A 53,999-nucleotide genomic window follows, 5' to 3' on the forward strand; every position below is an offset into this window, starting at 1 on the left:
ATCGCCGGCAGGTCTCGCGGGTTGCTGATCAGCACGTTGTGGTTGCCGATCAGCATCATCGCCATGCAATGGAAGGTAAACGCATAGATGTGGTACAGCGGCAGCGGGGTGATGAGGATTTCGCAGCCTTCGTGCAGGTTGGAGCCCATCAGTGCCCGGCACTGCAGCATGTTGGCCACCAGGTTGCGGTGGGTCAGCATGGCGCCCTTGGCCACGCCGGTGGTACCGCCGGTGTATTGCAGCACCGCCACGTCGTTGGCCTGCGGGTTGGCTTCGGTCACTGGCTGGCCCTTGCCCAACGCCAGGGCGTCATTGAAACGCACGGCCTGCGGCAGGCTGTAGGCCGGCACCATCTTCTTCACGTACTTGATCACGCTGTTGATCAACAAGCGCTTGAGTGGCGGCAGCAGGTCGGCCACTTCGGTGACGATAACGTGCCTGACCTTGGTTTTTGGCAGCACTTTCTCGGCCAGGTGAGCCATGTTGGCCAGGCACACCAGGGCCTTGGCACCAGAGTCGTTGAACTGGTGTTCCATCTCCCGCGCGGTGTACAGCGGGTTGGTGTTGACCACGATCAGCCCGGCACGCATGGCACCGAAGACCGCGACCGGGTATTGCAGGACATTGGGCAATTGCACGGCAATGCGGTCACCCGGCTTGAGGTCGGTATGCTGCTGCAGCCAGGCGGCAAACGCCCCCGACAACGCATACAACTCGCCATAAGTGATAGTCTTGCCCAGGTTGCTAAAGGCCGGTTTGTCGGCAAAGCGTTGGCAGGATTGCTTGAGTACCGCCTGGATATTGGGGAATTCGTCAGGATTGATTTCCGCCGTAATCCCGGCTGGGTACTTATCCTTCCAAAAATTTTCGATCATGGAAGCCCACTCCTTCAGCAACAGCGAAGTTCGATTCACGCGTCGATGCGCTTATTATTGATATGGGATGACGGTTCGTTGCAAACCGGATCATCTGGAAGCGGGCCGAGAGTAACAGCTTTGTCCGGGGTCGCCTAGAGGCCAAAACAGGCCTTACGGTCACAAAAGTGACTCAATGAACAATACAGGTCATTTTTAGAGTAATTATCCAAAATGTCGCAGATAAGGCTGTATAGAGCCTGTTAGAGCGGTTTAAGGCATTCGCGGGTAAACCCGCTCCTACATTGGGCGGTGTAGGAGCGGGTTACCCGCGAAGACGCCATCCCCGTATCAAGCTATATCGCGCAACTCCCGCCGCAATATCTTGCCCACCGGCGTCATCGGCAACGATTCGCGCAGCACGATGTGCTTGGGTACTTTGTAGCCGGTGAAGTTGGCCTTGCAGTAGGCCTTCAGCTCATCAACGCTCACCCCGCCCTCGCGCGGCACCACGAACAGCTTGACCGCCTCGCCTGAACGCTCGTCCGGCACGCCGATAGCCGCACAGTTGGCGACCTTGGGATGCCCCATCACCACATCCTCGATTTCGTTGGGGTACACATTGAAGCCCGAGACGATGATCATATCCTTCTTGCGGTCGACGATGCGGGTGAAGCCGTCCGGGTCGATCACCGCGATATCACCGGTCTTGAACCAGCCTTCTGCATCCAGTGCCTGGGCCGTTGCCTCGGGCTGCTGCCAGTACCCCTTCATGACCTGCGGGCCTTTGATGCAAAGCTCGCCCCGCTCGCCCAGCGGCAGTTCGTTGCCGTCATCATCGATGACCTTGAACGCAGTACCCGCCACAGGGATGCCCACCGTCCCCAGACGCGCCAGCTGGCCGTATGGGTTGGTGCTGGCTACAGGCGAGGTTTCTGTCAGGCCGTAGCCTTCAACGATGCGGCACCCGGTAAGGTTTTCCCAGCGCTCGGCGGTGGCCTTGACCAGCGCTGTGCCACCAGAATTGGTGACCTTCAGCGCCGAGAAGTCCAACTGACGGAAGCCCGGGTGGTCCATCAGTGCGACAAACAGGGTATTGAGGCCCAGCAAGCCAGAGAAACGCCATTTGCCCAGCTCCTTGATGAAGCCGGGAATATCCCGCGGGTTGGTAATCAGCACATTATGGTTGCCGGTCACCATCATGCACATGCAATTCGCGGTGAATGCATAGATGTGGTAAAGCGGCAGCGGCGCGATCATCACCTCCTGGCCGTCCTTCAGCAGCTTCTGCCCATCGGGGCCGTGCTGCGAAAAGCAGGCCAGCACCTGCAGCATGTTGGCCACCAGGTTGCCGTGGGTGAGCATGGCGCCCTTGGCCAGGCCAGTGGTGCCGCCGGTGTACTGCAGCACAGCGATGTCATCGAGGTTCAGCGACACCGGTTTGGGCGACAGCCCGCGGCCCTCGCGCAGCACCTGCTTGAACGGCACCGCTTGAGGCAACTGGTAGGCCGGCACCATCTTCTTCAACTTGTCGACCACGGTGTTGACCAGCCAGCCCTTGGCGGTCGGCAGCAGGTCGCCCATCTTTGCCTCGATCAGGTACTCGATACCGGTATCGGGCAGCACCTCCTGCACGCGCTTGCCGAACATGTTAAGGTACACCAGCGCACGCGCGCCGCTGTCCTTGAACTGGTGGCGCATCTCGCGCTCGGTGTACAGCGGATTGGTGTTGACCACGATCAGTCCGGCGCGCATGGCACCGAAAACGGCGATGGGGTACTGCAGCACGTTGGGCATCTGCACGGCGATGCGCTCACCCGGCTTGAGGTCGGTGTGCTGCTGCAACCAGGCAGCGAAGGCTGCCGAATGGCGCTCCAGTTCCGCGTAGCTGAGGGTCACGCCCAGGTTGCTGAACGCCGGGCGGTCCGCAAAGCGCTTGCAGGAGCGTTCGAACACCTCGACGACCGAGGCGTAGGCATTGATGTCGATGGTGGAAGGCACGCCCGCCGGGCGCTTGTCATTCCAGAAGTCGGCTTGCATTTATTATTGTTCCTCTGCCTGGACCTGCACTGCGTCCTTTAGTCCTTTGCCTGACCGCCTGCTGGCGAAAAGGCGTTGATTCGACGTTAGCAGGTAAACCCAAGGTGGCATATACGCCAAGTCCCGCCATTAACATTGTGAATCTTATTTGTGCCCCTCCTGCAATCCGGCCGGTTGTGCATACACTGTTCGGGTAACCGCGCGCACAAGGACCCGCCATGCACCACGACGCCTTCTGGCTGCCCGCCAGTGAGCACTGCAGCCTGTACGTATACCAATGGCTGCCGGCCACACCGGTAAAGGCCGTGGTGCTGCTGGCCCATGGCATGGCCGAGCATGCCGGGCGCTACCAGCGCCTGGGCCAGGCCCTGAGCGAGGCCGGCTTTGCTCTGTTCGCTGCCGATCAGCGTGGCCACGGGCGCACTGCCGAACTGGGCAACCTCGGCCTGTTCGCCCGCCATCATGGCTGGAATGCCGTGGTCAACGACCTGGGATGCGTGGCCCAGCACATCGGCCAGCAGTTCCCGTGCACGCCGCTGTTCCTGTTCGGCCACAGCATGGGCAGCTACATCGCCCAGGCCTACCTGCTGCATCACAGTGGCAGCCTGCACGGGGCGATCCTCAGCGGCTCCAACTACCAACCGGCCGTGCTGTACCGCGTTGCGCGGCTGATTGCCCGGCTGGAGTCCTGGCGCCAGGGGCCACTGGGCAAGAGTGCACTGATCGAATGGTTGTCCTTCGGTTCGTTCAACAACGCCTTCAAGCCCAACCGCACGGCATTCGACTGGCTCAGCCGCGACCCGGGCGAGGTCGATCAGTACGTGAATGACCCGTTATGCGGCTTTCGCTGCACCAACCAGTTGTGGCTCGACCTGCTGCAAGGCTTGGCGCAGATCAGCCAGCCGGGTAACCTCGCGCAGATCGATCCCAACCTGCCGATGCTGGTGATCGGCGGTGAATGTGATCCGGTCAGTGCCGGCAAGCGTCTCACCCATCTGGCCGACGCCCTGCGCGCGACCGGCAATCGACATGTACAGCTGCGCGTCTATCCTGATGCGCGGCATGAAGTACTCAACGAAACCAACCGTGGCGAGGTCATCGCCGACATTCTCGGCTGGCTTGAACAGGCGCTGGCCCTTGGCCGCCCTGCGCGCAGTGAATGATAGTCGCCCTCGCCCAACGCTTAAGGAAGCATCGATGTCCCAGGTCACCAACACGCCTTACGAAGCCCTCGAAGTCGGCCAGAAGGCCGAGTACAAGAAGTCCGTAGAAGAACGCGACATCCAGCTGTTCGCTGCGATGTCCGGTGACCACAACCCGGTTCACCTGGATGCCGAGTTCGCCGCCAAGAGCATGTTCCGCGAGCGTATTGCCCATGGCATGTTCAGCGGCGCGCTGATCAGTGCTGCAGTGGCCTGCACCCTGCCGGGCCCTGGCACCATCTACCTGGGCCAGCAAATGAGCTTCCAGAAGCCGGTGAAAATTGGCGACACCCTGACCGTGCGCCTGGAAATCCTCGAGAAGCTGCCCAAGTTCAAGGTGCGCATCGCCACCAATGTGTACAACCAGAACGATGAGCTGGTGGTCGCGGGTGAAGCCGAGATCCTGGCGCCGCGCAAGCAGCAGACCGTCGAGCTGGTGTCACCGCCGAATTTTGTGGCTAGCTGACGTGTGATGCAGCCAGCCTCTTCGTCGAGGCTGCTCTCCTGGGTAACCCGCTAATTCGTTGATTTAGCGGGAATCCTGCGGAAGCGGGCTTGCCCGCGAAGAGGCCGGCGCCCCCCACATCACTCGATAGCCTGCAAGCGCCGCTCGATATGCCGCCGTTCTGGCGCCTGCCGTGTCAAGGCCAGCGCCTTCTGCCAGGCCGCACGCGCCGCTTCCACCTGCCCCAGCTGGCAATGCAGCTCGGCCCGCGCCGCATGTGCCAGGTGATAGTCCAGCAACTCCCCCCGCGCCAGGATCCCTTCGACTTCCCGCAAGCCAACCTCCGGCCCATCCCGCTTCGCCAGCGCCACCGCCCGGTTCAGCTCCACCACCGCTGATGGCCAATACCGCTGCAACACATCATACAGCCCAACGATCTCCCCCCAGTCCGTCTCTTCAGCCGTCGCCGCTTCGGCATGCACAGCAGCAATCGCCGCCTGGACGGTATAGGCCCCGAACGCACGGCTCTGCAGGGCCTGGCGCACCAGCTCACAGCCCTCGGCAATGAACTGCCGGTCCCACAAGCTACGGTCCTGCTGCTCCAGAACCACCAGATTGCCTTGGCCATCGATACGCGCCCGCTGCCGGGACGCCTGCAGCAACATCAACGCCAACAGGCCGACCGCCTCCGGGTCGGGCAGCAACTGCACCAGCAACCGCGCCAGGCGAATGGCTTCATCACTGAGCGCCTGCTGCAGCAGTGTCTCGCCCGATGACGCCGAATAACCCTCGTTGAACACCAGGTAGATCACCCGCAACACGCTTTCCAGGCGCTCGGGCAGCTCATTCAGCTCTGGTACCTGGTACGGTATGCCGGCATCACGGATCTTGGCCTTGGCGCGCACGATACGCTGGGCAATGGTGGCCGGGCTTTGCAGAAAGGCCCGGGCAATCTGCTCGGTGGTCAGGTCGCAGACTTCGCGAAGGGTCAATGGCACCTGAGCGTCGGACGACAGGGCCGGATGGCAACAGGTGAAGATCAGCCGCAGGCGGTCATCCGCCAGCAGCTCTTCTTCACTGGGGTCCTGCGCCTGACCCTCCAGCAGCATGCTCAAGTCAGCCTGGGAGCGGTCGAAGCGGGCGCGCCGGCGCAGCGCATCAATGGCCTTGAAGCGCCCCACAGAGACCAGCCACGCTCGCGGGTTGACGGGGATACCGTCGCGTTGCCAGCGCTCGACGGCAATGAAGAAGGCATCATGCATGGCCTCCTCGGCCAGGTCGAAATCACCCAGCAAGCGGATCAGTGTCGCCAGGATCCGCCGCGACTCCTGCCGGTACACGGACTCGACTTCGGTGCGCACCAGGGCCAATGCGGTCATCAGTCGGGCATCCGCTGGGTCACCACCTCCACCAGGCGGTCCAGGCTTTCTCCCCAGCCTTGGTAGAAGCCCATTTCTTCATGAGCCTGGCAGTCAGTGGCATTCCAGTGCCAGGCACGGGCGGTGTAACGGGTTTTGCCCTGTTCCTCGTCAAAGCTGATCACGGCGGTCATGAAGGCCTTGTCCGACGGTACCCAACCGGGGCCGAAGGCATCGGTGAACACCAGCCGGCGTGGCGCTGCAATTTCCAGAAAAACGCCTTGGTTCGGGTACTCGCTGCCATCCGGCGCCCGCATCAGGGTACGAAACAGGCCACCGGCCCACAGCTGCATTTCACATTCCGGGGTGGTCATGCCGTGCGGCCCCCACCACTGCATCAGCCACTGGGGTTCGGTCCAGGCGCGGAATACCTTGGCCGGTGGTGCGTCGATCAGACGGCTGATGGACAACTCGTATTGCGCTTGCGCAATGGGTGCAAGGCTCATGCTGATGGTTCTCCTTGGCTGTCAGGGTTGCAGCTCGCGCACTGGTCGCACCTCGACACTGCCGACCCGCGCGGCAGGGATGCCCTTGGCGATATTCAGCGCTTCGTTGAGGTCGCGGGCCTCCACCAGGTAAAAGCCGGCCAGTTGCTCCTTGGTTTCGGCAAACGGGCCGTCGGTCAGGCTCATGTGCCCGTTACGCATGCGCACCGTGGTGGCAGTCTGCACCGACTTCAGCGCCTCGGCCGCGAGCATTCGCCCGGAACCGTGAATGGCTTCGGCGTAAGCCAGGCACTCGGCGTCTGCCGGGCTGTCGGGCAGGCTGTGCAACAGCCCCTCGTCACAATAGACCAGGCACAGGTATTTCATGGTCGCCTCCAGGGCATTGGCAAAGTGCGTTTGGCGATAACGGCTCAGGGCTTGAGATCGAACAGGGCTTTTTGCGTTTCCATGTCGAAAGGCGCCGACCAGTGTTCGTGGATTACCTGCCACTGGCCGCCTTGACGACGATAGCTCACCGTGGCGCGCATGAAGCCGCACTGGCTTTCGTCGTCGCCTGGGCCGCAGCGGTTCAGCCAATGGGCCAGGGCCAGATCGCCAGCGGCGTGCACGGTAAGTTCGGCAAGTTCGAAGACCATGGGGCCAGTGCACATGCCCATGCACATTTCCCAGTGCGCCGTGTAGGCGGACTTGCCTTTGAATTGCAGGGCCTGGATGGCATCGAAGGCGACGATATCGTCGGCGTAGGGGGCGATGATGCCCGGGATGTCGCGATCGCGCACGGCTTGCATCCAGCGCTCGATCAATTGGCGGATTTCGGATTCGGCTGCGGTGCTCATCGGGGGGGCCTCCGACAGATCATAGGGGGTGCGGCACGGTGTGACGCGTGCCTTCAGCTATGGTCGAACGGGAAACGGAGGATTCGACAGGCGGAGAAATTATCTGTATTGGCGGTGCACCTGGGAGGTCGCATCAAGGCCAGCAAGTGCCCGCCACGGCGTTTTCAGCGCCTGCGGCGGGCACAACCAGTCAACCCTGCTGGCAACCTTCACCCATGGCCCGGTACTGAATGGTGTGCACCTGGCCCTGGTGGTCTTCATAGGTCATGGTCGCAGGTACCACTTCGCAGACGTTGGGTATGGTCGACAGGTTGATCACCCGCTTGATGTCCAGGTTCATCGAGTAGTCGTACTGCTGAGCCACAGGCTCGCTGGAGACGGGTTTGGCCTCATCGGCGAGGGCGAACGAGGACATACCGACCAATGCAAGAATCAGTAATGGTTTCATGTGGTTTTGCCTTTTGAGCGTTCAAGCTGATCGATTGACTTCTATTGCCGTATCCGGCGCGGAGAAGTTGTCATCTATGGTCTAGATGGCACGAAGTACCGATCCCGCTTCGTACTGCCAGGGGGGATGAACAAAATTCTACTCCCGGCCAGCAATAGTTGAACCCCGGAGTCGGATATTCACCCTTGCCGGTTTTGCAACAATCTGCGACAAAGTGGCCGCAAATCATCAGGCCAGAGCCCCTGGCCACGTTTCAGGGTAGGACTCACCATTTCTGACCAATTGTCCTGTTCGAAGCTATCGGACACAGAACGCCGTTTGCTGGACCACTTCTACCGCCAGCACAGCTCACGCATGCGCGCTGCAAGCGACGCCGAACTGTGGGTAGCACGGGCCCCTGGCATCATCGCCGGGCTGAGCTTGAGTGCGGTGAGTGAGGGGTTCTGGCTGACCGGCCTGTTCGTCGACCCGCAGCGACGCAGCCAAGGGGTGGCCGCGCGGTTGGTCGAGGCAGCGCTGGCGCAAGTTGGCGGGCCTGTCTGGCTGTTCTGTCATCCCGAGCTGACGCCCTTCTACCAGCGCCTGGGCTTCGACCTGGCCCAACAGCTGCCAGAAGCCCTGGCCAGCCGCCTGCTACGCTATCAGCGCAGCAAACGCCTGGTAGCCCTGCAGCGAGGTCAGTCGTCGCTGACCTCGAGCCCAGGGAACAGCACCTCGGTGTAGCCGAACCTGGCAAAGTCCTGGATGCGCGAGGGGTACAGCCGGCCGATCAGGTGGTCGCACTCATGCTGCACCACCCGCGCATGGAAGCCATCGGCAAAGCGGTTGATCGGGTTGCCGTGGGGGTCGATGCCTTGATAGCCGATGTGCTTGAAGCGCGGCACCACGCCGCGCAGGCCAGGCACCGACAGGCAACCCTCCCAGCCGTCCTCGACCTCGGTGGAGGTCGGAGTGATGACCGGATTCAGCAGAATGGTCTGCGGCACCGCCTCGGCCTCGGGGTATCGCTCACTGCGCTCGAAACCGAAGATCACCAACTGCAGGTCGATGCCGACCTGCGGGGCGGCCAGGCCCACACCGCCTACGTGACGCATGGTTTCGAACATGTCGTCGATCAGTTGCTGCAGTTCGGCACTGCCAAGCATGTGCTCGGGCACTGGCGGAGCGATGCGCAGCAGGCGTTCGTCGCCCATCTTGAGAATGTCACGGATCATCAGGGGTTCGGCTCGACGCTATGAGGCTTGCTCGGGTTCGGGTGCTCGTGACCCAGTACAGTCAAGGTTTCCTTGGGCTTATCTTCGTCGAAGTCTTTCTCGCCCGGATTCTTGCCTTCGGCTGACATGTGCTCGATCACCGCATTCATTTCGGCGCCGAGCAACAACACGGCAGCCGAAATATAGAAATACAGCAACAGCACGATGATTGCACCAATGCTGCCGTACATGGCGTTGTAGTCGGCAAAGGTCTTCACGTAGTAGGCAAAGCCCAGCGAGGCCACGATCCACACCACCACCGCCAGCACAGAGCCCGGGGTGATGAAGCGAAACTGTTGTTTCACGTCAGGCATCACGTAATAGATCAGGGCCACTGCCACCATCAGCAGAATGATGATCACCGGCCAGCGCAGGATGGTCCACAGTGTGACGATGAACTCCTGCATGCCGATCTGGGCGGCGATCCATTCCATCACCTGGGGGCCCAGCACCATCAGTGCTGCGGCCGCCAGCAGCATGCCAGCCAGGCCCACGGTGTAGAAAATGGAAAGCGGGATACGCTTCCACACCGGGCGACCTTCGGGCACATCGTAAGCGGCGTTCATGGCGCTCATCATCAGGCGCACGCCAGCGGAGGCGGTCCACAGGGCGATCACGATACCCACCGACAGCAGCCCACCCTTGGATTGTTGCAACTGGTCGATCACCGGATTCACCTGCTCCAGCGCCTGAGGCGGCAATACCAGTTCCGATTGCAGACGCAGCCAGGAGAAAAAGTCCGGCAAGTGCAGGAAACCGATCAGGGCAATCAGGAACAACAGGAAGGGGAACAGCGAGAACAGCGCCTGGTAGGCCAGCGCTGAGGCATAGGTGGACATCTCGTCGTCGAGGAATTCCTTGACGGTACGTACCAGCACGCGGTGCAGGGGCAAGCCGCGCAGGTCGGGGAAAATCATAGCGTCTCCTTTCGCCGCTTGATCGTTACAACAGACAAGTCTAATAGACCCTGCCCGTGCTGTGCTGCTCCCGGCCATGGTTGAAGGCTTTGCTTACATATAGTCCCGGCCTCTTCGCGTATCACCCGGAAGAGGCCGGCACAGGCCGCCTCAAGTCAAGGCTTCTTCACCGCATCCTTCACATTGCCCTTGACCTGTTGCGCCTCGCCTTTGAGCTCCTGCGCCTTGCCTTCGGCCCGCAGCTTGTCGTTGTCGGTCACCTTGCCAACACCCTGTTTCACGTTGCCGATCGCTTCGTTGGCCAAGCCTTTCGCTTTGTCTTTAGTACCGCTCATGGCAAAACTCCTGCAAATGGAGACACGTGAACCGTGTCGACATTAGGTGGACCCAACGCCTTCGCCAGGAGTTTCAACGGATTTCCCGCTCAGAAGCCGGACGGTAAGACTGCGGGGGAATACCGCACAAGCCGGTGAAGAGGCCCGCACAGGCACCGCAAGTTACAGACCTTGCCCCGCCCCGTGCCACCCCTCACAATGCAGGCCTTCATAGCGTCAACCCGCAGGAACCTGCATGAAACTCGACAAACCCGCCGCCATCGCCCGGCGCAACGAAGCACTGGCCCGCCCGGTGCTGACCAGCAGCAATACGCTGTTCGCCATCCTGGACAACAAACGCAACCTGTGGTGGTTCGAAGTGCCAGTGGCACTGCTGGGCAAAGGCCAGGCCGACTGGGTCAACCTGCTGCTGCACACGCCAGAAAGCGATGAGCTGCAGCACCTGAAGGTGCCCACCAATTTCCTCAAGGCCCACCTGGAGCAGATGGAAGTGCGCAAGCCTGGCAAGCGCCGCTCCACCATCAGCCTGGCCCTCAGCGCCGACCGTGACTCGCTGCTGCGCGACACCCGTCCGGGTGGCGAGCAGTTGGACTTCCGTAACTTCGTACAGGCGTAACGCGGTCAGGCTTTCTCGATACGATCGTCATGGATGACGATCAGGCCCTGCTTGAACAACCCGCCAATGGCCTTCTTGAAGTTGCCCTTGCTGACGTTGAACAGCTTGCTGATCAGCGCAGGGTCACTCTTGTCGCACACACCCAACACCCCGCCCTCGGCTTCCAGGCGCGCCATGATCTGCTCTTGAAGGGTGTCCGCCAGGGCAGCGCCTACCGGCTGCAGGCTCAGTGAAATCTTGCCGTCCTGCCGCACTTCCTTGATGAAGCCTTTCTCGTGCATGCCCGAGCGCAAGAACTTGAACACTTCGTTCTTGTGGATCAGGCCCCAGTGGCGGTTGTTGATGATGGCCTTGAAGCCCATCGGCGTTTCGCCGGCCACCAGCAGCTCGACCGGCTGGCCAACCTTGTAGTCGGCCGGGGTGACATCGAGGTAGCGGTCCAGGCGCGAGGTGGCAGTGATCCGGCGGGTGCGCTTGTCGAGGTACACGTGCACCACGCAGTAATCACCGATCTTCAGCGGCCGTGCCTCTTCCGAGTACGGCATCAGCAAGTCCTTGGACAGGCCCCAGTCCAGGAAGATACCGGCACCGTTGATGTCCTTGACCTTCAGGCTGGCAAACTCGCCAACCTGCACCTTGGGCTTCTCGGTGGTGGCGATCAGCTGGTCTTCGCTGTCCAGGTAGATGAACACGTTCAACCAGTCATCGACCTCGGTTTCGGCGTTTTTCGGGATATAGCGCCCGGGCAGCAGGATCTCGCCATCGGCGCCGCCGTCCAGGTACAGACCGAAGTCCACGTGTTTCACGATTTGCAAACTGTTGTAACGCCCAAGCAGAGCCATTTCCGATGATCCTCAAGACAAGGCGACTATTCTACACCTGAAGCCACCACATGGCCCGACCACTCATGCAGTGGAACCGCCAGCCCGCACTTGCATCTACCTTCTGGCCAGCCTGAGGAAGGAACAGCACATGCCGCTACGCCTGCCCAAAGCCCTGCTTATCGCCATCGGCTTGGCCTTGGCCTTGGCCGCCTGCAGCCGCATCGACCTGGCCTATCGCAACCTCGACCGCCTGGTGCCGTGGTCGCTGAGTGACTACCTGGACATGAACCGCGAGCAGAGGGCGCTGCTGGATGATCGGTTGCGCGAGCACCTGGCCTGGCATTGCAAGACTCAACTGCCCGGCTACCTCGACTGGCTCGACCGGCTACGTGGCCTGGTCGCCGCCGGCCAGCTAACCGACCGGGCCCTCCAGCAAACCACCCACGACGTGCGTGAAGCGATTGGTCGGGTGACCGAGGAAATCACCCCTTCGGCCACCGAACTGCTGCGTGGCATGAGCGACGACCAGGTAGCAAAAATGCGTGAAGCTTTCCGCGAAGACATCAGTGAGCGGCAGAAGCAGTATGTGGATACGCCCTTGCCGAAGCAGATTGCCCGCCGTAGCGAGCGCATGGAAAAACGCCTGACGCCCTGGTTTGGCGAGTTGACTGCGGTACAGAAGCAACGCATCCAGACCTGGTCTCAAGCGCTGGGTGACCAGAACCGTGAATGGATCGCCAACCGCGCCCACTGGCAGCAGCAATTGCTGTTGGCGATGAACCAGCGCAACGACTCCAGCTTCGAGCCGCGCCTGGCGACCTTGTTGCAGCGCAAGGAAAGTTTGTGGACACCCGAGTACCGGGCGGCGTATCGGAATACCGAGCGCCAGGCGCGCAGCCTGCTGGTTGACCTGGTGCAGCAAAGCACGCCGCAGCAGCGGCGCTTCCTGCAGGAACGGTTGGGCAAGGTGCGCACCCATTTGAGCGATATGAAGTGTTTGAAGGGCTGACAGCCCTGTTCGACCTGATTCACCGGGCCTTGCGCCGATACGGAAACACATCGATCACTTTCCCTTCACGTATCGCCGCCTGCAGCCCCTTCCAGTAATCCGCGTCATACAGTTCCCCATGCAAGCGGCTGAACAACCGCCGCTGGCCCATATCGGCAAACAGAAACGGCGGAAACTCTTCGGGGAACACATCATGCGGCCCGATCGAGTACCACGGCTCGCCCGACATTTCGTCCTCCGGGTAACGCGGTGGCGGGATGTGGCGGAAATTCACCTCGGTCAGGAAGCTGATTTCGTCATAGTCGTAGAACACGACCCGGCCATGGCGGGTCACGCCGAAGTTCTTCAGCAGCATGTCGCCGGGGAAGATATTCGCCGCCGCCAGTTGCTTGATGGCCAGGCCGTAGTCCTCCAGTGCCTCCAGCACCTGGCCCTCGGTGGCCTGCTCCAGGTACAGGTTCAACGGCGTCATGCGCCGCTCGGTCCAACAGTGGCGGATCAGCACCGTATCGCCCTCCAGCGCCACCGTCGACGGTGCCACCTCCAGCAACTCGGCCAGGCAATCCGGCTCGAACTTGCTGCGCGGAAAGCGAAAATCGGCAAACTCCTGGGTGTCGGCCATACGGCCCACCCGGTCGACGCTTTTCACCAGCCGGTACTTGTCGATCACCGTGGCGCGGTCCACGGTTTTCGATGGCGAAAAGCGGTCCTTGATGATCTTGAACACCGTATTGAAGCCAGGCAAGGTGAATACACTCATGACCATGCCCCGTACCCCTGGCGCCATGACAAAGCGGTCATCACTGCTGGCCAGGTGGTTGATCAGCGCGCGGTAGAACTCCGACTTGCCCTGCTTGTAGAACCCGATCGAGGTGTAAAGCTCGGCAATGTGCTTGCCTGGGAGGATGCGCTTGAGGAAATTGACGAACTCGGCCGGCACCGGTACATCGGCCATGAAGTAAGAGCGGGTGAACGAAAAGATGATCGACACCTCGGCCTCGTCAGTGATCAATGCATCGGCCTCGATGCCGTGGCCTTCGCGGTGCAGCAAGGGAATCACCAACGGCCACTGCTCATCGCTGTTGTACAGGCGGCCAACCAGATAGGCCCCCTTGTTGCGGTAAAGCACGGGTACAAACAGCTCCAAGGCCAGCGCCGGGTCCTTGCACACCCAGTCGGGCAGGCATTCACGCAATTGTTCTTCCAGCCGCGTCAGGTCGCCTTCCAGGTCGCCATACGGCATGTCGAACGGGTAATCGGCGAACACCGCACGCAGCAAGTTCCTGAGACTGCCGTCAAGCCGATAGGTACGTGTTTGCGCGGCGCGCTCACGGCCGCGCATGGAAGGCCGGGTGGTGTGGATGAACATGCAGCCGTCGCTGATCTGGTCATGGCTGAACAGGCTGCAGAACAGCGAGTTGTACCAGGTCTCTGCCAGCTCGTCGTCCAGGCGGGGGTCAATCAGGTGGATATAGGCGTTTTTCACCAGCGGCCACTGCTCCACGTCCAGCAGCACCTCCGTGGCAAAGGCCTGGCGCAGCCAGCCGTTGACTTCAGCGACTTTCTCTTCATAGAGATTGATGCGGGCGGCGGCGGCCTGCTGGATATCCTGCCAGCGCGCCTGCTCGAAGCGCTTGCGGGCTCCGAGAGTGATGCGCTGGAAATGATCGCGGTAGTCGTCGAAGCCGGCGAGGATCATCCGGGCGATTTCGACAGCGGGCCAGGGCTGGGACATGCGTGGGGCCTCGGAGCAGGGATTGAGTACAGAGCTTAGCCGCCCTTGGGTGCATGGGTTACTGCCATTGAAGGCCCGAGCTGGCGTAGTTACAGCAGCGTTGTCCAACGCCGGCAGCCCGAGAGGAATTACACAGCAAGAAAGCACAAGAATCCCCCCGCCCCCTGGCGTACACTCGCGCCCCTGCCTTGCCTTCGGAGACCGTTGTGAGCCCCATCGCCCTAGCCCGCCTGCTGACCCTTGCCGCCGTCTGGGGAGCGAGTTTCCTGTTCATGCGCATCATCGCTCCCGAACTGGGCACGGTGCCGACCGCGTTCTTCCGGGTCTCCATCGCCTGTCTGGGCCTGATCGTGCTACTCGCCGCCGCCCGCGTGCGCTGGGACTTCCAGGGCAAGCTCGGCGCGTGCCTGGTGCTGGGCATGATCAACTCCGGCATCCCCGCCACCTTCTACTCGGTGGCGGCCCAGGTGCTGCCTGCCGGCTATTCGGCGATCTTCAACGCCACCACCCCGTTGATGGGCGTGCTGGTCGGCGTACTGTTCTTCCGCGAGCCAATGACCCTGGCCAAACTCTGCGGCATCTTCCTTGGCCTGTTCGGCGTCGGCATTCTCAGCGGTGCCGGCCCGGTGGCGCTGGACATGGCCCTGCTGCAAGGCGCCCTCGCCTGCCTGGCGGCCACCACCTGCTACGGCTTTGCCGGGTTCCTCGCCCGCCGCTGGGTCAGCGGCCTGGACAGCCGTCTTTCCGCGCTGGGCAGCATGCTCGGCGCCACGCTGATGCTGACCCCGCTGTTCGGCTGGAGCGCACTCACCCAACCGCCCGCCAGCTGGGGGGGCTGGGAGGTGTGGTTGTCGTTGCTGGGGCTGGGGCTGCTATGCACCGCCTTTGCCTACATCCTGTACTTCCGCCTGCTGGCCGAGATCGGACCGGTCAAAGCCAGCACCGTGACCTTCCTGATCCCGGTGTTCGGTGTATTGTGGGGGGCATGGCTGCTGAACGAGCCGTTGTCGATGGCGCATCTTTACGGCGGCCTGCTGATTGGCCTGGCCTTGTGGCTGGTGCTGCGCCCAGCGCGCCGCTGAAGCGGGGTACTGCATGAACAGCGCGTACAAGAAGGTCCTGTTCCGCCTGGAACAGGACGAGAACGGCTACCCACCGGCCTCGGTCGAGGGCCTGTGGGCCAAGGCCGTGGAAGGCGGCTATGCCATCGACAACATACCCTTCCATGTCTACGGCATCGCCCCAGGCGATGTGATCGACACCCGTGAAGAAGAAGGCGAAACCTGGTTCGCAGAACTGCGCCACAGCAGCGGCAGCTCGGTGTTCCGGGTGGTCGTCAAACCACCGGAAACCCTCGACCAGGTGCGCGCGGCATTGCTGGATTTCGGCTGTGCCTGTGAAACCGAGCAAGCAGTGAAGATGTTGGCTGTCGAGGTCCCGCCGCAACGCTCGCTCGACACCCTGCTCTACTACCTGCTCACCCAGCGCGAAGCCGGCCTGCTGGACTTCGAGGAAGGCGTGTTGCGCCACGCCATCCCCGAAGAATTCCGCTAGGGCCTACGCTTCCGCCAGGCGCGCCGCGGGCTTGCGAAACACGAACAGCAGCCCAACAACGATCAGCCCCATGCCCAGCAAGCTTAGCGGCGCCAGGCGATTACCGAAGATCAGCAAGTCCATCACTGCAGTCACTGCCGGCACCAGGTAGAACAGGCTGGTGACATTGACCAGGTTGCCCTTGGCGATCAGCCGGTACAGCAGCAAGGTTGCCAGCAGCGAGACCACCAGGCCCATCCACAGCAGCGCACCGACGAAGCTGCCGGTCCACTCGACATGGAGCGGTTGCAAAGGTGCGAACAGCGCGCACATGGCAAAGCCGGCCAGGTACTGCAGCGGCAGTGTGCCCATGGGGTTGTCGGTAATGCGCTTCTGCAGGATCGAGCCAAAGGTCATGCTGACCAGCGCCAGCAGGGCGAACAGCATCCCCGCCAGCGATACCCCGCCCAGGTTGATGCCCTGGTAGACCACCATGATCAAGCCGCCCAACCCCAAACCCAGGCCGAACAAACGGCTCCAGGAACGCTGGCGTTCCATCAGCACCACGGTGAGGATCGGTTGGACGCCCATCACCGTGGCCATGACACCAGGGGTGACATGGGTATCAAGCGCCAACAGATAGAAGATCTGATAGGCACCGAGCAGCACACACCCGGTACCCAGGGCGCGCAGAATGCTCCCGCGAGTACGCGGCCAGCGCAACCCTAGCAACGGGCCGATCAGCAACAGGCCAGCCAGTGCCAGCGCCGAGCGCAACAGCAGAAAGGCGAACGGGCTGGCATGCGCCAGGCCAAGTTTGGAGACGATCGCCCCGCTGCTCCACAGCAGGACGAACAGGCAGGTAGTGGCCGCCGAGGCCACGGACGCTTTGGTAAAGACAGACATGAATTGCCACCTGATAGTAGGCAGATAAGCCAAACGGACGGCGTGCGCTTCGACGTAAGAAGTGGCCGACCGTGTTCAGTAGGTTGCGCGTGCGAAGGGTTGCGGCACGAAGCCGATCAGCCCAGCACAACCACGCAATGAGGCGGAGCTACGCCGCCTACGACGCCACTGACAGGTGGTGGGGAGTGACAGATCATGACCGGCTGCTGGCTACCACGCACGACCATGCCCGCGACTGGCGCGATGGCAAAGCGTGTGGTGGAAGGAATGGCAGGCATGACAGCGGTCTTTGAAGAAGTGAATGTTCTGGAATATAGCGAGTGATTCTTCGCGGCACAAGCCTGCTTTCACAGGTTCTGCTCATCCTTCAAGGAGGGTGATGCACTTGTGGAAGCGGGCTTGGCCCCGCGAAGAGGCCCGAACAGACTACAAAAAATCAGAACAACCAGCGATACAGCAGATACGCCACCACCACCGCCAGTACCGGCCGTAGCACGCGGTAAGCCTTGGGGTTGGCGCGCTTGAACTGCTTCACATGGCTGCTGATCCTGTTGCTGAAGCGCTTGCTCCAGGCGTACGCCTGGTTGATCCCGCCCACGCGCTCTTCGTCAGTGTTCTGCGGCGCGGTGGCGCGGCCGAGGAAGGCACTGACCTTACGGTTGATGCGCGTCATCAGCGGGCTACTCAGCGGGCGCTCGATGTCGCAGAACAGGATCACGCGGGTTACGTCGGTTTCGTTCTTGACCCAGTGCACGTAGGTTTCGTCGAACATCACGTCTTCGCCATCACGCCAGGCGTACTGCTCACCGTCCACGTAGATGCGGCATGCGTCGGAGTTCGGCGTGGACAACCCCAGGTGGTAGCGCAGCGAGCCTGCGAACGGGTCACGGTGCGGGTTCAGGTGGCTGCCGCCGGGCAGCAGGGCAAACATTGCGCCCTTGACATTGGGGATGCTGCTGACCAGCTCGACGGTGCGCGGGCACAGGGTTTGCGCCGAAGGCAGCGGTTTGTCGTACCACTTCAGGTAAAAGCGCTTCCAGCCCTTCTTGAAGAACGAACCAAAGCCGGCGTCGTTATCCTTCTCGGCGGCACGGATATAGCCTTCGTCGAACAGGCGCATGGCCTCTTCGCGGATTTCCTGCCAGTTGTCCTTCAGCACGTCCAGCTCCGGGAAGCGCTGACGGTCCAGATAGGGCTTGGACGGCACGCCGGAAAACAGGTACATCAACGCGTTGTAGGGGGCGAACAGCGCCGAATGGTTGACGAACTGGCGCAACACCGGCAGGCGGGCCTTGCCGCGCAGGTGCACGAACAGCACGCTGCCGAAAAACACCAGCAAGACACCCGCCTTGGCTGCAAAGGAAAAGGTCATGCTTTCACTCCTTGGGGAAGAGCCAGGGCTGCGCTGCCTGCTCTCCAGAAAATCATCCTGCCATCATAAACCGATCCCGCCGCGGTAAAAACAACCCGGGCGGGATCGCATTCATGAAGATTCTGCAATAAACCCGGCCGCCGATTGTTGCGCCGGGTCAGCGGCAAGGCCGGTTACTGTTGGTTTTCCTGCTCGCTGAACATGTCGCTGAACAGCATGCTCGACAAATATCGCTCGCCCGAATCGGGCAGGATTACGACGATGGTCTTACCCTGCATTTCCGGTTTCTCGGCCAGGCGCACCGCCGCCGCCATTGCCGCACCGCAGGAAATACCACAAAGGATGCCCTCTTCCTGCATCAGGCGAATAGCCATGGCCTTGGCCGCTTCGTCGGTCACCGTCTCCACTTGGTCGACGATCGAAAGGTCGAGGTTTTTCGGCACGAAGCCGGCGCCGATACCCTGGATTTTGTGCGGGCTTGGCTTGAGCTCTTCGCCGGCCAGGGTCTGGCTGATCAGTGGCGATGCCACGGGTTCCACTGCCACCGAAAGGATGGCCTTGCCTTGGGTATGCTTGATGTAACGCGACACGCCGGTGATGGTGCCGCCAGTGCCCACGCCCGCCACCAGCACGTCGATGGCGCCGTCAGTGTCGCTCCAGATCTCCGGGCCGGTGGTTTTTTCATGAATGGCCGGGTTGGCCGGGTTTTCGAACTGGCCCGGCAGGAAGTACTGGTCCGGCGCGGAGGCGACGATTTCGTTGGCCTTCTCGATGGCGCCCTTCATGCCCTTGGCCGGATCAGTCAGCACCAGCTCGGCGCCCAGTGCCTTCAGCACCTTGCGGCGCTCCAGGCTCATCGAGGCGGGCATGGTCAGTATCAGTTTGTAGCCGCGGGCGGCGGCGACGAAGGCCAGGCCGATACCGGTGTTGCCCGAGGTGGGCTCGACGATGGTCATGCCCGGTTTGAGCTTGCCGCTGCTCTCGGCGTCCCAGACCATGTTCGCGCCAATGCGGCATTTGACCGAATACCCCGGGTTGCGCCCTTCGATCTTGGCGAGGATGGTCACGCCGCGTGGGGCGATGCGGTTGATCTGCACCAGCGGCGTGTTACCGATGGAGTGGGCATTGTCTGCAAAGATACGGCTCATGGCAGGGGTCCTTGGCATGAAAAAGCAGGGAAATGCCTCAAGGGTAAGCCTGCGGCAGTGGCCCGTAAAGCCTGTTCGAACTCAGCTGGGCACGTTGCGGTCAACCGCACATCCCGCCTTGGAGACCGCCTCATGAAAGCCCGCTATCGCTGGCCGCTGGTCGGCCTGGCCAGCCTGACCGTGCTGCTGGTGGCGCTGCACCTGGCCCTGCCCTACCTGGTGCGCGACTACCTCAACGACAAGCTGGCCGACATGGGTGACTACCGCGGCCAGGTGGCCGATGTGGACCTGGCCTGGTGGCGCGGTGCGTATCAGATCAATGGGCTGAAGGTCGTCAAGACCACCGGCAAGGTGCCCGTACCGCTTCTCGACGCCCCACTGATCGACCTTTCGGTGAGCTGGCGCTCGTTGTGGTACGACAAGGCAGTGGTGGCCGAGGTGACCTTCGTGCACCCCGAGCTGAACTTTGTCGACGGTGGTAGCAAACAGGCATCGCAGACCGGCCAAGGTACCGACTGGCGCCAACAGCTGGAAAAACTCCTGCCCATCACCCTCAACGAGGTGCGTATCGACAATGGCGTGCTGACGTTCCGCAACTTCAATTCCAAACCACCGGTCGACCTCAAGGCCACCCGGTTGAATGCCAGCATCCACAACTTGACCAATGTGCGCGACCAGAAAGGCCGTCGCGATGCCAGTTTCGAAGGTACGGCGCTCATCGCGGCTGATGCGAAGGTAGAAAGCCGTGCCACCTTCGACCCGTTCAGTGATTTCGATGACTTCGAATTCAGGCTTCGCGCCACCGGCATCGAGCTGCGCAAACTGAATGACTTTGCCAGCGCCTACGGCAAATTCGACTTCAATGCCGGGCACGGTGACGTGGTCATCGAGGCCCAGGCAGAAAACGGCCGGCTGAACGGCTATATAAAACCGTTGCTGCGCGATGTCGACGTGTTCGACTGGCAACAGGACGTCGAGGAAAAGGACAAGGGCTTCTTCCGCTCGGTGTGGGAGGCCCTGGTGGGGGCGACCGAGACGGTGCTGAAAAACCAGCCAAAAAACCAGTTCGCCACCCGGGTGGAACTCAGCGGCAGTGTGCGCCCACAGGATATCAGTGCCTTCGAGGCGTTCTTGCAGATCCTGCGCAACGGGTTTATCCAGGCGTTCAATGCACGCTACGAGCAGCCAGCGCCGAAGTCTGACTGAGAGAACGTGACGGGGCATTCAGGGACTGAATGCCCGGTCTGCGTTTGCAGCCGCCTGGCCCCGCGTTATAGTCGGAAACAAATCCAGATTATGTGCTGCCTGTTCGGGCCTCTTCGCGGGTAAACCCGCTCCTACAACCCCGTAGGAGCGGGTTTACCCGCGAGGAGGCCCGCAAAGCCCTGAATAGAGGACACCCCCCATGAAGTTCGAAGGCACCCGCGACTACGTCGCCACAGACGACCTGAAACTGGCGGTAAACGCGGCCATTACCCTCGAACGCCCGCTGTTGGTCAAGGGCGAACCAGGCACCGGCAAAACCATGCTCGCCGAGCAGCTGGCAGCCTCGTTCGGTGCGCGCCTGATCACCTGGCACATCAAGTCCACCACCAAGGCCCACCAGGGGCTGTACGAGTACGACGCAGTCAGCCGCCTGCGTGATTCGCAGCTGGGCGTGGACAAGGTGCACGATGTGCGCAACTACCTGAAAAAGGGCAAACTCTGGGAGGCCTTCGAGGCCGACGAGCGGGTCATCCTGCTGATCGACGAAATCGACAAGGCCGATATCGAATTCCCCAACGACCTGCTGCAAGAACTCGACAAGATGGAGTTCTACGTCTATGAAATCGACGAGACCATCAAGGCCAGACAGCGCCCGATCATCATCATTACCTCGAACAACGAAAAAGAGCTGCCGGACGCTTTCCTGCGCCGCTGCTTCTTCCACTACATCGCCTTCCCCGACCGCACTACCCTGCAGCAGATTGTCGACGTGCACTACCCGAACATCAGCCAGTCGCTGGTCAGCGAGGCGCTGGATGTGTTCTTCGATGTGCGCAAGGTGCCGGGCCTGAAGAAAAAGCCGTCCACCTCCGAGCTGGTCGACTGGCTCAAGCTGCTGATGGCCGACAACATCGGTGAAGCGGTGCTGCGCGAACGCGACCCGACCAAGGCCATCCCACCGCTGGCCGGTGCGCTGGTGAAAAACGAGCAGGATGTACAACTGCTCGAGCGCCTGGCCTTCATGAGCCGGCGCGGCAACCGCTGACAGGAGCAGGGCCATGCTGCTCAATCTGTTCAATGAGATGCGTGCGGCCAAGGTGCCGGTTTCGGTGCGTGAGCTGCTCGACCTGCACCAGGCCTTGCAAAAGCGCGTGGTGTTTGCCGACATGGACGAGTTCTACTACCTCGCCCGCGCCATCCTGGTGAAGGACGAACGCCACTTCGACAAGTTCGACCGTGCCTTCGCCGCCTATTTCAAGGGCCTGGAAAACCTCGACCGGCACATCGAGGCGCTGATTCCTGAAGACTGGCTGCGCAAAGAGTTCGAGCGCTCGCTGACTGACGAAGAGCGCGCGCAGATCCAGTCGCTGGGCGGCCTGGACAAGCTTATCGAGGCATTCAAGAAACGCCTCGAAGAGCAAAAGGAACGCCACGCTGGCGGCAACAAGTGGATTGGTACCGGTGGCACCAGCCCATTCGGCTCGGGCGGTTTCAACCCCGAGGGCATCCGCGTCGGTGACGCCGGCAAGCGTCAGGGCAAGGCGGTAAAAGTCTGGGACCAACGCGAGTACAAGAACCTCGATGACCAGGTCGAGCTGGGCACCCGCAACATCAAGCTGGCCCTGCGTCGGCTACGCAAGTTCGCCCGCGAAGGCGCCGCCGAAGAGCTCGACATCGACGGCACCATCGACCACACCGCGCGGGATGCCGGGTTGCTGAACATCCAGATGCGCCCTGAACGGCGCAACACCGTGAAGCTGCTGTTGCTGTTCGACATTGGCGGTTCGATGGATGCGCACGTCAAAGTCTGCGAAGAGCTGTTCTCGGCCTGCAAGACCGAGTTCAAGCACCTGGAGTATTACTACTTCCACAATTGCGTTTATGAGTCGGTGTGGAAGAACAACCTGCGCCGCACGTCCGAACGTTTTTCCACCTTCGACCTGCTGCACAAGTATGGCGATGACTACAAGGTGGTGTTCGTCGGTGACGCGGCCATGGCGCCCTACGAGATCACCCAGCCGGGTGGCAGCGTGGAGCACTGGAACGAAGAAGCCGGGTATGTGTGGATCCAGCGCTTCATGGAAAAATTCAAGAAAATCATCTGGATCAACCCTTACCCCAAGCAGGCCTGGGAATACACCGCGTCGACCCATCTGGTGCGGGACCTGATCGAGGACAAGATGTATCCGCTGACCCTGCAAGGGTTGGAGGAAGGGATGCGCTACCTGTCCAAGTGAGGTTGCCTGTACCGGCCCTTTCGCGGGCTCGCCCGCTCCCACAGGCCCCCCACATTCACAACCCTCAAATGCAGTGCTATCCCTGTGGGAGCGGGCAAGCCCGCGAAAGGGCCAGCAGCCTTACGACCAACGCCCCAGGTAAAGCTGCTGCTCACGCCAGGCCTCGTCCTGCACCACCGCCCTGAACCGCACCACCGCCCCCGGCATGCACTGCGCCAGTTGCGCCAGCGCCAGCGGCGTCAGCGCGCCCAGCCGCGGGTACCCACCAATGGTCTGCCGGTCATTGAGCAACACGATCGGCTGGCCATCCGGCGGCACCTGCACCGCCCCCAGCGGGATCCCTTCGGAGATCATCGGCGCCCCTTGGTAGACCAGCTGCGGGCCCAACAACCGGATGCCCATGCGGTCAGCCCGGCTATCCAGTGTCCACTCTCGGTTGAATGCCTCGAACAGGCTGGTACCGCTGAATTCGCCGATCTGTGCGCCTATCACCAGATCGAGCACCGGCTTTTTGGCAAACTGCGGGCACAACGCTTGCGGCACTTCGCGCAGGGGTGCATTGCTACCGGTAAAAGCCAATGCCTGGTGTTTAGCCAGCGCAGCACCCTGACCATCGATGCCACCCAAGGCTTCACGCACCACGGTGGCACAACTGCCCAGCACATCCTTGCCCTGAAACCCTCCCGGTGCCGCCAGATACGCCCGCACACCCCGTTTTGGCTGCTTCAGGGTCAAGCGCTGCCCCTTGGCCAGGGCAAAACTGCGCCATGGCACCAGGGGCTGACCATCGACACACGCATCCAGGTCGGCACCGGCCAGGGCCAGCACGCAATCCTGTTCGGCCACTACGCAAAAACCACCCAGCGCCACCTCGACCACCGGCGCCCCCAACGGGTTGCCCAGCAGCCAGTTGGCCCAGTGCATCGCCACCCAGTCCAGCGCCCCGCCCTGGGTCACGCCCAAATGACGCACGCCAAAGCGCCCGGCATCCTGTAACTGGCACAACGGCGTACTGGCCTCGATCCTCAACAGCTTCATCCCTGCGCCTCCACATCACCACCCATGGTCAGGAACTCACTGCGCGAAACCGGCACGAAGCGCACCCGGTCACCGGGTTGCAAGAGGCTGTAACCCTCACGCTCACGGTCGAACAAACGCACCGGGGTGCGCCCAATCAGGTTCCAGCCACCCGGCGATACTGCCGGATACGCTGCCGTCTGGCGTTCGGCAATGCCCACGCTGCCCGCCGCCACGCGCTTGCGCGGGGTACTCAGACGAGGGCTGGCCAGGCGCTCGTCGACCAGGCCCATGAAGCCGAAACCGGGTGCGAAGCCCAGGGCAAACACCGGGTAATCACGTTCGCAGTGCAAGCGAACAATCTCGGCTTCACTCAAGCCGCTGCGGGCCGCCAGCACAGGCAGCTCAGGGCCGACACTGGCGTCGTACCACACCGGGATCTCGTGTCGGCGGCCGCCATTGCCGGTGTCAGGCTGCAAGCCGTCCAGCGCCTGAGCGATTCGCGCCCTCGCCTCGCCCGGCGGCAGGGCCGACTGCACCATCAGCGTGGTGTAGGACGGCACCAGGTCCAGCAGGTGCTCGCCGAACGCCGCGCTCAAGCGCCGGCTGGCGGCGAGCATCCATGGCATGTTGGCCTCATCGATACGGTCGAACAGGCGTACCATCAGGCTGTCGATGGCGACCACTTCGATTCGGGGCTTCATCACGCCTCCAGCCCATCGAGGGCCTGGCGAATCTGCCGCACCGCCGCCACCGAACTCTCGTTGTCGCCATGCACGCAGAGGGTGCGGGCGGCGAGCTGCAAGGCACTGCCATCGTCAGCCACCAGCGTTTCGCCTCGGGCCAGACGCACAGCCTGCTCCACCACCTGCGCCGGGTCGTGATGCACCGCGCCCGGCAGGCGCCGCGACAGCAGATGGCCGCTGGCGGTGTATGCGCGGTCTGCGAACGCCTCGAACCAAAGCGGCACGCCCATTTCATCACCCAGTGCCTGGGCGGCTCGGTTGTCGGCGGTGGCCATCAGCATCAACGGCAGGTGGCTGTCATAGGCCGCTACGGCCTCCAGTACGGTACGCAGCTTGAGCGGGTCGGCCATCATGTCGTTGTACAGCGCCCCATGGGGCTTCACATAGGCCACACGGCCACCCAGCACTTTGCAGATGCCATCCAGCGCACCGATCTGGTAATGCAGCAGGTCGCGGATTTCTTCCGGGCTGCAGGCCATGGAACGGCGGCCAAAGCCGACCAGGTCCGGGTAGGCCGGATGAGCGCCGATAGTCACCCCGTGCTCCAACGCCAACGCCACGGTGCGACGCATGATACCGGGGTCACCGGCATGGTAACCGCAGGCGATGTTGGCGCAATCGATGTAAGGCATGACTTCGGCATCCAGGCCCATGCGCCAGCTGCCGAAACTCTCGCCCATGTCGCAATTGAGTAGCAGGCGTTCCACCACGCGGTCTCCCTTGTCGTTGTGCATATACCTACCTTACCGCGCCTGCAGGTGTTTGCCGCGGGTTTCTGGCAGGCTCAGCGCCGCCAAGATCACAATGCCGTAGGACACAGCAGAGAACACACCGATACCCAGGCCCAGCGGAACATTCTGGCCGAGCATGCCGATCATCAACGGGAACAGCGCGGCGATGACCTTGCCGATGTTGTAGCAGAAGCCTTGCCCCGAACCCCGAATGCGCGTGGGGAACAGTTCGGTCAGAAATGCCCCCATGCCGCTGAAGATACCCGAGGCGAAGAAGCCCAACGGGAGGCCCAGCCACAGCATCACACCATCGCTGACCGGCATCTGCGTGTACAACAGCACAATGACGAAAGAGCCCACGGCGAACAGAATGAAGTTCTTCTTGCGCCCCAGCAGGTCGGACAGATAAGCGCTGACCACATAGCCCACGTACGAGCCGACGATCACCATGGCCAGATAGCCACCCGTGCCCAGCACACTCAGGCCGCGTTCGTTCTTCAGGAAGGTTGGCAGCCACGAGGTGATGGCGTAGTAACCGCCGAGCGCGCCGGTGGTCAGCAGGGATGCCCGCACGGTGGTCCAGAGCATGCCCGGGGCGAAGATTTCGTAGAAGCGCGAAGGTGCCTCGGCGTTTTCCACTGCCTTGGCCTTGCGATATACCTCAGGGTCCTTGACCAGGCGGCGAACGAAGATCACGAAGATTGCCGGTACCAGCCCCAGCAGGAACAACGCACGCCAGGCCTGCTCTGCCGGCAGCCAAGAGAACAGCAGCGCATAGAGGATGGCTGTGAGGCCCCAGCCGATTGCCCAGCCGGACTGCACCATGCCCACCGCCTTGCCGCGGTCCTGGGCGCGGATCACCTCGCCGATCAACACCGCACCGGCGGTCCACTCACCACCGAAGCCAAAGCCCATCAGGGTTCGGGCAATCAGCAGTTGCTCGTAGTTCTGAGCGAAGCCACACAGGAAAGTGAAGAAGGCGAACCACAATACCGTCAGTTGCAGGGTACGCACCCGGCCGATGCGGTCGGAGAGGATACCGGCCACCCAGCCTCCTGCAGCGGAGGCGATCAGCGTGCTGGTGTGGATCAAGCCGGCTTCGGTGGTGGTGAGCCCCCACAGCATGATCAGCGTAGGGATGACGAAGCTGAGCATCTGCGTGTCCATGCCGTCCAGGCCATAGCCGATCTTGCAGCTCCAGAAGGTACGTCGTTGCTGTTTGTCGATGTCGCGGTACCAGGCGAAAGGCCCGGACGAAGGGAAGGAACTGACCTGCTGCTGCGCGCCGGTGGGGTTCATGGATGCCTCGGCTTGTTGGTATTGTTTTATGGGCGACATAAAGCGTCGCGGCCTGGGCGCCATTGTTCAGAGGCCGCCTCGCCTGCGTCCAACGAAAAAAACCGCCGGTCTGGAACAAGAAAAACTGATCATGAACCTTCGCTTCCTCGAAACCTTCGTCTGGGTCGCCCGGCTCAAGAGCTTCCGCTTGACGGCAGAAAAGCTGTTCACCACCCAGGCCTCGGTATCCAGCCGTATTGCCGCACTGGAGGCTGACCTGGGCGTGAAGCTGCTGCTACGCGACTCTCGCGGGGTCAGCCTGACCCCGGAGGGCGGCAAGGTGCTGGAATACGCCGAACGCATGCTGGAAACCGCCAAGGCCATGAAGCAGTCGCTGGACAGCGACCGGGCCAAGGTCGGACGCATTCGCATCGGGGTGATGGACACTGTGATCCACACCTGGATGAGCGCACTGGTGGCGGAGTTGAGCGAGCGCTACCCGCAGGTGGAAATCGAACTGGTGGCCGACACCGCGCTGAACTTGCGCGAGCAGTTGCAGAAGGGTTTTCTTGACGTGATTTTGCAGACCGACTTGCTGCGCGAGCAATCGATCCGCAGCCTCGACCTGGCGCGCTACCCAATGGGCTGGGTGGTGGCCGCAGGCGCCCACCAGCACCGGGACTATGCGTCGCTGGCCGAACTTGGGCGCGAGCGCATCATCACCTTCTCGAAGAATTCACGGCCGCACCAGGAGGTGCTGAGCTTGCTGCAGACTGCTGGGGCAGAGGCGCCGCGGTTGAATTGCGTGAACTCGGTGGCGGCGATTACCCGGCTGTTGCGCGACGGTTTTGGCATTGGCGCGCTACCGCCGGCGCTGGTGGATGCCGAGTTGGGCCGGGGCGAGCTGGTGCTGCTGGAAGGGTTGCAGCCGCCGCCGAGCCTGGAGCTGGTAGTGGCGTGGCAGACCGGGGTGGTGTTGGTAGATGAGGTGGTTGGGGTTTGCCGGCAGGTGCTGGAGCGGTATGCGCGGGATGTGGGTGGGCAGCGGATCGTGCTGGTCTGAACGACGGTCTCTGCCTGTACCGGCCCCTTCGCGGGCTTGCCCGCTCCCACAGGATCATCACAGGCCTGGCGGGCCAGGTTGTACCTGTGGGAGCGGGCAAGCCCGCGAAAGGGCCGGTACAGGTACAGCAGAACTTAGCGCCAGCTCTCTTTCACCACCCTGCGCCGCCCGCCCAGGATCAGCCAGCCAATCCCCAGCAACAGGCTTTCGACCACAAAGGCCAGCACAAAACCGGCACCCACACCCCAGCCGATCGCCTCGGGCACCAGCAGAATCTGGTAGCTGTAGCCATTGAGGGTTTCTTCGCGCAACTGCGGGTCGGCCTGCACCAGCACATGCCAGGTACGCTCGGCCCATGACCCTTGCAGCACCTGCCATTCGTTTTCCAGCAGTTCGTTGCGGATCATCAGGCTTTCGATGCTGTTGGCGTCACTGTTGAACACCGGATCGTCGCTGCTGCGGTAGTGCTGCAGCAGCGCCTGCAAGTCGCCCTTGAAAAAGCGCTCGGCCGTTTGCCGGAACCCATCGAACGCCTCGCGCGATTCGAACAGGTGCGCCTCGACCCGCTGGCTATAGTCCTTGACCAGCCCCGGGACCTGGATACCGGCCAGCAGGCCGAAGGTGAACAACAGCAATCGCAGGTAACTTCTGAACATGCAGCGTCCTTAGCTCTGGCCGTGCGCCACGCACTCGCCGTGCCGCCACAGGGCCCACTGACCCGGCGCGTAGCGGTGCCAGGTCTCGTTCTCGGTCAAGGCCTCGGTGGCAATCACCGTGACCACGTCGTTGGGGGTGGTTTCGGTATGAAAATCGACGATCAGGTCGACATCCTTCAACCGTGCGGCACCAAATGGCGCTCGGCGGGTAATGTGCACCAGCTTGGTCGAGCAAAAACAGAACAGCCAGTCGCCATCGCTGAGCATGCAGTTGAATACGCCCTGACCACGGTAGCCGGCACAGGCTTCGACCAGCACTGGCAGTAGCTGTTCCACCGGCACCGGTTCGGGGAAGGCGCTGCGGATGCGGTTGAGCAGGTCGCAGAAGGCCGCTTCGCTGTCGGTGTCGCCCACTGGCCGGTAGAAACTGGCCAGGCCCTTGAAGTCACCCAGTTGGCCGTTGTGCGCGAAGCACCAGTTGCGGCCCCACATTTCCCGCACGAACGGGTGGGTATTGGACAGGCACACCCTGCCGACGTTGGCCTGACGGATATGACCGATCACCACTTCGCTTTTGATCGGGTAGCGCTGCACGAGGTTGGCCACTTCCGACTCGCTGCTCGCCGCCGGGTCCTGGAACAGGCGCAGACCACGACCTTCGTAAAAGCCTATACCCCAGCCGTCACGGTGCGGGCCGGTACGCCCGCCCCGCTGCATCAGGCCGGTGAAGCTGAAAACGATGTCGGTAGGGACATTGGCACTCATGCCCAGCAGTTCGCACACAGGCGTGTCTCCGTTTACAGACGAGGCTCGACCCGGCCTGCGCCACGCGCAGCGGCTGGCGGCGAGTCGTCACGGTACCGGTCGCTGCGCTCGGCAGCCAGCGGCACCTGGGCGCCGAGCTGATCATCCTCGGCCAGCTGACGCTTGGTAGCGGCTTCGGCCTGTTCACGGCGTGCGCGCGCGCGTTTTTCCAACGGCCAGCGCAGCAAGACGAAGAGGAAGTACAGGCCGAAGGCGATCATGCCGTACATGGCAAAGTCGGACACAGCGCGCCAGGCGTTGTTGCCGACCTTGAAGGCAACATCCAGCACAGTGATGGCGATTGCCGGGGCGAAGCTGTCCTTGACCGGGTCGACGATGGTCGGGGTCAGGAGCAGTACCGCCAGCACCACCCGTAGCGGTTCGCGCAGCCAGCGCCACATCCAGCCGGTGAGCTTGAAGCCCACCAGCAGGCACCCTAAGGCGGCCACTGCGTAAAGGCCCCAGGCGAAGGTGTAGTCGTTCTCGGTCATGGTGTTCGTGCAAGCCAGGCAAAGAGATGCCTATGATAAACACTTTTCCGGGCGCAGACAGTGTTTGCCTGTGCCGGCGTCTTCGCGGGCAAACCCGCTCCTACCTCGGTGCGATCCCTGTAGGAGCGGGTTTACCCGCGAAGACGCCGGCACAGGCAACTCCAATCAAGAGACCTTCAATGCCAACCAAGCCCCAACCCCCGATTGCCCAAGCCGACCAGGCCACCGACCCGTATGCCTGGCTGCAAAAGCGCGACACCCCCGAGGTACTCGCTTACCTGCACGCTGAAAACGCCTACCAGGAAGCCTGCCTGGCCGACCAGGCACCGTTGCGTGAGCAACTGTTCGAAGAGATCAAAGGCCGCATCCTGGAGACCGACCTGTCATTGCCGGCGCCCTGGGGCCCCTACCTGTACTACACCCGTACCACCGCCGGCGACGAATACCCGCGTCACTACCGCTGCCCACGCCCCGCCGACGACTCGAACACCGTCGATGAAAACCAGGAGCAGCTGCTGCTCGACCCCAACGTCCTGGCCAACGGCGGTTTCCTTTCCCTCGGCGCGTTCAGCGTCAGCCCCGACCACCGCCTGCTGGCCTACAGCCTCGACACCAGCGGCGACGAAATCCATACCCTGTACATCAAAGACCTGGCCAGTGACCGTGTCACGACCCTGCCCTTCGACGACTGCGACGGTAGCCTGACCTGGGCCAACGACAGCCAGACGTTATTCTTCGCTGAGCTGGACGACACCCACCGCCCATGGCGCCTGCGTCGCCACACCTTGGGCACTGACGCCGCCCAAACCGTGTTCGAAGAGCCGGACGGGCGTTTCTTCCTGCACTGCTACCGCACCAGTTCCGAGCGCCAGCTGGTGCTGCTGCTGAACAGCAAGACCACCAGTGAGGCCTGGGTACTGGACGCCGAAACCCCGCAGGCGCCGTTCACCTGCCTGGCGCCGCGCGTCGAAGGCCACGAATACTTCCCCGACCATGGCCAGCTCGACGGCGAGTGGCGCTGGTTCATCCGCACCAACCAGGATGGCATCAATTTCGCCCTGTACCACGCGCCAGTCGCGCCAGTACCTAGCCGCGAACAGTGGCAGGTGCTGGTGGCGCACCGCGACACGGTCATGCTCGAAGGCCTCAGCCTGAATAGCGGTGCCCTGACCCTGAGCCTGCGCGAAGGCGGCCTGCCGATCATCGACGTGCGCCCACAGGGCTTGCCGACCTACCGCGTCGAACTGCCAGACGCCGCCTACAGCCTGTACGTGCAGGACAGCCTGGAATTTGCCAGCCCTTGCATACGCTTGCGCTACGAAGCGCTCAACCGCCCGGCCCAGGTGCGCCAACTGGCGTTGTCCACGGGCGCTCAGGTCGTGCTCAAGCAAACCCCGGTGCTCGGTGCGTTCGATGCCGATGACTATGTCAGTGAGCGCCTGTGGGCAACCGCAGCGGACGGCACCCAGGTGCCGATCAGCCTGGTACGCCGCCGCCAGGACCTGGGCAAGACCGTGCCACTGTACCTGTACGGCTATGGCGCCTATGGCGAAAGCCTCGACCCCTGGTTCTCACATGCGCGCCTGAGCCTGCTGGAACGTGGCGTGGCCTTTGCCATCGCCCATGTGCGTGGCGGCGGCGAACTGGGCGAGGCCTGGTACCGTGCCGGAAAGCAGGAACACAAGCACAACACCTTCAGCGACTTCATCGCCTGCGCCGAGCACCTGATCAGCCAAGGCGTGACTGCCGCCGATCGCCTGGCCATCAGTGGTGGCAGCGCCGGCGGCCTGCTGATCGGTACGGTGCTCAACCTGCGCCCGGAATTGTTCCGCTGCGCCATTGCCGAAGTGCCATTCGTCGACGTGCTCAACACCATGCTCGACCCGGAGCTGCCGCTGACCGTGACCGAGTACGACGAATGGGGCAACCCTGAGGAGCCGGAGGTGTATGAACGGATCAAGGCTTATGCACCGTACGAGAACCTGAAAGCGCAGGCCTACCCGGCGATGCTGGTGGTGGCGGGCTACAACGACAGCCGCGTGCAGTATTGGGAAGCCGCCAAATGGGTGGCGAGGTTGCGCACGCTCAAGACCGACAGCAACCTGCTGCTGCTCAAGACCGAGATGGGGGCTGGGCACGGTGGGATGAGCGGGCGGTACCAAGGGTTGAAGGATGTGGCGCTGGAGTATGCGTTCGTGTTTGGCGAGCTAGGTATTGCCTAAACCCAGGTTTGAGCACCCGCGCGATCACTGTGGGAGCGGGCAAGCCCGCAAAAAATTCAATGCAGTGCCTGGCACCGGCTGCGCCGGTGTTCGCGGGCAAGCCCGCTCCCACAGCGATCGCGCCAGCTTTTAGAAGTTGAGCAAGACAGTTGCTCACACATGATGGCGGCGCAGAGTGCTCATGCTCAATCATCCTGCGCCGGCGGCTTCGGCGGCTCCGGCCGCAACCCGGGCAATGGCTGGTCCTTCGGCGGGCCGGGCACTGGCATCGGCGGCAACAACGGCGCCCCCGGCTGACTGTCATAAGCCTTGGGCGGTGTACTCGGGGTTATCTGCGGGTATGGCGTGGGCGTGGGCGTACCCGGTGCACCAGGCACTGGCGTATTGAGTCGAGGTGGCGTGCTGGCAGCTTCTGCCAGAGGCAGGCCAGCCATCAACAGCGCGGCGAGGATCGCGTGAAACATCAGCAACCTCCTGTCGGGAACCTTGCTACAGGCTACGCCTAAATCAACGCTTTCGCCTGTCCGCCTGACCTGCAAGCGCGCTAGACTCAATGGCATAACCGTCACCTGCCTGATCAGAACAAAGGAAACACCATGAGCTCCACCTCTTCTGCCGCCGCTACCGCGCGCCTCGACCGCATCCTGGCCGATGCCAAGCGCGACAAGGAAATGGGCTACCGCGACAAGGCCCTGAGAATGTACCCGCACGTGTGCGGCCGCTGCGCCCGCGAGTTCGCCGGCAAGCGCCTGAGCGAACTGACCGTGCATCACCGTGACCACAACCACGACAACAATCCTCAGGACGGCTCCAACTGGGAGCTGCTGTGCCTGTACTGCCACGACAACGAGCACTCGCGCTACACCGACCAGCAGTACTTCAGCGAAGGCTCCACCAGCACCCCGAGCATTGCCAAGGCCACGCACAACCCGTTTGCCGGGCTGGCGGGCATGCTGAAGAAAGACTGACCATCGATTCGCCCCCCGCTGCTACCGGGCAGCCCGTATAATCGCGCTTTTTTCGCGAAGGGCCCCGGTACGTGGCAAACAAACGATACAGCTGCATCGGCCTGTTCAACCCCAAGTCGGCAGAAAACGTCGGCTCTGTGATGCGCGCCGCGGGCTGCTACGGCGTCAATTCGGTGTTCTACACGGGCAAACGCTATGAGCGCGCGCGTGACTTCGTCACCGACACCAAACGTGTGCACTACGACATCCCGCTGATCGGCATCGACGACCTGCAGCGCATTATCCCGCTGGGCTGCACGCCCGTGGCGGTGGAACTGGTGGAGGGCGCACGGCCATTGCCGGACTACACCCATCCAGACCGGGCCATTTACATCTTCGGGCCAGAGGATGGCTCGTTGAGCGAAGAGGTGAGGGGATGGTGTGAGGAGACAATCTACATACCAACCGAGGGCTGCATGAACCTGGCGGCGACGGTGAATGTGGTGCTGTACGACCGATTGGCCAAGGGGCTGAATACCCGCTCGGGACCCAAGTTCAAATAAAAAGGCCGCCACTGCGGCGGCAGGACAGGCCTGCCAACACAGGACGGCCAGGTGCTGAGCTCCGTCAGAACAGCACCGAAACCGGGCGGAACATTGCCTCGACAAACCATGGGTTGTCGCGATCAACGTTGCCGACGATGGTCGGCTGCGCGCTCCCCTTCCTCGGTTTCGCCCCGTGAACAATGCTGAGTTTCTGCTCGGCGGTGTATTCCAGGTACGACTTTACACACCTGAAATGCGACTTGCTGAAGATGTCGCCTTGCCGATTGCCAGGGGCCAGGGAGGCCTAGTGCAGCACCTTGCTCTGCAGCACATCGGAACGCCGTCCCAGCACGTTCTCGCTGATCTGGACGAAGTCCTCGGTACTGACGCTGGGCAGGCGCATCAGCCCGCGCACCACATCGTCCAACGAACGCCTGGCCTGGGTGTGAATGCGGATTTCCTTGTCCAGCGCCTGCAACAGCATCACGCCACGGGCCACCTGCGCCGGACTGGCGCGCTCACCCTTGAGCCTGTTGACCTTGGCGCCCTGCTTGCTCAGGCGCGCCTGCCAGACCTGGTAGCGGTCGTCACTCATCCCGCCCGAGCGGCGCAGCAACTCGTTGGCGTAATAATCGGTCAGGCTCTCTACCAGCCAGTCACTACCGTCACGCCCGTGAACCTGCGCGAACAGTTGCACCAGTTCGCGCAGCAACGGGCTACTGCCGTTCTCGCTGACCATGGGCCGGGCACTGTGCAGGTACAACGAGCCCTGTGCAGCCATAGCCCCTCGCCACATGCCGTCACGCGCCCCGACCAAGAGCAGCTTGGGCGGGTTGCGCGGGAACACAGCCTGTAGTTGTGGCCAGACGAATGTGAGCAAGGTCAGGCTGTCCATGCGTCGCATGCCCTGCCCCACCGGCGCGGCCACGGTCACTTCGGTTTCGCCCAGGCGAGCGCGGCGGCTGCCCAGGTCGCCGGCAAGCATCCAGCCGGTCGGGCGATCGAACAGGCGTGACACGTTGTCGATGCGAAACTTCTCCTTGCCGATGCGCGGCCAGGACGTTTCGATGCTCTTCCAGCCCTCGGGCAGGTCGAAAGCCAGGCGCGCCACCAGCTCGGTACCGTCCTGTTGGTCGAGGTGCGCAGGAGGTATCAGCTGGTCGCCGAGGAACAGTGCCCAGTGCGGGGTGATGCGTGATGAATAGGCGCCGCTGGCAAGCTTCTGGTCCAGCTGCACGCGGTAGCTGAGGCTGGTCTTGCCGGCCGCTGGTTGCCATACACCACGCTGGCCCTTCAGCTGCCATTGCCCATCAGCCTGGAAGCCGCTGTAAACCCCAGCCTTGCTCAGGTCGAAGTCCAGGCTGCGCACCACACTGCCTTCGGCCAATGTAACGCGCACTTCAGCCTGGCCACTGGCAGGCAGCAGGCGCACCTGGTAGTCGAGGTCGACCTTTTTCGCCCAGGCCGGCGAACTGGCCATCAGGCCCAACAGCAACAACAGCTGGCAACGCATACAGAAACTCCTTGTTTCCCCGAGGCAGGCCGCGCCGGTCAGCTGGCGCGGAAGATCAGGTGGTCTTCCCAGTCGTCTTCGTGCACATCGTGTTCACTGAGCATACGCCCCGACTGGGAAATGCGCTGTTCATGGACCTGTTGGCGATCGCCACAGACCAGGTGATGCCAATCCGGCAAGTCCTTGCCCTCACTGACCAGACGGTAACCGCAGGTACTCGGCAGCCACTTGAACTGGTCGGCCTTGCCCGGGGTAAGCTGGATGCAGTCCGGCACTTGGGCAAAGCGGCTGGGGTAGTCACTGCACTGGCACGTATCCAGGTCCAGCAACTTGCAGGCGATGCGGGTGTAATAGACGCTGTTGTCGTCTTCGTCCTCGAGCTTCTGCAGGCAGCACAGGCCGCAGCCATCGCACAGCGACTCCCACTCTTGCTGGTTGAGTTGTTCGAGGGTCTTGCGCCGCCAGAACGGCGCGTTTTCAGCGATCATCACACAGGGTTCCTGCCTTCATCTTGGGGGCCACGGCGCGCAGCGGCGCCAGTCTAGAGCCTGGCCTTCGGCAAAGCCAGACCGCTTGTCAGTCGCGACGGCACGCAGTAGCGTGCGCTTTTCCCGTCCGTTTGCAGGAGCCGCCATGAGCGCCACCCCCCGCATTGCCGATTACGCCATCAACGAGCAGTTCATCAACCGCTGGTCGCCACGCGCCTTCACCGCCGAGCCGATCAGCGAAGAAACCCTGTTGAGCTTCCTCGAAGCCGCCCGCTGGGCACCTTCGGCCTATAACTCGCAGCCTTGGCGCTTCCTTTATGCCCGCCGCGACACGCCGAACTGGGAGCGTTACCTGAGCCTGCTGGTTCCCTTCAATCGCAGCTGGGCGCAACAGGCGTCGGCGCTGGTGCTGGTCATTTCGAAGACTACCTTCGCGGCCCCGGGCGCTACGGAAGAAAAACCGGCGCTATGGCACACCTTCGACACGGGCTCTGCCTGGGGGCACCTGGCCCTGCAGGCCAGCATCAGCGGCTGGCATACCCATGGCATGGCCGGCTTCGATCAGGACCTGGCACGTCAGGAACTGAAGATTCCCGAGGGTTACGTACTGCACGCCATGGTGGCGATCGGCAAGCTGGGGGACAAGGCCAGCCTGGACGAAGCGCTGCAGGCGCGTGAAGTGCCGAGCCCGCGCAAACCGCTGAGCGTGCTGGCTGCTGAAGGCGATTTCAGCCTGTAAGGTTTGTGTTGGCAGTGCTGGCCTCTTCGCGGGCAAGCCCGCTCCTGCGGGGGGGATCACCACCCTGAGCTGGAGCGGGTTTACCCGCGACGAGGCCGGTACAGGCCACAGCGATCAGTAGCCCCGGGCGAAATCGACTTCACCCCGCAACCCCTGCCCCGCTTCATAAGCCCGCACATTCTCGACAAACAAGCGCACCATCGCTGTCGGCGAGGTGGGTGCCGAACTGTGTCCGGTCAGCAACAAGCCCCACGCGCTCCAGAACGGGTGTTGCCTGGGCAGCGGCTCTTGCCGGCAGACATCGATCACCGCACCGGCCAGATGGCCTTCTTTCAGCGCCCCTACCAAGTCGGCATCGACCACTGCTACACCGCGTCCGGCATTGATGAACAAGGCCGAGGGCTGGAAGCACTTGAACAGCGCTGCGTCATACAGGTCATGAGTGGCGGGGGTATCCGGCAGCAGGTTTAGCACGTAGTCGACCTGGCCGACCATGCGCGGCAGGTCGGCCAGCGCCGCCACCTCGACGAACGGCGCCTGCTCACGGGCGCTGCTGGCGACCCCGTAAAGCTCTACACCAAACGGCTGCAGGAACTCGGCCACACGCTGACCAATGTCGCCTACACCCACAATGAGTGCCTTGCGCCCTTCCAGGCTGCGCCCCGGGTGGTCATCCCAACGCCGCTCGACCTGGCTGACCAGACGCGCCAGCACCTCACGCTCATGGCCTAGCATATAGGTGAGCATGTACTCGGCCATCACCTGACCGAAGATACCCACTGCCCGGCTCAGGCGGTAATCACGCGGTAGGCCATCGGCCAGCAACGGCGTGATACCGGCCCATGTCGACTGCATCCAGGCAGGCTTATGGCCTTGGCGCAGCAGACTTGCCAGCAAGTCCGGCTGGCCCAGCCACACCGGGCACTGCGGTGCCTGGCGGGCCAGTTCGGCAGAGTCGCCGCTGGTCAGAACTTCCACTTCAGGCGCGGCTGCGCGCAAAAGCTCGGCGTATCGAGCATGGTCATGCTCAGCAATCAGTACGCGCATGGTCAGACGGGGTCGTTACGGCGCAGCAGCTCTTCGGGCAGGTGCTCGATGTACTCATCTTCCAGCGGCGGCATCTGCAGGTGGTAGCCTTGGCTTTCGAGGTTCTCCAGCACCTTGCTGATGTCCTCGCGGGCCAGCTTGCGCTCAGGGCTGAGCACCAGGTCGAAAGCGTGCACGGGGGTGCCGAAGAACGGCAGCAGGCCTTCAGGCACGCGCTCCAGGCCGTCAGCCTTGAGCACGTACAGGTACATTTCGTTCTTGCGTGGGCTTTTGTAGATCGAGCAAATGCGTTTCATCGGGTTTCTCCGGCGCCTGCCAGGTTGTCCAGCAGGGCCTGGCCCATGCGCTCACGGCGCCAGCCGCGCAGCGAATCGGGCAGTTGATAAGGGCCATTGGGGTAACCGCTCTTGAGCAGCGCCTCCAGGGCTTTCTTGCGCAGCATCAGCTCGGGCGCAATCCCCAGGCGCTCGCCTTCGGCCTGGCCGATGGCACGCAACTGCTTGAGGAGGCCGGCAGCCTCGATCGGCAGCGGCTCGGGCAAGGGCGCTGGCCATTGCTCGGCCGGCAGGCTGGCGGCGCGCTTGATCAGCTGGATGAGGAACTCACCGTCCTGACGAATGGTGCGCGGGTGCATCTCGTCGATCTTGGCCAAGGCCGACAGGTTGTTCGGCTGGCTCTTGGCCATGGGCCACAGCGAGTGCTCCTTGAGGATACGATTGCGCGGTACATCGCGGTTGCGCGCCTCGCGCTCGCGCCAGGCGCACAGCTCACGCAGCACTGCCAGTTGTTGAGGCGCCAGCTTCCAGGCCAGCTTGACGTCGCGGTACAGGCTTTCGGGCTCGACTTCACGGCGCAACGCAGCCACCAATTCGGCGCCGTCCTCCAGCACCCAGGCGTACTTGTCGTCACTCAGCCGCGGGCGCAGCACGGTGAACAGCTCGGCCAGGTGCACGGCGTCTTCGGCAGCGTAGCTGACCTGGGTTTCCGAGAGCGGGCGTTGCAGCCAGTCAGAGCGGGTTTCACCTTTGGGCAATTCGATGCCCAGCACTTCCTGCACCAGGCGCGAATAGCCCATGGAGAAGCCCAGGTTCAGGTAACCGGCGGCCAGCTGAGTGTCGAACAACGGCTGAGGCAGCTTGCCGGTCAGGCGCAGCAGCACTTCGAGGTCTTCGCTGCAGGCGTGCAGCACCTTGACCACACCGCTGTCTTCCAGCAGGTCGGCCAAGGGTTGCCAGTTGCCGATCAGCAGCGGGTCGATCAGGAAGGCACGTTGGCCGTCGCCGATCTGAATCAGCCCGGCTTTCGGGTAGAAGGTGTCGACCCGCATGAATTCGGTGTCGACGGCGACGAAGGGCAGCTGGTGCCAGTCGCGGCAGTGCTCGGCCAGGCTCTGGTCGTCACGGATCCAGTGAATTTCGATGGCCACAAGGCTCTCCCACTAACATTGGCGCGCAGTATATACGGCGAGGGCACTGCTGGTGAAACTGTCCAGCTTTCAGGGGGCAGTCCACCCTGTGGGAGCGGGCGCGCCCGCGAAGAAGGCAACACGGTGTATGGCACGGGCTTGGCACGGGTTCGCGGGCTTGCCCGCTCCCACAGGGACCGCGCAAGCCTGCATGACACGCGACTGACTTCAGCGCTTGGCTGCCAGCCAGGGCCGGCAACCGGCGAACATGTCCAGCGACTGCTGGTAGAGCTCGGTGTGTACCTGCAACAGGCCAAGCATCGAGTGGAACAGATTGTCCTGGGACAACGGGGTATCGCTGAGCCGGGCCAGGCAGTCGTTGTCGATACCGAAGTCCTCCTTGTAGCTGTCGGAGAACCAGGTCAGCAGCGGCACATGCTTCTGCGGCTCGGGAGCGATGGCGTACGGCGTGCCGTGCAGGAACAGGTTGTACTCGCCCAGCGACTCGCCGTGGTCGGACAGGTAGATCATCGCGGTGTCGACCTTGTCTTGCTTGCTGCGCAGGGTATCGATCAGCGAGGCCAGCACCTTGTCGGTGTAGGCAAGGGTGTTGTCGTACCCGTTGATGATTTCCTCCTGGCTGCACTGGTTCAACGCGTTGCTCTGGCACACCGGGGTGAAGCGCTCGTCTTCACTGGGGTAGCGCTTGAAGTACTCGGGGCCGTGGCTACCCATCTGGTGCAGCACCAGCACGGTGTCCTTGTCGAGGTTGTCGATCAGCGCGTCCAGGCCTTGCAGCAGGATCTGGTCATGGCATTCGCCATTGGCGCACAGCTGCGGGTCCTTGAGGTTGCTGACATCGATGAACTGCACACGATCGCAGGTGCCTTTGCAGCCCGATTGGTTGTCGCGCCACTGCACGGCCAGGCCGGCACGTTGAAGGATGTCCAACAGCCCTTCACGGTTTTTCGCTACGCGGGCGTCGTAGTCCCTGCGCTTCATGCCCGAGAACATGCAAGGCACCGAAACCGCCGTTTCCGTACCGCACGAGTGCACGTCGGAAAACGCCAGCAGGCCCTGCTCCCTGGCGAGATTGGGCGTGGTATCGCGGTCATAGCCCAGCACGCCGAAATGGTCTGCCCGGGCACTTTCTCCGACCACCAGCACGGTCAACGACTTGCGCTCATGTTTTTGCCAGGCCGCATCACGCTTGGCATCTTCACCATAATGCTGGAACGGGCGCGAAGCCGTACCGACACGCTCGCTGACATAACCAATGGACGCCCCGACGATATTGCTGGGGGTGAGCATCAGGCGCAGCTCATGGTGATTGCGCAACAACGACGACAGTCCTTGATAATTGACCAACGCGACCGAACCGATGGTCACCACACAGGCACCACCGACCACTAACTTGCCCAGCAGCTCGCGGTGCCAGGGGCGGTAAGCGATCTTCGCCTTCCACAGCAGCACCGAAGGCAGCACGCCCAGCAGCAGGATATACGCGGCAAACTTGAACGACATCAAGTCGCGCACTTCCGCAATATTGGTCTCGGCCATATTACGAAACATGCCGGTATCAATAAGTACGCCGTACTGGTTCATGAAGTAAGCCACGCCCGCGCCACTCATGAACAACACAATAAGTACCGGCTTCAATACATACCGGAAGGCAAGTAACGTGAGGATCAGATTGAAGGCGAAGAGCATCAGCACGGCAAACGCCAGACTCAGCCATAACCCCGACAGGCCGGCAGGAACCACCGCCTGCAGGTGCTCCCAGAGGAACATGTTGAAGCCGATCAGCAGGTAAAGACTGGCCAGCAGCGTGACCCATTCAGTCCGCAGGGATTTGAAGTTGAGCATCAGCGTTCGCAATCAAGAGTGATTTTCACCCCCCAGGCCAGAAGGCACCGTGGGAAAGTTGGGTGAACTCTAGAAAGCACGTCATCAATTTTTTGTGAAAAAGACGGTAACAATTTCGTGAAGGTGCGTCTTTTACAAGTTATCGCAAAAGCATTCAGCTGCCATTCAGCCTGGACAGCCGTCACCAGCCTGCGCAAAGACAGCTATCCTCAGTGATCAGAGCCTTACCGACAACCCTGACAGAGGTGAAGAAATGCCAGTTCCGCATGATCTGCTCGCTGACCTGCACGTTACCGCTGATGCATTCCAGGCGCTCATGGAGAAGGATCAGGACCTGCACAAACTGCACAAGGAGTACAACGCCAAGGACAAGGAGGTGGTCGCCGCCGAAGGCAACGGAACCAACGACGAGGCCGTCAACCGCCTGCGCAAGGAAAGGTTGCTGATCAAGGACAAGATCGAACGGATCATTCATCCGCCCAAATCCTGACAGGCATCTATTGAATCCACCGGCCTCTTCGCGGGCAAGCCCGCTCCTATACCGATGCGCAGACCGTCGTAGGAGCGGGTTCACCCGCGAAAGGGCCGGGCCTGCTGGCCAATGCCCCTGGCCGTTCACCGTTGCCGCCGCTACCGTATTCGCGGGTAAACCCGCTCCTACATCGATGCGCAGACCGTCGTAGGAGCGGGTTCACCCGCGAAAGGGCCGGGCCTGCTGGCCAAGGTCCCTGGCCGGTCATCGTTGTCGCCGCTACCGTATTCGCGGGTAAACCCGCTCCTACGCCAATGCGCAGACCGTCGTAGGAGCGGGTTCACCCGCGAAAGGGCCGGGCCTGCTGGCCAAGGTCCCTGGCCGTTCACCGTTGCCGCCGCTACCGTATTCGCGGGTAAACCCGCTCCTACGCCAATGCGCAGACCGTCGTAGGAGCGGGTTCACCCGCGAAAGGGCCTGCAGCCCTCACACAGCAACAAGCGCTTTCAACGCCCCATCCAGGTCCTCGACCAGATCACGGTAGTCCTCGATACCTACCGACAACCGCAGCAGGTTCTCGCTGATCCCCATCACCCCTTTCTGCTCCGGGCTCAGCGAGCAGTGCGACATGCTCCAGGAATGGTTGATCATGCTCTCAACCCCGCCCAGCGAGTCTGCCAGCACAAAAATCTGCAATGCCTCCACCAGGCGGTTGAGCGCGGCGCGGTCGCCCTTGACCTTCATCGCCACCACTGCCCCGCCACTGCGCATCTGGCGTTTGCACAGTTCATGCTGTGGGTGGCTTTCCAGCCCCGGGTAATAGACCTGCTCGACCTGCGCGTGGCCTTCCAGGAAGCGCGCTACCTTCAGGGCATTGGCGCACTGGCGCTCCATGCGCACATCCAGGGTCTTCAGGCCGCGCAGGGCCAGGTAGCAGTCGAACGGCCCCTGCACCGCACCAATCGCCATGCTGATGCGGCGCAGGCGTGCCAGCAGCGCGTCATTGGCGGCGACCACCACACCGCCGGTGAGGTCGGAGTGGCCACCGATGTACTTGCTGGCCGAGTGCATCACCAAGTCCACGCCCAAGGTGATCGGGCGCTGATTCCACGGCGAGCAGAACGTGTTGTCGATGCAGGTAAGAATCCCCCGCGCCCTGGCCAGGCTGCACACCGCCTTGATGTCGACCAGGTGCAGCAACGGGTTGGTCGGCGACTCGATCCAGATCAGCTGGGTTTGCGGCGTGATCGCAGCCGCTACGGCCTCAAGTTCGTTGAGATCGACATAGGTGGTGGTCAACCCCGAGGTGCGGCTGCGGTAATCTTCCATGATGCGGAATGTGCCACCGTACACGCCGTTCATCACCACCACGTGGGCATCCTTGGGCAGCAGCTCAAGCACGGTTGCGGTGGCATTGACCCCCGAGGCGCAGGCCACAGCGCCCACGCCTTCTTCCAGGGCAGCGACACAGGTTTCGTAGGCATGCCGGGTGGGGTTGCCGACGCGGCTGTAGGAATATTCCGGTTTATCGTCCAGGCTGCGCTTGGTGAACGAACTGGCGGTGACGATGGCCGGAAAAATGGCGTTATCGGCAACGCTGAACTGCTCGCCGGCGTGAATGGTACGGGTGGCGAAATTGCGCGGCTTGTCGGACATGGTCAGGCCCATTGGCAGAATGAAAGCTGCAACTATCGCACAACCCAAATCGTCTGGCCTTGGGGTAATCTGTGAAATATTTTTCTGCACGGCCAGCGCACGATATGGACAGTTTCGACCAGCACATTCTTACCCTGCTACAGCGTGATGCCTCGATCTCGCTGAAGGACCTGGCCGAGGCCGTCAACCTGTCCACCACACCGTGCTGGAAGCGGGTCAAGCGCCTGGAGGAAGATGGCTATATCCTCGGCCGTGTCGCCCTGCTGGACCCCGAACGGCTGGGGTTGGGGCTTACCGTGTTCGTCCAGCTCAAGACCCAGCGCCACGACAGCGCCTGGCTGGAGCAGTTTGCCGCGACCGTGACCGGGTTCGAGGAAGTGATGGAGTGCTACCGCATGTCCGGGGACTGGGACTACATGCTGCGGGTGGTGGTGGGCGATATCGCAGCGTATGACCGGTTCTACAAAAAGCTGATTACCCGTACCGATGGGCTATCGAACATCACCTCCAGTTTTGCCATGGAGCAAATGAAATACACCACGGCTTACCCGGTGCATCGCGCCTGACCGGTGCTGGATGCTTCGCGGACAAACCCGCAGGATCACCTCAACCTCAAGCGCTGAGGGGTCCCGTAGGAGCGGGTTCACCCGCGAAGAGGCCAGCACAGGCACCCCATCAATCCGAGGCCAACACCGCCGCAATGCGGTTCCCCGCCTTGGCTTTCTCAACCTTGATCGCCACAAATTTCGAGGTCGGGGTGTAGGTGCCCTCGCCATAACTTTCCAGCGGTACCAACGGGTTGGTTTCCGGGTAATACGCCGCCGCCTGTCCCTCGGGCACGTCATACGCCACCAGGCGGAAGCCCGACACCCGCCGCTCCACGCCATCCTCCCACAGCGACACCAGGTCCACCTGCTCACCCGGCTCGAAGCCCAGGCGACGGATGTCGGCCTCATTGACGAACACCACTTCACGCAGGCCGAACACCCCCCGGTAGCGGTCGTCCAGGCCATACAGGGTGGTGTTGTACTGGTCATGCGAGCGCAGGGTCTGCAGGATCAGGTCGGGTTTGTCACCCCGGGCCAGCACCTTGGCATTGACCAACTCCTCGGGCAGCGCGTGGGGCATGAACCGGGCCTTGCCCGTGGCCGTTCGGAAGTTGCGATCGGCGGCGGTATTACCCAGGTGGAAACCGCCCGGCTGCTGCAAGCGCTCATTGAAGCTGGCGAAACCAGGGATAACGTCTGCGATCATCTGACGAATACGGCTGTAGTCGGCCACCGCAAACTCCCAGTCTATCGGCTGGTTGCCCAGCGTAGCCTTGGCCATGCCGGCGATGATCCAGGGTTCCGAGCGCATATGCGGCGAGCGCGGGCGCAACTGGCCGTTGGAGATGTGCACCATGCTGAAGGTGTCCTCCACGGTCACGCCTTGCGGCCCTTCGGCCTGCAGGTCGATTTCGGTACGGCCCAGGCACGGCAGGATCAGCGCATCGCGGCCGGTGACCAGATGCGAGCGGTTGAGCTTGGTGGAAATCTGCACGGTCAACGCGCAATTCTGCAGCGCCGCGTGGGTGCGCGCGGTGTCCGGGGTGGCTTGGGCAAAGTTGCCGCCCAAGCCGATGAACACCTTGGCCCGCCCCTCTTCCATGGCTTTGATCGCCAACACCGCGTTGTGCCCATGGGTACGCGGCACACTGAACTGGAAGCGTTTTTCGATGGCATCGAGCAGCGCCGCCGACGGCTTCTCGTCGATACCCATGGTACGGTCACCCTGCACGTTGCTGTGGCCACGCACCGGCGACAGGCCTGCGCCGGGTTTGCCGACGTTGCCGCGCAGCAGCTGCAGGTTGACGATTTCCTGCACGGTCGGCACCGAATGGCGATGCTGGGTGACGCCCATGGCCCAGCACATGATGACCCGCTCGGCCTTGCGATACATGCGTGCGGCCAGCTCGATCTCGGCCAGGGTCAAGCCCGACTGCTTGACGATGTGCTCCCAGGACGTGGCGTCCACCGCCGCCAGGTAATCGTCGACGCCGCTGGTGTGCTCGGCGATGAAGGCATGGTCGAACACCGCCGGCTCGCCCTTGGCCTGCGCCTCGCGCTCCCATTGCAACAAGTACTTGGCAATACCGCGCATTGCCGCCATGTCCCCACCCAAGGCCGGGCGGAAGTAGGCGCTGGAGGTCGGCTCGGAGCCGTTGCTGAGCATTTCGAACGGGTGCTGCGGGTGCTGGAAGCGCTCGAGGCCACGCTCTTTCAACGGGTTGAAGCAGACTACCTGGGCACCACGCTTGACCGCTTCCCGCAGGGGTTCGAGCATGCGCGGGTGGTTGGTGCCGGGGTTCTGGCCGATGACGAAGATCGCGTCGGCCAGCTCCAGGTCGTGGAACACCACGGTGCCCTTGCCCACCCCAAGGGTTTCCGACATACCCGCGCCGCTGGCTTCGTGGCACATGTTCGAGCAATCAGGGAAGTTGTTGGTGCCGTAAGCGCGCACGAACAGCTGGTAGAGGAACGCCGCCTCGTTGCTGGCCCGGCCCGAGGTGTAGAACTCGGCCTCATCTGGCGACTCAAGCGCACGCAGATGCCTGGCGACCAGCTCGAAGGCCTCCTGCCAGGTGGTTTCGACATAGTGGTCGGTGGCGGCGTCGTAACGCATCGGGTGGGTGAGGCGGCCCTGGTATTCCAGCCAGTAGTCGGTCTGTTCCTTCAGCGCGCTGACGCTGTACCTGGCGAAGAATGCCGGGTCCACCGAACGGCCAGTGGCTTCCCAGTTGACCGCCTTGGCGCCGTTTTCGCAGAACTTGACCATGTCGCTTTCCGGCGACTCGCCCCAGGCACAGCCGGGGCAGTCGAAGCCGCCGTTCTGGTTGGTCTTGAGCATGGCCCGCAGGTTCTTGAAGGCGTTGTCGCTGCCCAGCCAGCTCTTGGTCACGCTTTTCAGCGCCCCCCAGCCGGCGGCGGCGCCCTTGTAGTCCCTGATGTGTTCGTCCTGGCTCATGCGATGAATCCTCACGCTTCGATGCTTTTTTCCAGCCTATGGAGCGTGGGGAGGCCGCGTCCAATCGAAAGATCTTACGGCGTGATAAGCGGTTTCGATCACGGGCCGCCAGATGCCATACCAAGCGATAGAGGCCATCGATCAACCGGTCAGGCAAAGCAATTTGACGGCCCTGCGGCCAGGTTATAGCTTGGAGTCATGTCCCAACCCATTCGAGTGCGAACGTGGAACAGAACAGCCGGGCCCTGATCGACGGCTTCAACCGGAAAATCGACTACCTGCGGATGTCGGTCACCGACCGTTGTGACTTCCGTTGCGTGTACTGCATGGCCGAAGACATGCAGTTTCTGCCGCGCCAGCAAATCCTCAGCCTCGAAGAACTGTTCCAGGTGGCCGAACGCTTCGTCGCTCTGGGCACCCGCAAGATCCGCCTGACGGGTGGCGAGCCACTGGTACGCCAGGGCATCGTCGACCTGTGCGGGCGCATCGCCGCCCTGCCCGGCCTGCGCGAGCTGTGCCTGACCAGCAACGGCTCGCAACTCGGGCGCCTGGCTCAGCCGCTGTTCGACGCCGGGGTGACACGTCTGAATATCAGCCTGGATAGCCTGGATGCCGACCGTTTCAAGCAACTGACCCGCACCGGCGACCTTGCCCAGGTAATCGCCGGTATCGACGCCGCACGCCAGGCGGGTTTCAAACGCACCAAACTCAACTGCGTGGTCCTCAAAGGCCGCAACGACCATGAACTGGTCGATCTGGTGCGCTTTGCCATCGAACGTGAACTGGACATCACCTTCATCGAGGAAATGCCGCTGGGGGTGATAAGCGAGCATGAACGTGGCGAATCGTTCTGCTCCAGCGATGAAGTACGGGCACGCCTGGCCGAGCAGTTCACGCTGATCGAATCGACCGAATCGTCCATGGGGCCGGCCCGTTACTGGCGCCTGGCCGAAGCCGCGAATACGCGGGTCGGCTTCATTTCACCGCACAGCCACAACTTCTGCGCCACCTGCAACCGCGTGCGCCTTACCGTCGAAGGCCGCCTGCTGCTGTGCCTGGGCAACGAACACTCGGTAGACCTCAAGCACGTGCTGCGCGCCCACCCTGGCAACCCCGAACGCCTGGAAAAGGCCATTCGCGACTCGCTGCACCTCAAGCCCTATCGCCATCATTTCGAAGTCGGTGGCGATGTGCAGATCCTGCGCTTCATGAACATGACCGGCGGCTGAGCAGCCGTCTCTGGATTTCCATGATCGTCCCCCCCTCCACCGATGTGTTGCGCGTGTTGTTCACCCTCAAGGGGTCGATCGTCAAACGCATTGCCCTGCGTTGCCTGATGGTGACACTGCTAGCCGCGCTGATCGTGCTGGTCGAGCGGCATTACCCGGCGTATTTCTACCCGGTCAGCGCCACGCCGTTCACCTTGCTGGGCCTGTCGTTGTCGATCTTCATGAGCTTTCGCAACAACGCGTGCTATGACCGTTGGTGGGAGGGGCGCAAGGCCTGGGGCAAACTGATTATCGAAACCCGCTCGTTCGTGCGGGAAAGCGTGGCGATTGCCGACGAAACACTGCGCACCGAACTGCTGCGCAACTTGTGTGGTTTCGCTCATGCACTCAATGCCCGGCTGCGTAACGAGGACGAACGGGCAGCTGCCAGACCGTGGCTGGCCCAGGCCGATGCGATCAGCCCGCACAATGTGTGCGACGGCATCCTGCGTGAAATCGGTGGACACTGTTCACGGTTGGCCGCGCAGCAACAGATCAGCGAATGGCGCTACAACCTGCTGGAACAACGTCTGGTGGGCCTGACCGAAGTGCAGGCCACCTGCGAGCGGATCAAGGGCACGCCTTTGCCGTTCCCCTACACGCTGCTGCTGCACCGTACCATCTACATTTTCTGCCTGCTGCTGCCGTTTGCCCTGGCCGAGCCGCTGGGCTGGCTTGCACCGCTGTTCACCACCATCGTGGGGTACACGTTCTTCGGGCTGGATGCGATCGGCAACGAGCTGGAAGACCCGTTCGGGCGCGATGAGAACGATCTGCCGACCGATGCCATGGTGCGGACGGTGGAGCGCGATGTGCTGGCCGGATTGGGGGAACAGCAACTGCCTCCCGCCTTGTTGCCGGTGGGGTATGTGTTGAGCTGACCGTGGGTGGTTGCCTGTTCTGGCCTCTTCGCGGGTAAACCCGCTCCTACATCGGCAACAGGTGTTTGACGAAGTTGCATGGCCGGTGCCGTGCATCCAGCTGCTCGGCCAGAATCCCTTCCCAGGCGGTGCGGCAGGCTCCGGTCGAGCCCGGCAGGCAACACACCAACGTGCGGTTGGACAACCCGGCCAACGCCCGGCTCTGCACGGTCGAGCTGCCAATATCGAGAATCGACAATGCCCGGAACAACTCGCCAAACCCATCGATACGCTTGTCCAGCAGGCACTCGACCGCTTCGGGTGTGCTGTCGCGCCCGGTAAAGCCGGTACCGCCGGTGATCAGCACCACCTGCACCTGTTCATCAGCAATCCAGCTGGCCACCTGAGCGCGGATCTTGTACAGGTCGTCCTTGAGCAGCGCTCGCGCCACCAGCCGGTGACCGACCTCGACCGAGCGGTTGGCCAGCAGCTCGCCGGAAGTATCGTTGTCGTAGGTACGGGTGTCGCTGACAGTCAGCACGGCGATGTTCAGCGGTACGAAGACCGCATCAAGTTGGACGCGCACAATGAAGCTCCTTGAAGGGCATTTTCACCACGCTAGAGGCATAGCCCCAGGTGCGTCCAATCGATATGGCGTACCGGCCGATCAATGACATCTATCGCAGACGTGGGTTATGGTCTGCACAATCAGACGCCAGGCACTTCCATGGACATCAAGCAGCTCAAGTTCCTCATCGCACTCGACCAGACCCGCCACTTCGGCCAGGCGGCGGCGCTGTGCCATATCACCCAGCCGACGCTGTCCATGCGCCTGCGCAACCTGGAGGATGAGCTGGACCTGGTGCTGGTCAAGCGTGGCCAGCGCTTCGAAGGCTTCACCGAGGCCGGCGAGCGCATCCTGGCCTGGGCCCGCACCCTGCTCGCGGCCCACGACGGCCTGCAGGCCGAGGCTGCAAGTTGCCGTGGCCAAGTGGTCGGCAGCCTGCGCCTGGGCACGGTGCCGCTGGCCAGCTTCAATCCCATGCACCTGCTGCTGCCCCTGCGCGAAAAATACCCCGAACTGCACTTTCAGCTTAGCTCGCTGAGTTCGGAACAGGTCCTCGACGGCCTGAGCCGCAACCAGCTCGACCTGGGTATCTGCTACCTGGACCAGGTCAACACCAGCTTCTTCGAAGTGATCGAACTCGGCACCACCACCATGGGCCTGCTGCACGACACGCGGCACTTCCAGTTCGCCAGCGACCGACTGCGCTGGGACGAGCTCGGCGACATTCCGCTGGGGCTGCTGAGCAAAGGCATGCACTACCGCCAGTCGCTGGACCTGAGCTTCCGTAGCCGTGGTCTTGAACCCAATGCGGTGCTTGAGAGCGACTCGAGCTTCCAGCTTATCCAGGCCATCAACACCGGCATATGCTGCGCGATCATGCCATTGGACTGCGGCCTGGAAGACCTCAGCGAGCACCTGCGAATCCTGCCGGTGGCCGACGCCGCCATCCTTAGCCCGGTCGGGCTGCTGCTGCGCCGTAGCGAGCCGCGCTCGGCGATTGCCGAGCAATGCTTTGCCGAGGCGCGTGGGCTGTTTCAGGCCACCTGATTGGCGGTAGCCTGGCGGTACTGGCGCGGCGTGAAGCCGGTCAGTTGCTTGAACTGGCGGCTGAAGGCGCTGTGATCGGTGTAGCCGCAGCGCATCGCCACTTCAGTGATCGGCAGCTCCGAATGCAGCAGTCGGTGGGCGTGCTCCAGGCGTGCCTTGTGGATCATCTGCCGGGGCGTGAGGTGGAACACGCGCTTGCAGTAGCGCTCCAACTGAGCCACGGAGATACCAGCGATGCGGGTCAGCTCGCCCATGCTGATCGGCTGATGAAAATGCCGGCGGATGTGCTCGTCCACCGCAGCCAGGCGCTGATAGGCGGGGTGGCTGTCAGCGGCTGACTGCAAGTCGACCGAGATGCCGACCAGGCCGATGATTTCGCCAGCAGGGTTGTACAGCGGGCGCTTGTGGGTCAGGCACCAGCCGGGCTCACGGCTGCCGTAGAGGTGCAGCTCCAACTGGTCCTCCAGCACCAGGCCTTCCTTGAGAACACGTCGATCCTGCTCGGTATAACCGGGGCCAAACTGTGCCGGAAACACCTCGGCGCTGGTCTTGCCCAGCAGCGGTTGCAGGCGCTTGAGGCCACAGCGCTGGACCAGTGTGTTGTTGGCCAACGCATAGCGGGCGGCAGAATCCTTGATGAAGATCGCGGCGTTGGGGATGGCGTCGAGCATCGGCAGCAACAGCGATACACCGGCGAGCAGGGCCTCAAGGGTGGCGGGGCGGTGCTGGTCCAGGGACTGGTAGAGGGTTGCGGCGTCGGTCATCTGTCGGTTCTCTGCTGGCTGGGCCGGCCTCTTCGCGGGTGAACCCGCTCCTACAGGGCCCCCACAGATTTCGAATTCTACGCCGTACCTGTAGGAGCGGGTTCACCCGCGAAAGGGCCGACACTAGCACTGCATCTCTCAAACCCTTATCCGGTATGGCTTTGAGCCTATCCCCCCGCTTTGCGCCTTACCACTTTTTTTCTGCAACTGTGCCGATTTCGTCATCCCCTCTGCAGAAAACCATCAAGAACCGCCGCCCCGACCAGTTCACTCTATGCCCCACGCAAGCCGCCCAAGTCCTACAAGAGCGCGGCCCCAAAAGCCGCATCTCGTGACATCAGACCTGCCTATCCAATAACCAACAAAAAGGCGAACCCATGTCAGGCAAATTCAAAAAACAGTTATCACTGCTGGACCTCACCTTCATCGGCCTAGGCGCCATCTTCGGCTCCGGTTGGCTGTTTGCCGCCAGCCATGTCTCGGCCATCGCCGGCCCGGCCGGCATCCTCTCCTGGTTCCTGGGCGGGTTCGCCGTACTGTTGCTGGGCATCGTCTACTGCGAGCTGGGCGCCGCCTTGCCCCGCGCCGGTGGCGTGGTGCGCTACCCGGTGTACTCGCACGGCCCGCTGTTGGGCTACCTGATGGGCTTCATCACCCTGATCGCCTTTTCCAGCCTGATCGCCATCGAAGTAGTCGCCTCACGCCAATACGCCGCCGCCTGGTTTCCCGGGCTGACCAAGGCCGGCTCCAGCGACCCGACCGTGCTCGGCTGGCTGGTGCAGTTCGCCTTGCTGGGGCTGTTCTTCTTCCTCAACTACCGCAGCGTGAAAACCTTCGCCAAGGCCAACAACCTGGTCAGCGTGTTCAAGTTCATCGTGCCGCTGCTGGTGATCGGCGTACTGTTCACCTTCTTCAAACCGGAAAACTTCGAGGTCCAGGGCTTTGCCCCGTTCGGTCTGTCCGGGGTGGAAATGGCGGTATCCGCCGGTGGCATCATCTTCGCCTACCTGGGCCTGACGCCGATCATTTCGGTGGCCAGCGAGGTGAAGAACCCACAACGCACCATCCCCATTGCACTGATCTTGTCGGTACTGCTGTCCACCGCCATCTACGCGCTGCTGCAACTGGCTTTCCTTGGCAGCGTGCCGACCGAAATGCTGGCCAACGGCTGGGCCAGCGTGACCAAGGAATTGGCCCTGCCCTACCGTGACATCGCCCTGGCCCTGGGTGTGGGCTGGCTCGCCTACCTGGTGGTGGCCGACGCAGTGATCTCGCCAAGCGGCTGCGGCAACATCTACATGAACGCCACCCCGCGCGTGATCTATGGCTGGGCGCAGACCGGCACCTTCTTCAAGTACTTCACCCGCATCGATGCAGAGTCCGGCATCCCGCGCCCGGCCCTGTGGCTGACATTTGGCCTGTCGGTGTTCTGGACCCTGCCGTTCCCATCGTGGGAAGCGCTGATCAACGTGGTGTCCGCTGCCCTGGTGCTGAGCTACGCCGTGGCCCCGGTCAGCGTCGCCGCCCTGCGCCGCAATGCACCACACATGCCGCGTCCGTTCCGGGTCAAGGGCATGGCCGTGCTCGGCCCGCTGTCGTTCATCATCGCTGCCCTGATCGTGTACTGGTCTGGCTGGAAAACCGTGTCGTGGCTGCTGGCCCTGCAGATCGTGATGTTCGTGCTGTACCTGCTGTGCAGCCGTTTCGTACCCACCCAACACCTTTCGCTGGCCCAGCAAGTTCGCTCGTCGGCGTGGCTGATCGGGTTCTATGCGGTGACCATCCTGCTGTCGTGGCTGGGCAGCTTCGGCGGCCTGGGGGTAATCGGCCACCCGCTCGACACCGTGGTCGTGGCCGCCTGCGCGCTGGGCATCTACTACTGGGGCGCCGCTACAGGCGTGCCTGCCCACCTGGTACGCCTGGAAGGCGACGACGAAAGCGAAGCCTGCGCTGAAACCTCTAACGGCCGCCCTGTTGCCGTCGCTTCCTGATCTTTTACGCAAGGGACAAGCCCATGAAACAGATTCACGTCATCGACTCCCACACTGGCGGCGAACCGACCCGCCTGGTGATGAAGGGCTTTCCGCAACTGCACGGCCGCAGCATGGCCGAACAGCGCGACGAACTGCGCGAACTGCACGACCGGTGGCGCCGCGCCTGCCTGCTGGAGCCACGCGGCAACGATGTGCTGGTTGGCGCACTGTACTGCCCGCCAGTGTCGGCCGATGCCACCTGCGGGGTGATCTTCTTCAACAACGCCGGTTACCTGAACATGTGCGGCCACGGCACCATCGGCCTGGTCGCCTCGCTACAGCACCTGGGCCTGATCACGCCGGGTGTGCACAAGATCGACACCCCGGTCGGCCAGGTCAGCGCCACCTTGCATGAAGATGGCGCCATCACCGTCGCCAACGTGCCCTCCTACCGCTACCGCCAGCATGTGGCGGTGGACGTGCCCGGCCATGGCGTGGTGCGCGGCGACATCGCCTGGGGCGGCAACTGGTTTTTCCTTGTGTCCGAACACGGCCAGAGGATCGAGCTGGATAACCGCGAAGTGCTGACCGAGTACACCTGGGCCATGCTCAAGGCCCTGGAAGCCCAGGGCGTCACCGGCGAAAACGGCGCGCCCATCGACCACATCGAGCTGTTCGCCGACGACTCCAAAGCCGACAGCCGCAACTTCGTGATGTGCCCCGGCAAGGCCTACGACCGCTCCCCATGCGGCACAGGCACCAGCGCCAAGCTGGCCTGCCTGGCTGCCGACGGCAAGCTAGCCGAAGGCCAGACCTGGGTGCAGGCCAGCATCACCGGCAGCCAGTTCCATGGCCGCTACGCGCGCGACGGCGAACGCATTCGCCCGTTCATCACCGGCCGCGCCTATATGACCGCCGACAGCACCCTGCTGATCGACGAACAAGATCCTTTCGCCTGGGGTATCTGACCCCGGTCTTTTCCGACTGAACATTGCCAGGAGTGACAACAATGAATGACAACATCTTCACCGGCACCATGCCCGCCCTGATGACCCCCTGCACCGCCGAGCGCAAACCGGACTTCGACGCCCTGGTGCGCAAGGGCCGCGAGCTGATCGAGGCCGGCATGAGCGCGGTGGTGTACTGCGGTTCGATGGGTGATTGGCCGCTGCTGACCGAGGCCGAGCGCCAGGAAGGCGTGGCGCGCCTGGTGGCGGCCGGCATCCCGACCATCGTCGGCACCGGCGCGGTGAACACCCGTGAGGCGGTTTCGCATGCTGCACACGCCGCCAAGGTTGGCGCCGCCGGCCTGATGGTCATCCCCCGCGTGCTCAGCCGCGGTGCTTCGCTGATCGCCCAGAAGCACCATTTCTCGGCCATCCTCGCTGCCGCACCGAAACTGCCGGCGGTGATCTACAACAGCCCTTACTACGGCTTTGCCACCCGCGCCGACCTGTTCTTCGAACTGCGCAGCGAGTTCCCCAACCTGATCGGCTTCAAGGAGTTCGGCGGTGGCGCCGACCTGCGCTACGCCGCCGAACACATTACCTCCAAGGATGACGATGTCACCCTGATGGTCGGCGTCGACACCCAGGTGGTGCATGGCTTCGTCAACTGCAACGCCACCGGCGCCATCACCGGCATCGGCAACGCGCTGCCGCGCGAAGTGCTGCAACTGGTGAGCCTGAGCAAACAGGCCGCCAAAGGCGACGCCCGTGCCCGCCGCCTGGCGCGCGAGCTGGAAGCGGCGCTGGCGGTGCTGTCGTCGTTCGATGAGGGCTGCGACCTGGTGCTGTATTACAAGCACTTGATGGTGCTGAACGGCGACACCGAGTACAGCCTGCACTTCAACGAGACCGACGTCCTGACCGACGCTCAGCGCAACTATGCCGAACAGCAGTACGCGCTGTTCCGCAGCTGGTACGCCAGCTGGTCGGCTGAGCAGAACATCGCCTGAGCAGCCACTGCTCTACCTGTGGGAGCGGGCGTGCCCGCGAATCAGGCGACCCGGTGCATGGCACCGGCTTCGCCGGTGTTCGCGGGTGAA

Annotated in this window: 58 protein-coding genes (1 of these 58 only partly in view); 24 read left to right on the top strand and 34 right to left on the bottom strand. The window is 62.6% G+C overall.

From position 1 onward, the window contains the following. Both fadD1 and fadD2 read right to left on the bottom strand, forming a co-directional pair. Positions 1–875 carry the 5' portion of a long-chain-fatty-acid--CoA ligase FadD1 gene (gene fadD1 / locus ACF8RA_RS21340; protein WP_392519562.1) on the bottom strand. The gene continues 823 nt to the left of window position 1, outside the view, so only the first 875 of its 1,698 coding nucleotides appear in the window; it begins with the start codon at positions 873–875; the stop codon falls past the left edge of the window. Positions 876–1,205: 330 nt separating this feature from the next. Further along, complete coding sequence (gene fadD2, locus ACF8RA_RS21345; RefSeq protein WP_176685581.1) at positions 1,206–2,894, bottom strand: long-chain-fatty-acid--CoA ligase FadD2; 1,689 nt, start codon at positions 2,892–2,894, stop codon at positions 1,206–1,208. Between the two features lie 218 nt (positions 2,895–3,112). On the opposite strand from fadD2, the gene ACF8RA_RS21350 reads away from it, so the two are divergent. Both ACF8RA_RS21350 and ACF8RA_RS21355 read left to right on the top strand, forming a co-directional pair. Beyond that, positions 3,113–4,057 carry an alpha/beta hydrolase gene (locus ACF8RA_RS21350; protein ID WP_209967513.1) on the top strand — a complete coding sequence of 315 codons (945 nt, stop codon included), beginning with the start codon at positions 3,113–3,115 and terminating at the stop codon, positions 4,055–4,057. 34 nt (positions 4,058–4,091) lie between these two features. Further along, positions 4,092–4,562, top strand: coding sequence for a MaoC family dehydratase (locus tag ACF8RA_RS21355; RefSeq protein WP_003254624.1), 471 nt, complete (start codon positions 4,092–4,094; stop codon positions 4,560–4,562). A 119-nt stretch (positions 4,563–4,681) separates the two neighbouring features. On the opposite strand, the gene ACF8RA_RS21360 is transcribed toward ACF8RA_RS21355, so the two are convergent. The 5 genes from ACF8RA_RS21360 to ACF8RA_RS21380 all read right to left on the bottom strand — a co-directional run bounded on the left by ACF8RA_RS21360 (position 4,682) and on the right by ACF8RA_RS21380 (position 7,689). After that, positions 4,682–5,920 (bottom strand): RNA polymerase sigma factor, encoded by a 1,239-nt coding sequence (locus ACF8RA_RS21360; RefSeq protein WP_392487637.1) that lies wholly within the window; start codon positions 5,918–5,920, stop codon positions 4,682–4,684. Next, complete coding sequence (locus ACF8RA_RS21365; protein ID WP_176685584.1) at positions 5,920–6,405, bottom strand: SRPBCC family protein; 486 nt, start codon at positions 6,403–6,405, stop codon at positions 5,920–5,922. The genes ACF8RA_RS21360 and ACF8RA_RS21365 overlap by 1 nt, the downstream gene beginning before the upstream one ends. A 21-nt stretch (positions 6,406–6,426) precedes the next feature. Then, positions 6,427–6,771: a YciI family protein gene (locus ACF8RA_RS21370; protein ID WP_176685585.1), complete on the bottom strand. Its 345-nt coding sequence runs from the start codon at positions 6,769–6,771 to the stop codon at positions 6,427–6,429. Between the two features lie 44 nt (positions 6,772–6,815). Then, entirely contained in the window at positions 6,816–7,241 is a 426-nt protein-coding gene (locus ACF8RA_RS21375; protein ID WP_392487638.1) for a YybH family protein, read from the bottom strand. Positions 7,242–7,431: 190 nt separating this feature from the next. Continuing rightward, a complete protein-coding gene (locus ACF8RA_RS21380; RefSeq protein WP_003254632.1) occupies positions 7,432–7,689 on the bottom strand; it encodes a DUF2790 domain-containing protein in 258 nt (85 codons plus the stop codon). A 318-nt stretch (positions 7,690–8,007) separates the two neighbouring features. Here ACF8RA_RS21380 and ACF8RA_RS21385 point away from each other — a divergent pair, with 318 nt between their 5' ends. Then, positions 8,008–8,412: a GNAT family N-acetyltransferase gene (locus tag ACF8RA_RS21385; protein ID WP_176685587.1), complete on the top strand. Its 405-nt coding sequence runs from the start codon at positions 8,008–8,010 to the stop codon at positions 8,410–8,412. Here the strand turns inward: ACF8RA_RS21385 and def are convergent. The 3 genes from def to ACF8RA_RS21400 all read right to left on the bottom strand — a co-directional run bounded on the left by def (position 8,367) and on the right by ACF8RA_RS21400 (position 10,194). Continuing rightward, the gene (gene def, locus ACF8RA_RS21390; protein WP_176685588.1) at positions 8,367–8,903 is read right to left on the bottom strand and encodes a peptide deformylase; all 537 of its coding nucleotides are present in this window, start codon (positions 8,901–8,903) and stop codon (positions 8,367–8,369) included. The genes ACF8RA_RS21385 and def overlap by 46 nt on opposite strands. Continuing rightward, positions 8,903–9,859 carry a YihY/virulence factor BrkB family protein gene (locus ACF8RA_RS21395; protein WP_021783396.1) on the bottom strand — a complete coding sequence of 319 codons (957 nt, stop codon included), beginning with the start codon at positions 9,857–9,859 and terminating at the stop codon, positions 8,903–8,905. Before ACF8RA_RS21395 ends, def begins: the two co-directional genes overlap by 1 nt. Positions 9,860–10,014: 155 nt before the next feature. Continuing rightward, the gene (locus ACF8RA_RS21400) at positions 10,015–10,194 is read right to left on the bottom strand and encodes a CsbD family protein (protein ID WP_012051514.1); all 180 of its coding nucleotides are present in this window, start codon (positions 10,192–10,194) and stop codon (positions 10,015–10,017) included. Positions 10,195–10,429: 235 nt separating this feature from the next. Between ACF8RA_RS21400 and ACF8RA_RS21405 the strand changes: the two genes are divergently transcribed. Next, positions 10,430–10,810 (top strand): hypothetical protein, encoded by a 381-nt coding sequence (locus ACF8RA_RS21405; RefSeq protein WP_003254641.1) that lies wholly within the window; start codon positions 10,430–10,432, stop codon positions 10,808–10,810. A gap of 5 nt (positions 10,811–10,815) precedes the next feature. Here the strand turns inward: ACF8RA_RS21405 and ACF8RA_RS21410 are convergent, their stop codons facing one another. After that, entirely contained in the window at positions 10,816–11,652 is an 837-nt protein-coding gene (locus tag ACF8RA_RS21410; protein ID WP_010955234.1) for a S1 RNA-binding domain-containing protein, read from the bottom strand. Positions 11,653–11,782: 130 nt separating this feature from the next. Between ACF8RA_RS21410 and ACF8RA_RS21415 the strand changes: the two genes are divergently transcribed. Next, a complete protein-coding gene (locus ACF8RA_RS21415; protein ID WP_392519563.1) occupies positions 11,783–12,643 on the top strand; it encodes a DUF6279 family lipoprotein in 861 nt (286 codons plus the stop codon). Positions 12,644–12,662: 19 nt separating this feature from the next. Here ACF8RA_RS21415 and aceK read toward each other — a convergent pair whose 3' ends face one another. Next, on the bottom strand, positions 12,663–14,378 hold the full coding sequence (gene aceK, locus ACF8RA_RS21420) for a bifunctional isocitrate dehydrogenase kinase/phosphatase (protein ID WP_176685590.1): 1,716 nt from the start codon (positions 14,376–14,378) through the stop codon (positions 12,663–12,665). A 206-nt stretch (positions 14,379–14,584) separates the two neighbouring features. Between aceK and ACF8RA_RS21425 the strand changes: the two genes are divergently transcribed. Continuing rightward, complete coding sequence (locus ACF8RA_RS21425; RefSeq protein ID WP_176685591.1) at positions 14,585–15,460, top strand: DMT family transporter; 876 nt, start codon at positions 14,585–14,587, stop codon at positions 15,458–15,460. A gap of 13 nt (positions 15,461–15,473) precedes the next feature. After that, positions 15,474–15,932, top strand: coding sequence for a DUF4265 domain-containing protein (locus ACF8RA_RS21430; RefSeq protein ID WP_176685592.1), 459 nt, complete (start codon positions 15,474–15,476; stop codon positions 15,930–15,932). 3 nt (positions 15,933–15,935) lie between these two features. Here ACF8RA_RS21430 and ACF8RA_RS21435 read toward each other — a convergent pair whose 3' ends face one another. Next, positions 15,936–16,817 (bottom strand): DMT family transporter, encoded by an 882-nt coding sequence (locus tag ACF8RA_RS21435; protein WP_392462481.1) that lies wholly within the window; start codon positions 16,815–16,817, stop codon positions 15,936–15,938. A gap of 195 nt (positions 16,818–17,012) precedes the next feature. Here ACF8RA_RS21435 and ACF8RA_RS21440 point away from each other — a divergent pair, with 195 nt between their 5' ends. Then, positions 17,013–17,141: a hypothetical protein gene (locus tag ACF8RA_RS21440; protein WP_256122406.1), complete on the top strand. Its 129-nt coding sequence runs from the start codon at positions 17,013–17,015 to the stop codon at positions 17,139–17,141. A 112-nt stretch (positions 17,142–17,253) separates the two neighbouring features. Here the strand turns inward: ACF8RA_RS21440 and ACF8RA_RS21445 are convergent, their stop codons facing one another. Both ACF8RA_RS21445 and cysK read right to left on the bottom strand, forming a co-directional pair. Next, positions 17,254–18,189: an aspartyl/asparaginyl beta-hydroxylase domain-containing protein gene (locus tag ACF8RA_RS21445; protein ID WP_176685594.1), complete on the bottom strand. Its 936-nt coding sequence runs from the start codon at positions 18,187–18,189 to the stop codon at positions 17,254–17,256. Between the two features lie 173 nt (positions 18,190–18,362). Continuing rightward, positions 18,363–19,337 (bottom strand): cysteine synthase A, encoded by a 975-nt coding sequence (gene cysK, locus ACF8RA_RS21450; RefSeq protein WP_176685595.1) that lies wholly within the window; start codon positions 19,335–19,337, stop codon positions 18,363–18,365. A gap of 132 nt (positions 19,338–19,469) precedes the next feature. Between cysK and ACF8RA_RS21455 the strand changes: the two genes are divergently transcribed. The 3 genes from ACF8RA_RS21455 (at position 19,470) to ACF8RA_RS21465 (ending at position 22,780) form a co-directional block, all read left to right on the top strand. After that, complete coding sequence (locus ACF8RA_RS21455) at positions 19,470–20,543, top strand: DUF748 domain-containing protein (protein WP_392519564.1); 1,074 nt, start codon at positions 19,470–19,472, stop codon at positions 20,541–20,543. A 199-nt stretch (positions 20,544–20,742) separates the two neighbouring features. After that, positions 20,743–21,588, top strand: coding sequence for a MoxR family ATPase (locus ACF8RA_RS21460; RefSeq protein WP_016488585.1), 846 nt, complete (start codon positions 20,743–20,745; stop codon positions 21,586–21,588). Between the two features lie 13 nt (positions 21,589–21,601). Next, positions 21,602–22,780, top strand: coding sequence for a VWA domain-containing protein (locus ACF8RA_RS21465; protein WP_021783384.1), 1,179 nt, complete (start codon positions 21,602–21,604; stop codon positions 22,778–22,780). A gap of 120 nt (positions 22,781–22,900) precedes the next feature. On the opposite strand, the gene ACF8RA_RS21470 is transcribed toward ACF8RA_RS21465, so the two are convergent. The 4 genes from ACF8RA_RS21470 to ACF8RA_RS21485 are packed head-to-tail and all read right to left on the bottom strand — an operon-like array spanning position 22,901 to position 26,573. Then, positions 22,901–23,818, bottom strand: a complete 918-nt coding sequence (locus tag ACF8RA_RS21470) for a biotin-dependent carboxyltransferase family protein (RefSeq protein ID WP_176685597.1) — start codon at positions 23,816–23,818, stop codon at positions 22,901–22,903. Then, positions 23,815–24,501: a 5-oxoprolinase subunit PxpB gene (pxpB, locus tag ACF8RA_RS21475; RefSeq protein WP_176685598.1), complete on the bottom strand. Its 687-nt coding sequence runs from the start codon at positions 24,499–24,501 to the stop codon at positions 23,815–23,817. The genes ACF8RA_RS21470 and pxpB overlap by 4 nt, the downstream gene beginning before the upstream one ends. Beyond that, positions 24,501–25,277 carry a 5-oxoprolinase subunit PxpA gene (locus tag ACF8RA_RS21480; RefSeq protein ID WP_392460362.1) on the bottom strand — a complete coding sequence of 259 codons (777 nt, stop codon included), beginning with the start codon at positions 25,275–25,277 and terminating at the stop codon, positions 24,501–24,503. Before ACF8RA_RS21480 ends, pxpB begins: the two co-directional genes overlap by 1 nt. Before the next feature lie 9 nt (positions 25,278–25,286). Beyond that, complete coding sequence (locus ACF8RA_RS21485) at positions 25,287–26,573, bottom strand: MFS transporter (protein ID WP_176685600.1); 1,287 nt, start codon at positions 26,571–26,573, stop codon at positions 25,287–25,289. A 130-nt stretch (positions 26,574–26,703) separates the two neighbouring features. On the opposite strand from ACF8RA_RS21485, the gene ACF8RA_RS21490 reads away from it, so the two are divergent. Further along, positions 26,704–27,615 (top strand): LysR family transcriptional regulator, encoded by a 912-nt coding sequence (locus ACF8RA_RS21490; protein WP_176685601.1) that lies wholly within the window; start codon positions 26,704–26,706, stop codon positions 27,613–27,615. A 134-nt stretch (positions 27,616–27,749) separates the two neighbouring features. On the opposite strand, the gene ACF8RA_RS21495 is transcribed toward ACF8RA_RS21490, so the two are convergent. Genes ACF8RA_RS21495 through ACF8RA_RS21505 form a run of 3 tightly spaced genes read right to left on the bottom strand, consistent with a single transcriptional unit; the run spans position 27,750 to position 29,566 of the window. Continuing rightward, positions 27,750–28,271, bottom strand: a complete 522-nt coding sequence (locus ACF8RA_RS21495; RefSeq protein WP_392519565.1) for a DUF2937 family protein — start codon at positions 28,269–28,271, stop codon at positions 27,750–27,752. Between the two features lie 9 nt (positions 28,272–28,280). Next, positions 28,281–29,054 carry a class II glutamine amidotransferase gene (locus tag ACF8RA_RS21500; protein WP_003254671.1) on the bottom strand — a complete coding sequence of 258 codons (774 nt, stop codon included), beginning with the start codon at positions 29,052–29,054 and terminating at the stop codon, positions 28,281–28,283. Positions 29,055–29,068: 14 nt separating this feature from the next. Further along, a complete protein-coding gene (locus ACF8RA_RS21505) occupies positions 29,069–29,566 on the bottom strand; it encodes an MFS transporter (protein WP_252461632.1) in 498 nt (165 codons plus the stop codon). A 179-nt stretch (positions 29,567–29,745) separates the two neighbouring features. Here ACF8RA_RS21505 and ACF8RA_RS21510 point away from each other — a divergent pair, with 179 nt between their 5' ends. Then, on the top strand, positions 29,746–31,788 hold the full coding sequence (locus tag ACF8RA_RS21510) for a S9 family peptidase (RefSeq protein WP_392460363.1): 2,043 nt from the start codon (positions 29,746–29,748) through the stop codon (positions 31,786–31,788). Between the two features lie 185 nt (positions 31,789–31,973). Here ACF8RA_RS21510 and ACF8RA_RS21515 read toward each other — a convergent pair whose 3' ends face one another. Continuing rightward, a complete protein-coding gene (locus ACF8RA_RS21515) occupies positions 31,974–32,252 on the bottom strand; it encodes a hypothetical protein (protein WP_176685788.1) in 279 nt (92 codons plus the stop codon). A gap of 132 nt (positions 32,253–32,384) precedes the next feature. Between ACF8RA_RS21515 and ACF8RA_RS21520 the strand changes: the two genes are divergently transcribed. Both ACF8RA_RS21520 and ACF8RA_RS21525 read left to right on the top strand, forming a co-directional pair. Further along, the gene (locus ACF8RA_RS21520; protein ID WP_003254676.1) at positions 32,385–32,756 is read left to right on the top strand and encodes a YajD family HNH nuclease; all 372 of its coding nucleotides are present in this window, start codon (positions 32,385–32,387) and stop codon (positions 32,754–32,756) included. A gap of 71 nt (positions 32,757–32,827) precedes the next feature. Further along, positions 32,828–33,298 carry an RNA methyltransferase gene (locus tag ACF8RA_RS21525; RefSeq protein ID WP_003254677.1) on the top strand — a complete coding sequence of 157 codons (471 nt, stop codon included), beginning with the start codon at positions 32,828–32,830 and terminating at the stop codon, positions 33,296–33,298. Between the two features lie 64 nt (positions 33,299–33,362). Here ACF8RA_RS21525 and ACF8RA_RS21530 read toward each other — a convergent pair whose 3' ends face one another. From ACF8RA_RS21530 to ACF8RA_RS21540, 3 genes are read right to left on the bottom strand one after another with little or no spacing between them, the layout of a single operon-like run. After that, entirely contained in the window at positions 33,363–33,578 is a 216-nt protein-coding gene (locus tag ACF8RA_RS21530) for a hypothetical protein (protein ID WP_370844815.1), read from the bottom strand. Between the two features lie 6 nt (positions 33,579–33,584). Beyond that, entirely contained in the window at positions 33,585–34,793 is a 1,209-nt protein-coding gene (locus tag ACF8RA_RS21535) for a hypothetical protein (RefSeq protein ID WP_176685787.1), read from the bottom strand. 38 nt (positions 34,794–34,831) lie between these two features. Further along, complete coding sequence (locus ACF8RA_RS21540) at positions 34,832–35,281, bottom strand: YcgN family cysteine cluster protein (RefSeq protein WP_176685786.1); 450 nt, start codon at positions 35,279–35,281, stop codon at positions 34,832–34,834. A gap of 145 nt (positions 35,282–35,426) precedes the next feature. Here ACF8RA_RS21540 and ACF8RA_RS21545 point away from each other — a divergent pair, with 145 nt between their 5' ends. After that, positions 35,427–36,020 (top strand): nitroreductase family protein, encoded by a 594-nt coding sequence (locus ACF8RA_RS21545; protein ID WP_392519566.1) that lies wholly within the window; start codon positions 35,427–35,429, stop codon positions 36,018–36,020. A gap of 114 nt (positions 36,021–36,134) precedes the next feature. Here ACF8RA_RS21545 and ACF8RA_RS21550 read toward each other — a convergent pair whose 3' ends face one another. From ACF8RA_RS21550 to ACF8RA_RS21565, 4 genes are all read right to left on the bottom strand, one after another. Next, positions 36,135–37,067 carry a D-2-hydroxyacid dehydrogenase gene (locus tag ACF8RA_RS21550; protein WP_209967543.1) on the bottom strand — a complete coding sequence of 311 codons (933 nt, stop codon included), beginning with the start codon at positions 37,065–37,067 and terminating at the stop codon, positions 36,135–36,137. 2 nt (positions 37,068–37,069) lie between these two features. Further along, positions 37,070–37,363, bottom strand: coding sequence for a YcgL domain-containing protein (locus tag ACF8RA_RS21555; protein ID WP_021783370.1), 294 nt, complete (start codon positions 37,361–37,363; stop codon positions 37,070–37,072). Continuing rightward, positions 37,360–38,493, bottom strand: coding sequence for a ribonuclease D (gene rnd / locus ACF8RA_RS21560; protein WP_064491840.1), 1,134 nt, complete (start codon positions 38,491–38,493; stop codon positions 37,360–37,362). Before rnd ends, ACF8RA_RS21555 begins: the two co-directional genes overlap by 4 nt. 207 nt (positions 38,494–38,700) lie before the next feature. After that, a complete protein-coding gene (locus ACF8RA_RS21565; RefSeq protein ID WP_176685782.1) occupies positions 38,701–40,338 on the bottom strand; it encodes a phosphoethanolamine transferase in 1,638 nt (545 codons plus the stop codon). 253 nt (positions 40,339–40,591) lie between these two features. On the opposite strand from ACF8RA_RS21565, the gene ACF8RA_RS21570 reads away from it, so the two are divergent. Continuing rightward, positions 40,592–40,828 (top strand): YdcH family protein, encoded by a 237-nt coding sequence (locus ACF8RA_RS21570; protein ID WP_014590026.1) that lies wholly within the window; start codon positions 40,592–40,594, stop codon positions 40,826–40,828. 468 nt (positions 40,829–41,296) lie between these two features. Here the strand turns inward: ACF8RA_RS21570 and ACF8RA_RS21575 are convergent, their stop codons facing one another. Then, positions 41,297–42,478: a trans-sulfuration enzyme family protein gene (locus ACF8RA_RS21575; protein WP_392460365.1), complete on the bottom strand. Its 1,182-nt coding sequence runs from the start codon at positions 42,476–42,478 to the stop codon at positions 41,297–41,299. A 92-nt stretch (positions 42,479–42,570) separates the two neighbouring features. Here ACF8RA_RS21575 and ACF8RA_RS21580 point away from each other — a divergent pair, with 92 nt between their 5' ends. Further along, positions 42,571–43,032 (top strand): Lrp/AsnC family transcriptional regulator, encoded by a 462-nt coding sequence (locus ACF8RA_RS21580; RefSeq protein ID WP_003254691.1) that lies wholly within the window; start codon positions 42,571–42,573, stop codon positions 43,030–43,032. Positions 43,033–43,141: 109 nt separating this feature from the next. Here the strand turns inward: ACF8RA_RS21580 and ACF8RA_RS21585 are convergent, their stop codons facing one another. Next, positions 43,142–45,472: an FdhF/YdeP family oxidoreductase gene (locus ACF8RA_RS21585; protein WP_176685824.1), complete on the bottom strand. Its 2,331-nt coding sequence runs from the start codon at positions 45,470–45,472 to the stop codon at positions 43,142–43,144. Positions 45,473–45,696: 224 nt separating this feature from the next. Between ACF8RA_RS21585 and moaA the strand changes: the two genes are divergently transcribed. Together moaA and ACF8RA_RS21595 are read left to right on the top strand one after the other, a co-directional pair. Further along, complete coding sequence (gene moaA / locus ACF8RA_RS21590) at positions 45,697–46,701, top strand: GTP 3',8-cyclase MoaA (RefSeq protein ID WP_176685823.1); 1,005 nt, start codon at positions 45,697–45,699, stop codon at positions 46,699–46,701. 20 nt (positions 46,702–46,721) lie between these two features. Continuing rightward, positions 46,722–47,621: a bestrophin family protein gene (locus ACF8RA_RS21595; RefSeq protein ID WP_176685822.1), complete on the top strand. Its 900-nt coding sequence runs from the start codon at positions 46,722–46,724 to the stop codon at positions 47,619–47,621. Positions 47,622–47,667: 46 nt separating this feature from the next. On the opposite strand, the gene moaB is transcribed toward ACF8RA_RS21595, so the two are convergent. Continuing rightward, positions 47,668–48,186 (bottom strand): molybdenum cofactor biosynthesis protein B, encoded by a 519-nt coding sequence (gene moaB, locus ACF8RA_RS21600; protein WP_102885781.1) that lies wholly within the window; start codon positions 48,184–48,186, stop codon positions 47,668–47,670. A 141-nt stretch (positions 48,187–48,327) separates the two neighbouring features. Here moaB and ACF8RA_RS21605 point away from each other — a divergent pair, with 141 nt between their 5' ends. After that, the gene (locus tag ACF8RA_RS21605; RefSeq protein WP_176685826.1) at positions 48,328–49,215 is read left to right on the top strand and encodes a LysR family transcriptional regulator; all 888 of its coding nucleotides are present in this window, start codon (positions 48,328–48,330) and stop codon (positions 49,213–49,215) included. Here ACF8RA_RS21605 and ACF8RA_RS21610 read toward each other — a convergent pair. Continuing rightward, entirely contained in the window at positions 49,203–49,979 is a 777-nt protein-coding gene (locus ACF8RA_RS21610; protein WP_392460367.1) for a helix-turn-helix domain-containing protein, read from the bottom strand. The genes ACF8RA_RS21605 and ACF8RA_RS21610 overlap by 13 nt on opposite strands. A 377-nt stretch (positions 49,980–50,356) precedes the next feature. Between ACF8RA_RS21610 and ACF8RA_RS21615 the strand changes: the two genes are divergently transcribed. From ACF8RA_RS21615 to ACF8RA_RS21625, 3 genes are read left to right on the top strand one after another with little or no spacing between them, the layout of a single operon-like run. Next, positions 50,357–51,970, top strand: a complete 1,614-nt coding sequence (locus ACF8RA_RS21615) for an APC family permease (protein WP_176685074.1) — start codon at positions 50,357–50,359, stop codon at positions 51,968–51,970. 23 nt (positions 51,971–51,993) lie between these two features. Continuing rightward, positions 51,994–52,920, top strand: a complete 927-nt coding sequence (locus ACF8RA_RS21620; RefSeq protein ID WP_392519567.1) for a 4-hydroxyproline epimerase — start codon at positions 51,994–51,996, stop codon at positions 52,918–52,920. Positions 52,921–52,961: 41 nt separating this feature from the next. Continuing rightward, the gene (locus ACF8RA_RS21625; protein ID WP_176685076.1) at positions 52,962–53,909 is read left to right on the top strand and encodes a dihydrodipicolinate synthase family protein; all 948 of its coding nucleotides are present in this window, start codon (positions 52,962–52,964) and stop codon (positions 53,907–53,909) included. The last annotated feature ends 90 nt before the right edge of the window (positions 53,910–53,999 follow it).

The organism is Pseudomonas sp. FYR_5 (assembly GCF_043106315.1).
Lineage (GTDB): Bacteria > Pseudomonadota > Gammaproteobacteria > Pseudomonadales > Pseudomonadaceae > Aquipseudomonas > Aquipseudomonas putida_Y.

Bases quoted from the DNA above. Each gene is read 5' to 3' on its own strand.
- ACF8RA_RS21350 (WP_209967513.1), top strand. From the start codon at position 3,113: ATGCACCACGACGCCTTCTGGCTGCCCGCCAGTGAGCACTGCAGCCTG.
- aceK (WP_176685590.1), bottom strand. From the start codon at position 14,378: ATGTCCCAGCCCTGGCCCGCTGTCGAAATCGCCCGGATGATCCTCGCC.
- ACF8RA_RS21410 (WP_010955234.1), bottom strand. From the start codon at position 11,652: ATGGCTCTGCTTGGGCGTTACAACAGTTTGCAAATCGTGAAACACGTG.
- ACF8RA_RS21460 (WP_016488585.1), top strand. From the start codon at position 20,743: ATGAAGTTCGAAGGCACCCGCGACTACGTCGCCACAGACGACCTGAAA.
- ACF8RA_RS21470 (WP_176685597.1), bottom strand. From the start codon at position 23,818: ATGAAGCTGTTGAGGATCGAGGCCAGTACGCCGTTGTGCCAGTTACAG.
- ACF8RA_RS21545 (WP_392519566.1), top strand. From the start codon at position 35,427: ATGAGCGCCACCCCCCGCATTGCCGATTACGCCATCAACGAGCAGTTC.
- fadD2 (WP_176685581.1), bottom strand. From the start codon at position 2,894: ATGCAAGCCGACTTCTGGAATGACAAGCGCCCGGCGGGCGTGCCTTCC.
- ACF8RA_RS21520 (WP_003254676.1), top strand. From the start codon at position 32,385: ATGAGCTCCACCTCTTCTGCCGCCGCTACCGCGCGCCTCGACCGCATC.
- ACF8RA_RS21380 (WP_003254632.1), bottom strand. From the start codon at position 7,689: ATGAAACCATTACTGATTCTTGCATTGGTCGGTATGTCCTCGTTCGCC.
- ACF8RA_RS21495 (WP_392519565.1), bottom strand. From the start codon at position 28,271: ATGTTCAGAAGTTACCTGCGATTGCTGTTGTTCACCTTCGGCCTGCTG.
- ACF8RA_RS21575 (WP_392460365.1), bottom strand. From the start codon at position 42,478: ATGGGCCTGACCATGTCCGACAAGCCGCGCAATTTCGCCACCCGTACC.
- def (WP_176685588.1), bottom strand. From the start codon at position 8,903: ATGATCCGTGACATTCTCAAGATGGGCGACGAACGCCTGCTGCGCATC.
- ACF8RA_RS21430 (WP_176685592.1), top strand. From the start codon at position 15,474: ATGAACAGCGCGTACAAGAAGGTCCTGTTCCGCCTGGAACAGGACGAG.
- ACF8RA_RS21585 (WP_176685824.1), bottom strand. From the start codon at position 45,472: ATGAGCCAGGACGAACACATCAGGGACTACAAGGGCGCCGCCGCCGGC.
- ACF8RA_RS21510 (WP_392460363.1), top strand. From the start codon at position 29,746: ATGCCAACCAAGCCCCAACCCCCGATTGCCCAAGCCGACCAGGCCACC.
- ACF8RA_RS21370 (WP_176685585.1), bottom strand. From the start codon at position 6,771: ATGAAATACCTGTGCCTGGTCTATTGTGACGAGGGGCTGTTGCACAGC.
- ACF8RA_RS21540 (WP_176685786.1), bottom strand. From the start codon at position 35,281: ATGATCGCTGAAAACGCGCCGTTCTGGCGGCGCAAGACCCTCGAACAA.
- ACF8RA_RS21435 (WP_392462481.1), bottom strand. From the start codon at position 16,817: ATGTCTGTCTTTACCAAAGCGTCCGTGGCCTCGGCGGCCACTACCTGC.
- ACF8RA_RS21610 (WP_392460367.1), bottom strand. From the start codon at position 49,979: ATGACCGACGCCGCAACCCTCTACCAGTCCCTGGACCAGCACCGCCCC.
- ACF8RA_RS21365 (WP_176685584.1), bottom strand. From the start codon at position 6,405: ATGAGCCTTGCACCCATTGCGCAAGCGCAATACGAGTTGTCCATCAGC.
- ACF8RA_RS21620 (WP_392519567.1), top strand. From the start codon at position 51,994: ATGAAACAGATTCACGTCATCGACTCCCACACTGGCGGCGAACCGACC.
- ACF8RA_RS21615 (WP_176685074.1), top strand. From the start codon at position 50,357: ATGTCAGGCAAATTCAAAAAACAGTTATCACTGCTGGACCTCACCTTC.
- ACF8RA_RS21505 (WP_252461632.1), bottom strand. From the start codon at position 29,566: ATGACCGAGAACGACTACACCTTCGCCTGGGGCCTTTACGCAGTGGCC.
- ACF8RA_RS21535 (WP_176685787.1), bottom strand. From the start codon at position 34,793: ATGCGTTGCCAGCTGTTGTTGCTGTTGGGCCTGATGGCCAGTTCGCCG.
- ACF8RA_RS21395 (WP_021783396.1), bottom strand. From the start codon at position 9,859: ATGATTTTCCCCGACCTGCGCGGCTTGCCCCTGCACCGCGTGCTGGTA.
- ACF8RA_RS21480 (WP_392460362.1), bottom strand. From the start codon at position 25,277: ATGCACAACGACAAGGGAGACCGCGTGGTGGAACGCCTGCTACTCAAT.
- ACF8RA_RS21515 (WP_176685788.1), bottom strand. From the start codon at position 32,252: ATGTTTCACGCGATCCTCGCCGCGCTGTTGATGGCTGGCCTGCCTCTG.
- ACF8RA_RS21455 (WP_392519564.1), top strand. From the start codon at position 19,470: ATGAAAGCCCGCTATCGCTGGCCGCTGGTCGGCCTGGCCAGCCTGACC.
- ACF8RA_RS21580 (WP_003254691.1), top strand. From the start codon at position 42,571: ATGGACAGTTTCGACCAGCACATTCTTACCCTGCTACAGCGTGATGCC.
- ACF8RA_RS21490 (WP_176685601.1), top strand. From the start codon at position 26,704: ATGAACCTTCGCTTCCTCGAAACCTTCGTCTGGGTCGCCCGGCTCAAG.
- ACF8RA_RS21440 (WP_256122406.1), top strand. From the start codon at position 17,013: ATGACCGGCTGCTGGCTACCACGCACGACCATGCCCGCGACTGGCGCG.
- ACF8RA_RS21360 (WP_392487637.1), bottom strand. From the start codon at position 5,920: ATGACCGCATTGGCCCTGGTGCGCACCGAAGTCGAGTCCGTGTACCGG.
- ACF8RA_RS21405 (WP_003254641.1), top strand. From the start codon at position 10,430: ATGAAACTCGACAAACCCGCCGCCATCGCCCGGCGCAACGAAGCACTG.
- ACF8RA_RS21570 (WP_014590026.1), top strand. From the start codon at position 40,592: ATGCCAGTTCCGCATGATCTGCTCGCTGACCTGCACGTTACCGCTGAT.
- ACF8RA_RS21555 (WP_021783370.1), bottom strand. From the start codon at position 37,363: ATGAAACGCATTTGCTCGATCTACAAAAGCCCACGCAAGAACGAAATG.
- cysK (WP_176685595.1), bottom strand. From the start codon at position 19,337: ATGAGCCGTATCTTTGCAGACAATGCCCACTCCATCGGTAACACGCCG.
- ACF8RA_RS21465 (WP_021783384.1), top strand. From the start codon at position 21,602: ATGCTGCTCAATCTGTTCAATGAGATGCGTGCGGCCAAGGTGCCGGTT.
- ACF8RA_RS21415 (WP_392519563.1), top strand. From the start codon at position 11,783: ATGCCGCTACGCCTGCCCAAAGCCCTGCTTATCGCCATCGGCTTGGCC.
- pxpB (WP_176685598.1), bottom strand. From the start codon at position 24,501: ATGAAGCCCCGAATCGAAGTGGTCGCCATCGACAGCCTGATGGTACGC.
- ACF8RA_RS21605 (WP_176685826.1), top strand. From the start codon at position 48,328: ATGGACATCAAGCAGCTCAAGTTCCTCATCGCACTCGACCAGACCCGC.
- ACF8RA_RS21625 (WP_176685076.1), top strand. From the start codon at position 52,962: ATGAATGACAACATCTTCACCGGCACCATGCCCGCCCTGATGACCCCC.
- ACF8RA_RS21445 (WP_176685594.1), bottom strand. From the start codon at position 18,189: ATGACCTTTTCCTTTGCAGCCAAGGCGGGTGTCTTGCTGGTGTTTTTC.
- ACF8RA_RS21595 (WP_176685822.1), top strand. From the start codon at position 46,722: ATGATCGTCCCCCCCTCCACCGATGTGTTGCGCGTGTTGTTCACCCTC.
- ACF8RA_RS21375 (WP_392487638.1), bottom strand. From the start codon at position 7,241: ATGAGCACCGCAGCCGAATCCGAAATCCGCCAATTGATCGAGCGCTGG.
- ACF8RA_RS21550 (WP_209967543.1), bottom strand. From the start codon at position 37,067: ATGCGCGTACTGATTGCTGAGCATGACCATGCTCGATACGCCGAGCTT.
- ACF8RA_RS21565 (WP_176685782.1), bottom strand. From the start codon at position 40,338: ATGCTCAACTTCAAATCCCTGCGGACTGAATGGGTCACGCTGCTGGCC.
- ACF8RA_RS21485 (WP_176685600.1), bottom strand. From the start codon at position 26,573: ATGAACCCCACCGGCGCGCAGCAGCAGGTCAGTTCCTTCCCTTCGTCC.
- ACF8RA_RS21400 (WP_012051514.1), bottom strand. From the start codon at position 10,194: ATGAGCGGTACTAAAGACAAAGCGAAAGGCTTGGCCAACGAAGCGATC.
- ACF8RA_RS21355 (WP_003254624.1), top strand. From the start codon at position 4,092: ATGTCCCAGGTCACCAACACGCCTTACGAAGCCCTCGAAGTCGGCCAG.